Source organism: Nocardia barduliensis, assembly GCF_013315795.1.
Lineage (GTDB): Bacteria > Actinomycetota > Actinomycetes > Mycobacteriales > Mycobacteriaceae > Nocardia > Nocardia barduliensis.
On record NZ_JABLTE010000014.1, the window covers coordinates 57672 to 104389 of the forward strand.

The 46718-nt window shown below is 70.5% G+C and carries 22 protein-coding genes (1 of these 22 only partly in view); 10 read left to right on the forward strand and 12 right to left on the reverse strand.

Annotated elements, in window-relative coordinates; genetic code table 11:
* Window positions 1–28186, forward strand: partial view of a non-ribosomal peptide synthase/polyketide synthase gene (locus HOV91_RS09015; protein WP_174184981.1) — the 3' portion only. Its footprint begins 15566 nt before the window's first position; only the last 28186 of its 43752 coding nucleotides appear in the window; its start codon lies beyond the left edge, outside the window; its stop codon occupies window positions 28184–28186.
* A 169-nt stretch (window positions 28187–28355) separates the two neighbouring features.
* Window positions 28356–28919 (forward strand): Uma2 family endonuclease, encoded by a 564-nt coding sequence (locus HOV91_RS09020; protein WP_369009317.1) that lies wholly within the window; start codon window positions 28356–28358, stop codon window positions 28917–28919.
* A 151-nt stretch (window positions 28920–29070) separates the two neighbouring features.
* On the opposite strand, the gene HOV91_RS09025 is transcribed toward HOV91_RS09020, so the two are convergent.
* Complete coding sequence (locus HOV91_RS09025) at window positions 29071–29448, reverse strand: hypothetical protein (protein ID WP_174184983.1); 378 nt, start codon at window positions 29446–29448, stop codon at window positions 29071–29073.
* A 177-nt stretch (window positions 29449–29625) separates the two neighbouring features.
* On the opposite strand from HOV91_RS09025, the gene HOV91_RS09030 reads away from it, so the two are divergent.
* From HOV91_RS09030 to HOV91_RS09040, 3 genes are read left to right on the forward strand one after another with little or no spacing between them, the layout of a single operon-like run.
* Window positions 29626–29997: a hypothetical protein gene (locus HOV91_RS09030; RefSeq protein ID WP_312884528.1), complete on the forward strand. Its 372-nt coding sequence runs from the start codon at window positions 29626–29628 to the stop codon at window positions 29995–29997.
* Between the two features lie 7 nt (window positions 29998–30004).
* On the forward strand, window positions 30005–30502 hold the full coding sequence (locus HOV91_RS09035; RefSeq protein ID WP_312884529.1) for a DUF6879 family protein: 498 nt from the start codon (window positions 30005–30007) through the stop codon (window positions 30500–30502).
* On the forward strand, window positions 30499–31338 hold the full coding sequence (locus tag HOV91_RS09040; RefSeq protein WP_174184985.1) for a helix-turn-helix domain-containing protein: 840 nt from the start codon (window positions 30499–30501) through the stop codon (window positions 31336–31338). Before HOV91_RS09035 ends, HOV91_RS09040 begins: the two co-directional genes overlap by 4 nt.
* 75 nt (window positions 31339–31413) lie before the next feature.
* Here HOV91_RS09040 and HOV91_RS09045 read toward each other — a convergent pair whose 3' ends face one another.
* Genes HOV91_RS09045 through HOV91_RS09055 form a run of 3 tightly spaced genes read right to left on the reverse strand, consistent with a single transcriptional unit; the run spans window position 31414 to window position 33061 of the window.
* Window positions 31414–32028, reverse strand: coding sequence for a YHS domain-containing protein (locus HOV91_RS09045; RefSeq protein WP_174184986.1), 615 nt, complete (start codon window positions 32026–32028; stop codon window positions 31414–31416).
* Window positions 32025–32507, reverse strand: coding sequence for an anthrone oxygenase family protein (locus HOV91_RS09050; RefSeq protein ID WP_312884530.1), 483 nt, complete (start codon window positions 32505–32507; stop codon window positions 32025–32027). The genes HOV91_RS09045 and HOV91_RS09050 overlap by 4 nt, the downstream gene beginning before the upstream one ends.
* Window positions 32504–33061, reverse strand: a complete 558-nt coding sequence (locus tag HOV91_RS09055) for a peroxiredoxin-like family protein (RefSeq protein ID WP_174184987.1) — start codon at window positions 33059–33061, stop codon at window positions 32504–32506. Before HOV91_RS09055 ends, HOV91_RS09050 begins: the two co-directional genes overlap by 4 nt.
* A gap of 71 nt (window positions 33062–33132) precedes the next feature.
* Between HOV91_RS09055 and HOV91_RS09060 the strand changes: the two genes are divergently transcribed.
* Window positions 33133–33744 (forward strand): TetR/AcrR family transcriptional regulator C-terminal domain-containing protein, encoded by a 612-nt coding sequence (locus tag HOV91_RS09060; RefSeq protein WP_174184988.1) that lies wholly within the window; start codon window positions 33133–33135, stop codon window positions 33742–33744.
* Window positions 33745–33776: 32 nt separating this feature from the next.
* On the opposite strand, the gene HOV91_RS09065 is transcribed toward HOV91_RS09060, so the two are convergent.
* On the reverse strand, window positions 33777–34913 hold the full coding sequence (locus tag HOV91_RS09065) for a GDSL-type esterase/lipase family protein (protein ID WP_174184989.1): 1137 nt from the start codon (window positions 34911–34913) through the stop codon (window positions 33777–33779).
* 103 nt (window positions 34914–35016) lie between these two features.
* Between HOV91_RS09065 and HOV91_RS09070 the strand changes: the two genes are divergently transcribed.
* Window positions 35017–35490 carry a MarR family winged helix-turn-helix transcriptional regulator gene (locus tag HOV91_RS09070; protein ID WP_174184990.1) on the forward strand — a complete coding sequence of 158 codons (474 nt, stop codon included), beginning with the start codon at window positions 35017–35019 and terminating at the stop codon, window positions 35488–35490.
* A 3-nt stretch (window positions 35491–35493) separates the two neighbouring features.
* Here HOV91_RS09070 and HOV91_RS09075 read toward each other — a convergent pair whose 3' ends face one another.
* Entirely contained in the window at window positions 35494–36147 is a 654-nt protein-coding gene (locus HOV91_RS09075) for a TetR/AcrR family transcriptional regulator C-terminal domain-containing protein (protein ID WP_174184991.1), read from the reverse strand.
* A 90-nt stretch (window positions 36148–36237) separates the two neighbouring features.
* Here HOV91_RS09075 and HOV91_RS09080 point away from each other — a divergent pair, with 90 nt between their 5' ends.
* Complete coding sequence (locus HOV91_RS09080) at window positions 36238–37248, forward strand: NAD(P)-dependent alcohol dehydrogenase (RefSeq protein WP_217439970.1); 1011 nt, start codon at window positions 36238–36240, stop codon at window positions 37246–37248.
* Window positions 37249–37491: 243 nt separating this feature from the next.
* Here the strand turns inward: HOV91_RS09080 and HOV91_RS09085 are convergent, their stop codons facing one another.
* Window positions 37492–38442, reverse strand: coding sequence for a helix-turn-helix transcriptional regulator (locus tag HOV91_RS09085; protein ID WP_174184992.1), 951 nt, complete (start codon window positions 38440–38442; stop codon window positions 37492–37494).
* Between the two features lie 62 nt (window positions 38443–38504).
* Here HOV91_RS09085 and HOV91_RS09090 point away from each other — a divergent pair, with 62 nt between their 5' ends.
* Entirely contained in the window at window positions 38505–39659 is a 1155-nt protein-coding gene (locus HOV91_RS09090) for an epoxide hydrolase family protein (protein ID WP_174184993.1), read from the forward strand.
* Between the two features lie 4 nt (window positions 39660–39663).
* On the opposite strand, the gene HOV91_RS09095 is transcribed toward HOV91_RS09090, so the two are convergent.
* From HOV91_RS09095 to HOV91_RS09110, 4 genes are all read right to left on the reverse strand, one after another.
* Window positions 39664–41718, reverse strand: coding sequence for a 5-oxoprolinase/urea amidolyase family protein (locus tag HOV91_RS09095; protein ID WP_174184994.1), 2055 nt, complete (start codon window positions 41716–41718; stop codon window positions 39664–39666).
* Window positions 41715–42329, reverse strand: coding sequence for an urea amidolyase associated protein UAAP2 (locus HOV91_RS09100; protein ID WP_174184995.1), 615 nt, complete (start codon window positions 42327–42329; stop codon window positions 41715–41717). Before HOV91_RS09100 ends, HOV91_RS09095 begins: the two co-directional genes overlap by 4 nt.
* On the reverse strand, window positions 42326–43078 hold the full coding sequence (locus tag HOV91_RS09105) for a DUF1989 domain-containing protein (RefSeq protein WP_174184996.1): 753 nt from the start codon (window positions 43076–43078) through the stop codon (window positions 42326–42328). Before HOV91_RS09105 ends, HOV91_RS09100 begins: the two co-directional genes overlap by 4 nt.
* 80 nt (window positions 43079–43158) lie before the next feature.
* Complete coding sequence (locus HOV91_RS09110; RefSeq protein ID WP_174184997.1) at window positions 43159–44694, reverse strand: amino acid permease; 1536 nt, start codon at window positions 44692–44694, stop codon at window positions 43159–43161.
* A 219-nt stretch (window positions 44695–44913) separates the two neighbouring features.
* On the opposite strand from HOV91_RS09110, the gene HOV91_RS09115 reads away from it, so the two are divergent.
* Entirely contained in the window at window positions 44914–45588 is a 675-nt protein-coding gene (locus tag HOV91_RS09115) for a TetR/AcrR family transcriptional regulator (protein WP_174184998.1), read from the forward strand.
* Between the two features lie 3 nt (window positions 45589–45591).
* Here the strand turns inward: HOV91_RS09115 and HOV91_RS09120 are convergent, their stop codons facing one another.
* Window positions 45592–46218, reverse strand: coding sequence for a hypothetical protein (locus HOV91_RS09120; RefSeq protein WP_174184999.1), 627 nt, complete (start codon window positions 46216–46218; stop codon window positions 45592–45594).
* Window positions 46219–46718 lie beyond the last annotated feature (500 nt).

A 46718-nucleotide genomic window follows, 5' to 3' on the forward strand; every position in this document is an offset into this window, starting at 1 on the left:
CCTGGGCCGCGCCGACGACCAGGTGAAGGTGCGCGGCTTCCGCATCGAGCTCGGCGAGATCGAGTCCGCGATCCTCGCCCAGCCCGGCATCGCCCAGGCCGCGGTCATCGTGCGCGAGGATCAGCCCGGCGATCAGCGGATCGTCGCCTACGTGGTGTCCGAGCCGGGCGCCGAGCCGGTGCTGGACGCGGTGCGCGACGGCGCGGCCGCGCAGCTGCCCGCCTACATGGTGCCTTCGGCCGTGGTGCGGCTGGAGTGGATCCCGCTGACCGTCAACGGAAAGCTGGACCGCCGTGCGCTGCCCGCGCCGACGGCGACCTCGCGCGCCTTCCGCGCGCCGGTCACCCCCGTGCAGGAGACCGTGGCTGCGGTGTTCGCCGACGTGCTCGGCCTGGAGCGGGTCGGCGTGGACGACGACTTCTTCGACCTCGGCGGCAACTCGCTCATCGCGACCAGGGTGGTCGCCCGCATCGGCGCCGCGCTCGGCACCACCGTCGCCGTGCGCACCCTGTTCGAGGCATCGACGGTGGAATCGCTTGCCGCGCGGGTGGAATCGCACGCCGACGGCGCGGCACGCGCTCGCCTGGTCGCCCGCGAGCGGGCGGCAGACGAACTGGTGCCGCTGTCGTTCGCGCAGCAGCGCATGTGGTTCCTGAACAAGTACGACACCGCCTCGGCGGCCTACAACCTGCCGATCGCCATCCGGCTCACCGGCGCCCTGGATGTCGAGGCGCTGCGCTCGGCCGTCGCCGACGTGGTGCGCAGGCACGAATCGCTGCGCACCCGCTACCCCGAGCACGGCGGCACCCCGGTCCAGGTGATCGTGCCCGCCGAGGACATCGTGCTCGACCTGCATCCCGTGGCGGTGGACCCGGCGCGGCTGGTCGAGACGGTGACCGAGTTCGTCACCACCGGATTCGACGTGGCCGAAGAGGTTCCGCTGCGCACCCGGCTGTACGCGGCCGGGCCGGACGAGCACGTGCTGGTCGTCGTGGTGCACCACATCGCCGCCGACGGCTTCTCGATGAGCCCGCTGACCCGCGACGTGATGGCCGCCTACACCGCGCGCAGCACCGGCGCAGCCCCCGGCTGGGCGCCGCTGGCGGTGCAGTACGCCGACTTCGCGGTCTGGCAGCGCGAGATCCTGGGCTCGGAGGACGACCCGGACTCCCTGCTGGCGAAGCAGGTCGCGTACTGGCGGCGCGCGCTCGACGACGTCCCCGACGAACTGACCCTGCCCACCGACCGGCCGCGTCCGGCCGTCGCCTCGCACCGCGGCGCGACGCTGCATCGCGAGCTGTCCGGTGACCTGGTCGCCGCGCTGGAAGACCTCGCGCGGCAGCGCGGCGCGTCGCTGTTCATGGTGATGCACGGCGCGCTGTCGGTGCTGTTGTCGCGGCTGTCCGGCAGCGACGACGTCGCGGTCGGCACCCCGATCGCGGGCCGCGGCGAGGCCGCGCTCGACGATCTGGTCGGCATGTTCGTCAACACGCTGGTGCTGCGTACCGGCATCGAGCCGGGTGAGTCGTTCGCCGACCTGCTCGACCGGGTGCGCCGCACCGACCTGGACGCCTACGGCAACGCCGACGTGCCGTTCGAACGGCTGGTGGAACTGCTCGCGCCGGAGCGCTCGCAGGCCCGCAACCCGCTGTTCCAGGTGATGCTGGCGTTCCAGAACCTGGAGCGCACCACCCTGGAGCTGCCCGGCCTTTCGGTGTCCGCGCTGGACCTGGAAGAGAACGTCGCGCGCTTCGACCTGCAGTTCACCCTCGCCGATCGCGGTGAATCCGGTTCCGGCGCCATGGCTTTGGCACTCACCTACGCCACCGAGCTGTTCGACGAGTCCACCGCGGCGGCCATCGTGGACCGCTGGGAACGCGTGCTCGCTGCCGTCGCGGCCGATCCGTCGGTCACCGTCGGCGCGATCGACGTGCTCGACGCCGCCGAGCGGGCCGATCTGGTCGCCCGCACCGGCGCGCCCGCCACGCCCGCGCGGACGCTGCCGGACCTGATCGCCGAGGCCGCGGCCATCGACCCGGAGGCGCCCGCCGTGGTGTTCCAGGGGCGAAGTGTTTCCTACGGCGAGCTGGACGCGCGATCCAACCGCCTGGCCCGCTTGCTGATCGAACGCGGCATCGGCACCGAGGACCTGGTCGCGGTCGCGGTGCCGCGCTCGGACGAGTCGTACTTCGCCGAGTGGGCGGTGTCCAAGTCCGGCGGCGCGTTCGTGCCGATCGACCCGACCTACCCGGCCGACCGCATCGCGCACATGGTCACCGACTCGGGCTCCCCGATCGGTTTGACCGTGGCGTCGGTGCGCGCCGAGCTGCCCGAGTCGGTCGAGTGGCTGGTGCTCGACGAACTGGATCTCGACGGATTCGACGCCGCCGCGGTCACCGACGCCGACCGGGTGCGCCCGCTGCGGCCGGAGCATCCCGCGTACGTCATCTACACCTCCGGTTCCACCGGTGTGCCCAAGGGCGTCGTGGTCACCCACGCGGGCCTTGCCAACTTCCGGGACGAGCAGAATGCTCGCTACGACGTCGACTCCGACACGCGCGCACTGCATTTCGCCTCGCCCAGCTTCGACGCCTCGATCCTGGAATTCCTGCTGGCGATCGGCCGCGGCGGCGCCCTGGTGGTCTGCCCGCCCGGCGTCTACGGCGGCGACGAGCTGTCCGAGCTGATCCGCGCCGAGCGGGTCACGCACGCCTTCATCACCCCGTCGGTGCTCGCCTCGCTGGATTCCGCGGCGCTGGCCGGCATGCGGGTGATCGTGGCCGGTGGTGAAGCCGTGCCCGCCGATCTGGTCACCAAGTGGGGTGGCGCGCCGGACGGTTCCGGCCGCCGCTTCCACAACGGCTACGGCCCGACCGAGACCACGATCATGACCAACATCAGCGACGCGCTCGCGCCGGGCGACCGGGTCACCATCGGTGGCCCGACCAGGGGCATGCAGTCGCTGATCCTGGATGCCCAGCTCAGGCCCGTTCCGGTGGGTGTGGCAGGTGAGCTGTATCTGTCGGGCGTCCAGCTGGCGCGCGGCTACCACGCGCGGCCGGGGCTGTCGGCGGAGCGATTCGTCGCCAACCCGTACGTGCCCGGCGCGCGGATGTACCGCACCGGTGACGTGGTCCGCTGGACCCGCACCGGCGAGGTGGAATATGTCGGCCGCTCCGACTTCCAGGTGAAGGTGCGCGGTTTCCGCATCGAGCTCGGCGAGATCGACGCCGCGCTGGCCTCGCACGAGACCGTCGACTTCGCCGTCACCGTCGGCCACAAGAGCGCCGCGGGCGCGGTGTCGCTGGTGTCCTACGTCGTGGCCGCGCAAGGACATTCGATCGACGTGGCGGCATTGACCGCGCATGTCGAGGATCGTCTGCCCGCCTACATGGTGCCGTCCTCGATCATGGTGATCGACCACGTGCCGCTCACCCCGGTGGGCAAGCTGGACCGCAAGGCGTTGCCGGAGCCGGTGTTCGCCACCGAGGTCGTGTTCCGCGCGGCCCGCACCCCGATCGAGCAGATCATCGCCGAGGTGTTCGCCGAGGTGCTCGGCGTGGAGCGGGTCGGCGTGGACGACTCGTTCTTCGCACTCGGCGGCGACAGCATCGTCTCCATCCAGCTGGTCTCGCGGGCCAAGGCGCGCGGCGTGGTGTTCACCCCGCGGCACGTCTTCGAGCAGCGCACCGTGGCCGGGCTGGCCTCGGTCGCCGAGACCACCGAGGCGGCGGAGGCGTCGGCCACGACGCTGGCCGAGCCGCCCGGCGGCGGCGTCGGCGTCATGCCGCTGACGCCGGTGGTCCGGTTCATGGCCGAGCGGCGCGGCTCGTTCGGCCGGTTCAACCAGACGCTGGCGCTGGAACTGCCGGCCGGCATCGACCGGGCGGGCATCGCCGCGACGGTGGGCGCGGTCATCGATCGGCACGACATGCTGCGCGCGAGCCTGCGCCGCGACGGCGACGACTGGGTCGTCGAGACCGCCGCGCCGGGCACGGTCGAGGTGGACGCGCTGATCGACCGCACCGGGTTCGCCGCGGACGTCACCGACGCCGAATTGGTCGAGATCGCCTCGGCCGCCCTGGACGAGTCGCTGGACCGGCTCGATCCCGCGGCGGGCGTGGTCATCCGGTTCGTCTGGCTGGAACCAGATTCCGCCGAGCGCGCCGGACGCCTGATCGTCGTCGCCCACCACCTGGTGGTGGACGGCGTCTCCTGGCGCATCCTGGTGCCGGACTTCGTCACGGCCTGGGGCCAGCGCACCGCGGGGCAGACCCCCGAGCTGGTCGCCCCGGCCACGTCGATGCGCGCCTGGGCGCACGCGCTGGAGCGCGAGGCCGCCAGCCCCGAGCGGGTGGCCGAACTCGACTACTGGCGTTCGGTGGTCGGCACCCCCGATCCGCTGCTGACCGAGCGTCCGATGGACCCCGCCCTCGACACCTCCGGCGTGATCGCCAAGCATCGGGTCGAGGTATCGGCCGAGGTCACCAAGGCCCTGCTCACCACGGTTCCGGCGCTGTTCCACGGCGGTGTGAACGACGGCCTGCTCACCGCGCTCGCGCTGGCCACCGCGAAGTGGCGGGCGCGCCGGGTGGCCGCCAGTGGCGAGGATTCGCTGCTGCTGCGCCTGGAGGGTCACGGCCGCGAGGAAGACGTGGTGCCGGGTGCGGATCTGTCCCGCACCGTCGGCTGGTTCACCGCGATCTACCCGGTTCGCTTCGACCTGTCCGGCATCGACGTCGACGCCGCGTTCACCGGCGGCCCCGCGCTGGGCGCGGCGGTCAAGGCGGTCAAGGAGCAGTTGCTCTCGGTGCCGGACAAGGGCATCGGCTACGGCCTGCTGCGCTACCTGAACGCCGAGACCGCCGCCGAGCTGCCGCGCGAACTGCCCGGCCAGGTGAGCTTCAACTACCTCGGCCGCGTGTCCGAGGGCGACGTACCGGAATCGCTGCGCGGCTTCGGCTGGATCCCCGCGCCGGAACTCGGCGCGCTGGGCGGCGACTACGACGCGGACATGCCCGCGATGGCGCCGCTGGACGTGAACGCGATCGTGGTCGGCGACAAGCTGACCGCCAACATCGGCTACCCGTCGACCCTGCTGTCGGCCGCCGACGTGCGCGAGTTCGGCGAACTGTGGACCGCGGCGCTGGAAGCGGTGGCCCGCCACGCCAATTCGACCGGCGCGGGTGGGCACACCCCGTCGGACTTCGCGCTGGTGCGCAGCACGCAGCGGGATATCGACGCCTGGGAGCGGCGCTTCCCGGCGCTGGCGGACGTCTGGCCGCTGTCGGCGCTGCAAGCCGGTCTGCTGTTCCATGCCCGCCTCGCCGCGACTTCGGTGGACGTGTACACCGCCCAGGCGGTGCTGACGCTCACCGGCCGGGTGGACGCCGCCCGGTTGCGTTCGGCGGCACAGGCGCTGGTGGACCGCTACGAGAACCTGCGCACCGCGTTCGTCAGCGACCACGACGGCAACCCGGTGCAGATCGTGCTGGACAGCGTGCGCGTGGCGTGGGCCGAGCACGACCGGACCGATTCCGGTTCGGCCGAGGACCTGATCGAGGCCGACCGCATGCGGCGGTTCGACCTGGCCGCACCGCCCCTGATCCGGTTCACGCTGATCCAGGTCGCGCCCGACCGCTGGCAGTTCGTGGTGTCCAACCACCACATCCTGCTCGACGGCTGGTCCATGCCGCTGCTCATGCGGGATCTGCTGGTGCTCTACGCCGTGCACGCGGATGCCGCGGCGCTGCCCGCGGTGCGCTCCTACCGGCACTTCCTGGACTGGACCAGGCAGCAGGACCACGCGGCGTCGCTGGCGGCGTGGGCGCACGCGCTGCGCGGTGTCGGCGAACCGACCCTGCTGGCGCGGCCGGACGCAGGTCGAGAGATCACCTCGCTGTCCGGCGAGTACTTCTTCGAGCTGGACGAGGCGACCACCGCGCGGCTGACCGCGCTGGCCGGCTCGCTCGGCGTCACCCCGAACACCGTGCTGCAGACGGCGTGGGGCATTCTCGTCGGCCGGATGACCAGCCGCGACGACGTGCTGTTCGGCACCACCGTCTCCGGTCGTCCCGCGCAGCTGTCCGGCGTGGAGGCGATGGTCGGCCTGTTCATCAACACCGTGCCGGTGCGGGTGCGGTTCGACCCGGCGGAGTCCGTGCGCGACCTGCTCGTGCGCACCCAGGGCGAGCAGGCCGACCTGCTGGACCACCACTACGTGGGCCTGGCCGACATCCAGGCGGTCGCGGGCATCGGCGGCCTGTTCGACACGCTCGTGGTGTTCGAGTCCTACCCGGTCGACGCGGCGGGCTTGCAGGCGCAAGCCGCGGACATCGACGGCATGGCGGTGGTCGGCCTGGACGCGGCCGACGCCACCCACTACCCGCTGACGCTGATCGCGCAGCTGGACTCGCGGCTGCGGGTGCGCGCTGGCTACCTGCGCGACCTGTTCGACGAACAGACCGTGCGCCGCATCGCCGACCGCCTGATCCGGGTGCTTACCGCGATCACCGCCGAGCCCGGCGCGGTCGTCGGCGACATCGAGCTGCTCGACACCGCCGAGCGCGAGCTCGTGGTGCGCGGCTGGAACGACACCGGATTCGATGTGGCCGCCGCCTTGCCGGGTGGCTCCGCTTCCGCCGCGACCCTCGTCTCGATGTTCTACGACCAGGTCGAACGCACCCCCGACGCGGCCGCGATCACGTTCGAGGGGACAAGTCTCTCCTACGCGGAGTTCTCCTGGCGGGTGAACCAGCTGGCGCGCTGGCTGATCGCCCGCGGCGTCGGCGCGGAATCGTATGTGGCGTTGGGCATGCGGCGCTCGATCGACCTGGTGGTCGGCATGTACGCCGTGGCCGTGGCCGGTGGCTCCTACGTGCCGCTGGACCCGGATCACCCGGCCGAGCGCACCGAATACATCCTCGGCACGGCCGATCCGGTGTGTGTGCTGACCTCGGGCAGCGATCTGGACATCGACACCGCGCAGGTGCGGATCGATCTGCTCGACCTGAAGGGCCTGTCGGAGGCGCCGGTCACCGACGCCGATCGGCGTGCGCCGCTGCGTCCGTCGAACACCGCCTATGTGATCTTCACTTCGGGTTCGACGGGTCGTCCGAAGGGCGTCGCCGTCTCGCACGCCGCGATCGTCAACCGTCTGGTCTGGATGCAGACCGCCTACCAGCTGACCGCCGACGACGCGGTGTTGCAGAAGACCCCGGCCACGTTCGACGTGTCGGTGTGGGAGTTCTTCTGGCCGTTGCAGATCGGTGCGCGCCTGGTCGTCGCCAAGCCCGACGGCCACCGCGATCCGGCCTACCTGGCCGAGGTCATCAGCGCCGAGCGGGTGACGGTTACCCACTTCGTGCCCTCGATGCTCGCGGTGTTCGTCGCTGACGCGGCTGCCGCGCAGTGCGATTCGCTGCGGTTGGTCTTCGCCTCCGGTGAGGCGCTGCCGCCCAAGCCCGCGCACCGCTTGCGTGAGTTGACCGGTGCGGCTTTGCACAACTTGTACGGTCCGACCGAAGCCGCGGTCGACGTCACCTTCCACGAGGTCGTCGACGCCGACACCGAGACCGTGCCGATCGGTGCTCCGGTGTTCAACACCCAGGTCTTCGTGCTGGACGCGCGTCTGCGTCCGGTGCCGGTGGGTGTCGCGGGTGAGCTGTACCTCGCGGGCACGCAGCTGGCGCGTGGTTACGTGGCGCGTCCGGATCTGACCAGCGATCGGTTCGTGGCGAACCCGTTCGGGGAGCCCGGTGCGCGGATGTACCGCACGGGTGACCTGGTGGCCTGGACCGAGCACGGTGAGCTGGAGTATCTGGGCCGCACCGACTTCCAGGTGAAGTTGCGTGGTCTGCGTATCGAGCTCGGCGAGATCGAATCCGCGCTGACCGGCTTGGAGGAAGTCGCGCAGTCGGTCGTGGTGGTGCGCTCCGACGCGCACGCGGGCGATCAGCTCGTCGCGTACGTCATCCCCGCGCCGGACGCGGCCATGGACACCGACCTGGTCCGGGAGGACCTGGCGCGGCAGCTGCCCGCGTACATGGTGCCGTCGGTCGTGATCGTCCTCGACGAGTTCCCGCTCAACGCCTCCGGCAAGCTGGACCGCAAGGCCCTGCCCGCGCCGGTGTTCGAAGCCGCGGTGTTCCGCGCCCCCACCACGCCGGTCGAGGAGATCGTCGCCGCCACCTTCGCCGACGTGCTCGGCCTGGAGCGGGTCGGCTTGGACGACGACTTCTTCGCCCTCGGCGGCAACTCGCTGTCGGCCACCCAGGTCGCCGCGCGCCTGTCCGCCGCGCTGGACACCGACCTCGGTGTGCGCGAGCTGTTCGAGGCGTCCACCGTGGTCGCCCTCGCGGCGCGCGCGGAGACCAAGGCGGGCGCGGGCGGCCGGGCGCCGCTGGCGCCGCAGCAGCGGCCGGAGCTGGTGCCGCTGTCGCTGGCCCAGCAGCGCATGTGGTTCCTCAACCGCTTCGACCCCGACTCGGCGGTGGACAACATCCCGGCCGCGGTGCGGCTGTCCGGCCTGCTCGACCGGCAGGCGTTGCAGATCGCCGTCGCCGACGTGCTGGCCCGCCACGAGTCGCTGCGCACGTTCTACCCCGAGGTCGACGGCGCAGCGCACCAGCAGACCGTGGCCACCGCGAAGGTCATTCCCGACCTCACCCCGGTCGACGTCACCGAAGCCGAACTGCCCGAACAGCTCGCGCGGCTGATCGGCACGGCCTTCGACGTCACCGCCGAGGTGCCCTTCCGCGCCCGGCTGTTCGAGATCAGCCCCACCGAGCACGTGCTCGCCCTGGTGGTGCACCACATCTCGGCCGACGGCTTCTCCATGGGCCCGCTCACCCGGGACGTGATGACCGCCTACGGCGCGCGCGTCGACGGCGGCGAGCCCGCGTGGCGTCCGCTGGAAGTGCAGTACGCGGACTTCGCGCTGTGGCAGCGTCAGGTGCTCGGCGCCGAGGACGACCCGAATTCGGTGATCTCCGAGCAGATCTCGTTCTGGTCGGACACGCTGCGCGGGCTGCCCGAGCAACTGGACCTGCCCGCCGACCGGCCGCGCCCCGCCGTCGCCTCCGGCCGCGGCGCCACGCACGTCTTCGAGATCGACGCGCAGACCCACGCCCAGCTCACCGAACTCGCCCGCACCAGGGGCGCGACGCTGTTCATGGTCGCGCACACCGCGCTGGCCGTGCTGCTGTCGCGGCTGTCCGGCGAGGACGACATCGCGATCGGCACCCCGATCGCGGGCCGCGGCGAGCGCGCGCTCGACGACCTGATCGGCATGTTCGTCAACACCCTGGTGTTGCGCACCCCGATCGAGAGCGGCGCGACGTTCACCGAGCTGCTGCGTTCGGTGCGCGCCGCCGACATCGCCGCGTTCGGACACGCCGACCTGCCGTTCGAGCGGCTGGTGGAGATCCTGAACCCGGCGCGCTCGCAGGCGCGCCACCCGCTGTTCCAGGTGATGCTGTCGTTCCAGAACACCGGCCAGAACAGCCTGGAGCTGCCCGGCCTGACGGTGAGCGGTGTCGAGCTGCCGATCGACGTCGCCAAGTTCGACCTGCAACTGGTGCTGTCCGAGCGCGACGTCGCCGAGGCGGCCGTCGGCGCGGGCGCTGCCCCCGCGGGCATCGCCGCCGAGCTGATCTACGCCACCGACCTGTTCGACCCGGCCACCATGGCCGAGTTCGGCGTGCGCTTCGGCCGGTTGCTGAAGGCCGTCGCCGCCGAGCCGGACCGGCCGATCGGCGACATCGCGCTGCTGGACGAGCAGGAGACCGCGCGGGCGCTGCGCGGCTGGAACGACACCGCCCGCCACCTCGGCCCGGTGCGCACGCTGGTCGAGGAGTTCGACGCGCAGGCCGCGGCCACGCCGGACGCGGTTGCCGTGGTCGACCCGGCCACCGGAACTTCGCTCGACTACGCCGAATTCGCCGCCCGGGTGCGGCGGCTCGCGCGCCGCCTCATCGAGGCGGGCGTCGGCCCGGAGACGCTGGTCGCCCTGGGTATGCGCCGCTCGGTGGACCTGGTCGTGGCCGCCTACGCGGTGCACGCCGCGGGCGGCGGTTACGTGCCGCTGGACCTGGACCAGCCCGCCGACCGCGTGCACTACGTGCTCGACTCGGCCGACCCGGTCTGCGTGCTGACCACCGCCCGCGACGCGTTCGACGGGGCGGGCCGCGCCACGCTGCGCACCGATGAGCTGGACCTGTCCGGTTACTCCGTCGCGCCGCTCACCGATGCCGAGCGCATCGCGCCGCTGCGCCCGCAGCACCCGGCGTACGTGATCTTCACCTCCGGCTCCACCGGCCGTCCCAAGGGCGTCGCCGTGCCGCACGCCGCGGTCGTCAACCAGATCCGCTGGATCACCGGCGAATACGGCATCGGCGCCGACGACGTGGTGCTGTTCAAGACGCCCGCCACCTTCGACGTGTCGGTGTGGGAGCTGTTCGGCCCGCTGAGCACCGGCGGCCGGATCGTGGTGGCGAGCCCGGACGGGCACCGCGACCCGCAGTACCTCGCCGAGGTGATCGCGGCCGAGCGGGTCACCATGACCTCGTTCGTGCCGTCCATGCTGACCGTCTTCGCGGGCGCGATCGACCCGGCCGACGCGGACGCGCTCGCCTCGCTGCGCACGCTGTTCGTCGCCGGTGAGGCGTTCACGGCCGACGCCGTCGTCGCCATCCGGCGGGTCAGCGACGCAGCGCTGTACAACCTTTACGGCCCCACCGAGTTCACCGTGCACGCCACGCACGCACCCGTCGCCGAGCAAGTGGACGGCGCCGTGCCGATCGGCCTGCCGGTGTGGAACGCGCAGGCTTACGTGCTGGACGCGCGCCTGCACCCGGTGCCGCCGAACGTCGCGGGCGAGCTGTACCTCGCGGGTGACCAGCTGGCACGCGGTTACTTCGGCCGCGCCGACCTGACCGCGGACCGCTTCGTCGCGAACCCGTACGGGGCGCCCGGCGCGCGGATGTACCGCACCGGCGACCTGGTCACCCGGGACGCCACCGGCGCCATCGAATATCTGGGCCGCACCGACTTCCAGGTGAAGTTGCGCGGTCTGCGCATCGAGCTCGGCGAGATCGAGTCCGCGCTCAGCGCCCACGAATCGGTCGCGCAGTCGGTCGCGCTGGTGCGTTCCGACGCGCGCACGGGCGACCAGCTGGTCGGCTACGTGGTGCCCGCCGCCGGTGCGACGGTGGACGTCGAGGCGCTGCGTGCGCACTTGGCCGCGCAGCTGCCGTCCTACATGGTGCCCGCCGCGATCGTGGTGCTCGACGCCATGCCGCTGAACCCGAACGGCAAGCTGGACCGGCGCGCGCTGCCCGAACCGGTCTTCGAGGCGCGGGAATTCCGCGCGCCGTCGACTCCGGTGGAGGAGATCGTCGCCGACGTCTTCGCCGAGGTGCTCGGCTTGGCGCAGACCGGACGCGCGGTCGGCCTGGACGACGACTTCTTCGAGCTGGGCGGCAACTCGCTGATCGCCACCCAGGTGGTCGCCCGCCTCGGCGCGGCGCTGGACACCAGGATCCCGGTCCGCACGCTGTTCGAGGCGCCGACGGTGGCCGCGCTGGCCGTCCGGGTCGAGGCGCACCAGGGCACCGGCCGCCGCCGCGAACTCGTGGCAGGCCCGCGCCCGTCGAAGATCCCGTTGTCGCTGGCCCAGCAGCGCATGTGGTTCCTGAACCGGTTCGACAACCGGACCGCGGTGAACAACATCCCGCTCGCGGTCCGGCTCACCGGCACCCTGGACACCGAGGCGCTGCGCCAGGCCGTCGCCGACGTGGTCGACCGGCACGAGGTGCTGCGCACCGTCTACCCGGAGACCGCCGACGGCCAGGGCGTGCAGGTCGTGCTGCCCGCCGGGCACAGCGCCATCGATCTCACCCCGATCGAGGTGTCCGAGGCCGAGATCCAGGAGCGGATCAGCGACCTGGTGCTGACCGGCTTCGACGTCACCGCCGCGGTTCCGGTGCGGGCCGAGCTGTTCCGCATCGCGGGCTCGATGGACGGCTCGCAGCCCGACACCCACGTGCTGGTGTTCGTGGTGCACCACATCTCCGGTGACGGCTGGTCGGTGCGCCCGCTGGCGCGCGACGTGATGCTGGCCTACTCGGCGCGTTCGCGCGGCGAGGCGCCCGCCTGGGCTCCGCTGCCGGTGCAGTACGCCGACTACGCGCTGTGGCAGCGCGAGACGCTGGGCTCCGAAGACGATCCCGGCTCGCTGATCGCCCAGCAGGTCGCGTTCTGGTCCGACACCCTGGCCGGGCTGCCCGATCAGCTCGACCTGCCGTCGGACCGCTCGCGCCCGGCCGTCGCGTCCAACCGCGGTGGCGTGTACGAGTTCTCGCTCGACGCGCAACTGCTGCGCGAACTGAACGCGCTGGCCCGCGCGAACGGCGCCAGCCTGTTCATGGTGGTGCACGCTGCGTTCGCCGCGCTGCTGGCGCGGCTGTCCGGCAGCGACGACATCGCCATCGGCACCGCGGTCGCCGGACGCGGCGAGGCGGTGCTCGACGACGCCATCGGCATGTTCGTCAACACGCTGGTGCTGCGCAGCGCGGTCGATCCAGCCGCGTCGTTCACCGACTTGCTGGCCGGCACCAAGGACACCGACCTGTCGGCGTTCGCGCACGCGGACCTGCCGTTCGAGCGGCTGGTGGAGATCCTGAACCCGGCGCGCTCGCAGGCGCGCCACCCGCTGTTCCAGGTGATGCTGTCGTTCCAGAACACCGGCGAAGCCGCGTTCGAGCTGCCCGGGCTCGAGGTGGCCGGTGTGCCGCTGGACGTGGTGACCGCCAAGTTCGACCTGCATCTCAACCTCGCCGACCGGTTCGACGCTTCGGGCGCGGCCGACGGCATGACCGCCGAATTCGCCTACGCGACCGACATGTTCGACGCCGACACCATCGCGGGCGTGGCGGCGCGCCTTGTCCGGTTGCTGACCGCGGTCGCCGCGGATCCGTCGGTGACCATCGGCGATGTCGAGTTGCTCGACAGCGTCGAGCGCACCGAGGTCATCGAGCGGTGGAACGACACCGTGCACCCGGTCGACCCGGCCGCCACCCTGGTGTCGATGTTCGCCGCGCAGCTCGCGCGGACCCCGGACGCGACCGCGGTGACGTTCGAGGGGACGAGTCTGTCCTACGCCGAGTTCGCTGCCACGGTGAACCGCTTGGCCCGGCACCTGATCGCGCTGGGCGTCGGCCCGGACTCGATGGTGGCGCTGGGCATGCGCCGCTCGATCGACCTGGTCGTCGGCATGTACGCGGTGAGCGTCGCCGGTGGCGCGTACGTGCCGCTGGACCCGGACCACCCGGCCGACCGCACCCGCTACGTGCTCGACACCGCTCGCCCCGTGTGCGTGCTGACCACCTCGCGCGACGAGTTCGACGCGGGCGAGACCCGGGCGATCGAGATCGATCTGGTGCCGCTGGCCGACTACTCCGGCGAGCCGGTCACCGACGCGGAACGCCGTGCGCCGCTGCGTCCGTCGAACACCGCGTACGTGATCTTCACCTCCGGTTCGACCGGCCGTCCGAAGGGCGTGGCGGTCTCGCACGCCGCGATCGTCAACCGCCTGGTGTGGATGCAGGACGAGTACGGCTTGGACGACACCGACGTGGTGTTGCAGAAGACCCCGGCCACCTTCGACGTGTCGGTGTGGGAGTTCTTCTGGCCCTTGCAGGTCGGCGCACGGCTCGTGGTGGCCAAGCCCGACGGTCATCGCGACCCGGGCTATCTCGTGCAGGTCATCACCGGCGAGCAGGTCACCACGGCGCACTTCGTGCCGTCGATGCTGTCGGTGTTCGTTGCCGAGGAACGCGCCGACGAGTGCACCAGCCTGCGCAATGTTTTCGCCTCCGGCGAGGCGCTGCCCGCCGCCACCGCGCAGCGGATGCAGGAGCTGACCGGCGCGCGGTTGCACAACCTGTACGGCCCGACCGAAGCCGCGGTCGACGTCACCTATCACGAGGTGACCGAGGACGACACGGTGTCGGTGCCGATCGGCGCTCCGGTGTTCAACATGCAGGTGTACGTGCTGGATTCGCGCCTGCACCCGGTCCCGGTGGGTGTCGCGGGTGAGCTGTACCTCGCGGGCGTGCAACTGGCCCGCGGCTACGTCGCGCGTCCCGAGCTGACCTCCGACCGGTTCGTGGCCAACCCGTACGGGGAGCCAGGCGCGCGCATGTACCGCACCGGCGACCTCGTCACCTGGACCGCCAAGGGCGAGCTGGAGTACCTGGGCCGCACCGACTTCCAGGTGAAACTGCGCGGTCTGCGCATCGAGCTGGGCGAGATCGAGTCGGCGCTCACCGCGCTGGACTCGATCGCGCAGGCGGTGGTCGTGGTGCGCTCGGACGATCGGCTGGGCGACCAGCTGGTCGCGTACGTCATCGCGGCCGCGGGCCGCTCGGTGGACATCGACGTCGTGCGCGCCGAACTCGGCGGCGAGCTGCCCGCCTACATGGTGCCCTCGGCGTTCGTCGTGCTGGACGCGTTCCCGCTGAACGCCTCCGGCAAGCTGGACCGCAAGGCGCTGCCCGCTCCGGTGTTCGAGGCCAAGGTGTTCCGCGCGCCGTCCACCCCGATCGAGGAGATCGTGGCGGGCACCTTCGGCGACGTGCTCGGCGTCGCGCGGGTCGGCCTGGACGACGACTTCTTCGAACTCGGCGGCAACTCGCTGCTGGCCACCCAGGTGACCGCGCGGCTCGGTGCCGCGCTGGACACCGGACTCGCGGTGCGCGACCTGTTCGAGGCGTCCACCGTGCTCGCGCTGGCCGCCCGGGTGGAGCACAACGCCGGGTCCGGCCGGGACCGGCCGCGCCTGGAGGCGGGGGAGCGCCCGGCGCGCATCCCGCTCTCGCCCGCGCAGCAGCGGTACTGGTTCCTCAACCAGTTCGACACGGCCACCTCTGCGGTGGACAACATCCCGCTGGCCGTCCGGCTGTCCGGCACGCTCGACGTGGCCGCGCTGGAACAGGCCATCGGCGACGTGTTCGCCCGCCACGAGGTGCTGCGCACCACCTACCCGCGCTCCGCGGACGGGCCGCACCAGGTGATCCGTCCCGCCGACCGGTCCGCGGCGGCGCTCACCCCGATCGACGTCGCCGAGGAGGATCTGCTCGGCGCCGTCATCGGCTTCGCGCTGACCACATTCGACGTCACCGTCGAGGTGCCGCTGGCGGTGGCGCTGTTCCGGATCGTCCCGGGTGGGAGTAGGGCGGAATCCGGCACAGCCGAGCATGTGCTCGCGTTCACCGTGCACCACGTCGCCGCCGACGGCTCGTCGATGGGCCCGCTGGCCCGTGACGTGATGGCCGCCTATGTGGCCCGCGTGCAGGGCGAGGCGCCGCAGTGGCAGCCGCTGCCGGTGCAGTACGCCGACTACGCGCTGTGGCAGCGCGCGGTGCTCGGGTCCGAGGACGATCCGGAATCGCTGGCCGCACGGCAGGTGGCGTACTGGACGGCGGCGCTGGCCGACCTGCCCGACCAGCTGGAGCTGCCCGCCGACCGCCCGCGCCCGCCCGCGCAGTCGTTCCAGGGCAAGGCGATCCGCTTCGAGATCGACCCGCAACGCCACACCCGCCTGCACGAACTGGCGCGCGCGCACAACGCGTCGCTGTTCATGGTGGTGCACGCGGCGCTGGCGGTGCTGCTGTCGCGGCTGTCGGGCACCGACGACATCGCGGTCGGCACCCCGATCGCCGGTCGCGGTGAACGCGAACTCGACGACCTGATCGGCATGTTCGTCAACACCCTGGTGTTCCGAACCGAAGTGAACGCTGGTGACTCGTTCGCCGACCTGCTCGGCGACGTGAAGGAACGCGACCTGGAGGCGTTCGCCAACGCCGACGTGCCGTTCGAGCGCCTGGTCGAGGTGCTCAACCCGGTGCGCTCGACCGCACGCAACCCGCTGTTCCAGGTGGGCCTGTCGTTCCAGAACCTGGCCGAGACCACCTTCGAGCTGCCCGGCCTGACGGTGAGCGCGGTCAACTTCGACTCGCAGCTGGCCAAGACCGATCTGCACGTCACGCTCTACGACCGGTACGCCGAGGACGGCACGCCGGCCGAGATCATCACCGAATTCGGTTACGCCACCGACCTGTTCGACGAGGACACGGTGCAGGGCTTCGCCGACCGGTTCCTGCGCGTGCTCGACGCCGTGCTGGCCGACGCCTCGGTGCTGGTGGGTGAGATCGATCTGCTCGCGCCGCAGGAGAGCGAGCGCATCCTCACCGCCTGGAACGACACCGACCACGCCGTGGATACGACGGCGACGCTGGTGTCGCTGCTGGATGCCACCGTGGCCGCGACGCCGGAGGCGGTGGCGCTGGTCGCCGACGAGCCGACCGGGCGCAGGGAGCTGACCTACGCCGAGCTGGACGCGCGGGTCAACCGCCTGGCCCGCTACCTGATCGGCCGCGGTGTCGGCCCGGAGGACCGGGTCGCGCTGGCGATCCGCCGGTCCACCGATCTGGTGGTCGCGATGTACGCGGTCGCGAAGGCGGGCGCGGCGTACGTGCCGATCGATCCGGACCAGCCGGCCGAGCGGACCGACTACATCCTGGGCACCGCCGCGCCGGTGTGCGTGCTCACCACCGCGCGCGACGGCTTCCGCACCGCCGCGGCCGAGACCGTGCAGATCGACGGCCTCGACCTCGCCGGGTACCCGGCCGCTCCGGTGACCGCCGACGAGCGCACGGGTGCGCTGACCCCCGCGAACACCGCGTACGTGATCTTCACGTCCGGTTCGACCGGCCAGCCGAAGGGCGTCGCCGTTCCGCACGGCGCGATCGTCAACCAGTTGCAGTGGGAGACGGCCGTCTTCGAGCTCGGCGCGGACGACGCGGTGCTGCTGAAGACGGCGGCGACGTTCGACCTCTCGGTGTGGGAGTTCTGGTCGGCCGCGGCTTCCGGCGGCCGCCTGGTGATCTCGGCCGCCGACGGGCACCGCGACCCGGCGTACCTGAACGAGCTGATGCGCGCCACCGGCGTCACCACGCTGCACGTGGTGCCGTCCATGCTGGACGCGTTGCTCACCGAATCCGGTGGCCGCCTGTCGGGCTCGCTGCGGCGCGTGCTGGCCATCGGCGAGGCGCTGCCCGCCGCGACCGCCCAGCGGTTGCGCCGCAACAACGCCGCCGAACTGCACAACCTCTACGGTCCGACCGAGGCGGCGGTGTCGATCACCAGCCATCTGGTCACCGATGCCGACGAGGCGTCGGTGTCGATCGGCGCGCCGGAGTGGAACAGCCGGGTCTACGTGCTCGACTCCCGCCTTCGGCCGGTTCCGGTCGGCGTCTCGGGTGAGTTGTACCTGGCTGGCGCGCAGCTGGCGCGCGGTTACTTCGGTCGCGCCGACCTGACCGCCGACCGGTTCGTCGCCGACCCGTTCGGCGCGGCGGGCGACCGGATGTACCGCACCGGCGACCTGGTGGCCTGGAGCGCCACCGGTGAGCTGGACTACCGTGGCCGCACCGACTTCCAGGTGAAGATCCGCGGTTTCCGCATCGAGCTCGGCGAGATCGAGGCCGCGCTGCTGCGGCAGGACGTGGTGAGCGCGGCCGCCGTCGTGGCGCACAACGATCCGAGCATCGGCGACCGGCTGGTCGCCTACGTGGTGACCAGGACGGGCACGCTGGACAACCGCGCGTTGCAGTCCGCGCTCGCGGCCGAGCTGCCGTCGTACATGGTGCCGTCGATGCTGATCGAGCTGGACGCGTTGCCGCTCAACGCCAACGGCAAGCTGGACCGTAAGGCATTGCCGCGGCCCACCTTCGAGAAGGCGGTGTTCCGCGCGCCGGTCACGCCGATCGAGCAGATCGTGGCGAACACCTTCGCCGAGGTACTGCGGATCTCCGATCGGGAAGGGGCCGAGAGCAAGCGGCTTGGCCTGGACGACGACTTCTTCGCCTGGGGCGGTAACTCACTGCTGGCCACGCAGGTCGCCGCCCGCCTGGGCGAGGCGCTGGACACGCGGGTGCCGGTGCGCCTGCTGTTCGAGGCGTCCACCGTGGCCGCGCTCGCGGTGCGTGTGGAGCAGCACGCCGACATGGGGGGTCGCCGCGCGCTGACCGCGGGACAGCGGCCGGAGCACATCCCGCTGTCGCTGGCGCAGCAGCGTATGTGGTTCCTCAACCGGTTCGACACCCAGTCGGCGGCCTACAACGTGCCGATCGCGGTGCGGCTGTCGGGCGCGCTGGACGTGGCCGCGCTGCGCGCCGCCATCGCGGACCTGGTGAGCCGCCACGAGATCCTGCGCACCGTCTACCCGCAGACCGAGGCGGGGCCGGTGCAGGTCATCCTGCCGCCCGCGCAGGCGGTGCCGCGCCTCGAGGTGCGGGTGGTCGCGCCGTCGCAGATCGAGTCCGCCGTGGTGGCGCTGACCTCGACGATCTTCGACGTCACCACCGAGGTGCCGGTGAAGGTCGCGCTGTTCCAGATCGCCGGAGAGGGCGCGCAGAACGGCCCGGACGGGTCCGTGGACTACGTGCTGGCCATGGTGGTGCACCACATCTCCGGTGACGGCTCATCGGTCGGCCCGCTGACCAGGGACCTGATGATCGCCTATGCCGCGCGTGCGGCGGGCGAGGCGCCGAACTGGGCGCCGCTGGAGGTCCAGTACGCGGACTACAGCATCTGGCAGCGCGAACTGCTCGGCGACGAGGACGATCCGGAATCGCTGGCCGCCAAGCAGGTCGCCTACTGGAAGCAGGCCCTGGCCGAGCTGCCCGATCAACTGGACCTGCCCTCGGACCGGCCGCGTCCCGCGGTGCAGTCGTTCGCGGGCGGCAAGGTCGAGCTGCGGGTGGACGCGCGGACCCATCAAGCGCTGATCGAGCTGGCCCGCGCGGAGGGCGCGACGCTGTTCATGGTCGTGCACACCGCGCTGGCGGTGCTGCTGGCCCGGCTGTCCGGCACCGACGACATCGCGATCGGCACGCCGATGGCGGGTCGTGGCGAAGCCGCGCTGGACGACCTGATCGGCATGTTCGTCAACACCCTGGTGTTCCGCACCCGGGTCGAGGCGGGCGAGGCGTTCACCGAGCTGCTGGCCCGTCAGCGCGAGACCGACATCCAGGCGTTCGCCAACGCCGACGTGCCGTTCGAGCGCCTGGTCGAGGTGCTCAACCCGGTGCGCTCGACCGCGCGGCACCCGCTGTTCCAGGTGGGTCTGTCGTTCCAGAACCTGGCGCAGTCCGCGCTGGAACTGCCCGGCCTGAGCGTGTCGGGCCTGGACATCGACACCGAGCTGTCCCAGTTCGACCTGCACCTGATCGCGACCGACCGCTACGACGACGCGGGTGCGCCCGAGGGCATCACCGGTTTCTTCACCTACGCGACCGACATGTTCGATCGCGCGACGGTGCAGGGCTTCGTCGACCGGTTCGCGCGCCTGCTCGGCGAGATCGTCGCCGCGCCGCGCACGCCGGTCGGCGACCTCGAACTGCTCGACGCCGCCGAGCGGACGCAGCTGCTCACCGCGCGCAACGCGACCGACCAGGCGGTGGACACCTCGGCCACGCTGGTGTCGCTGCTGGACGCCACGGTGGCGGCCGGGCCGAAGGAAGTCGCGCTCGTCACCGAGGACGGTGAGTCGATCACCTACGGTGCGCTCGATGCGCGGGTGAATCGTCTCGCGCGGCATTTGATCTCGTTGGGTGTGGGTCCGGAGTCGCGGGTGGCGCTGGCGTTGCGGCGGTCGGTGGATCTGGTCGTGGCGATGTATGCGGTGGCGAAGTCCGGTGGTGGGTATGTGCCGGTGGATCCGGATCAGGCTGTCGAGCGCACCAGCTACATCCTCGAGACGGCGGCACCGGTGTGTGTGCTGACGAATGCCGAGGCGCAGTTCGACACCGACGTCGCCGACGTGGTGCGGATTGATGAACTCGATTTGTCGGGTGTGGACGCCAGGCCGGTCACGGATGCCGATCGGGTTGCGCCGTTGCGTCCGGAGAACACGGCGTATGTGATCTTCACTTCGGGTTCGACGGGTCGGCCGAAGGGTGTGGCGGTGCCGCATGGGGCGATCGCGAATCAGTTGCAGTGGAAGAACGTCGAGTTCGGTCTCGACGCGGCGGATGCGATTCTGTTGAAGACGGCCGCGACGTTCGATTTGTCGGTGTGGGAGTTCTGGTCGGCGGTGGTGTGTGGTGGCCGTCTGGTGATCGCCGCGCCGGACGGTCACCGGGATCCGGCGTATCTGAACGAGTTGATGGCACGCGAGTGGGTCACCACGTTGCATGTGGTGCCCTCGATGCTGGATGCGTTGCTGACCGCCGGTATGCCGAACTCGCTGTGGCGGGTGCTGGCGATCGGTGAGGCGTTGCCGGGTTCGGTGGCGCAGCGGTTCCTGCGGGAGAACCCGCGTACCGAACTGTTCAACCTCTACGGTCCGACCGAGGCGGCGGTGTCGATCACCAGCCACCGCGTCACCCTCGCTGATGAGATGTCGGTGTCGATCGGTGCGCCGGAATGGAACAGCCAGGTCTACGTCCTCGACGGACGGTTGCGGCCGGTCCCGGACGGGGTTTCCGGTGAGCTGTACCTCGCTGGTGCGCAGTTGGCGCGTGGCTATTTCGGTCGTGCGGATTTGACGGCGGATCGGTTCGTGGCCAACCCGTTCCAACCGGGTGCTCGGATGTATCGCACGGGTGACCTGGTCGCGTGGAACAGCCACGGTGAGCTCGAGTACCGAGGTCGTACGGATTTCCAGGTGAAGATCCGCGGGTTCCGTATCGAACTCGGTGAGATCGAAGCCGCGCTGCTGGCGTTGCCGGAGATCGCGCAGACGGCGGTGATCGCGAAGTCGGATCCGAAGACCGGTGACCGGTTGGTGGCCTACCTGGTCGCTGCGGATGCCGGAACCGGTGTCGATGTGGCGCGGGTGAAGGCCGAACTCACCGCGAATCTGCCCTCGTATATGGTGCCTGCGGCGTTCGTGGTGCTGGATGCGTTGCCGTTGAATGTGAACGGCAAGCTGGATCGCAAGGCGTTGCCGGAGCCGGAGTTCGAGGTTCAGGCGTTCCGTGCACCCTCGACCCCGATCGAGGAGATCGTGGCCTCGGTGTACGCCGAGGTGCTCGGTGTCGAACGCGTCGGCGCGGACGACGACTTCTTCGCGCTCGGCGGTAATTCGCTGTTGGCGACCCAGGTCGCCGCGCGTATCGGCGCGGCTTTGGATGCTCGTGTTCCGGTGCGTGTGCTGTTCGAGGCGTCCACCGTCGCCGGGCTGGCCGTCAAGGTCGAGCAGCACGCGGGCGCCGGTGGCCGTCGCGAGCTGGTCGCGGGTCCGCGTCCGGAGCGGATTCCGCTGTCGCTGGCTCAGCAGCGCATGTGGTTCCTCAACCAGTTCGACACCGCCTCCGCGGTGAACAACATCCCGGTGGCCGTGCGGCTCACCGGCGAACTGGATGTCGAGGCGCTGCAATCGGCGGTCGGCGACGTCATCAGCAGGCACGAGACGCTGCGCACCGTCTACCCCGAACAGGACGGCACGGCGCATCAGGTGATCCTGCCGGTCGACCGGGCCGTGCCGGACCTGACGCCCGAAGCGGTCGCGCCCGAGGACATCCGGCACCGGATCATCGAGGTGGTCTCGGCCGGGTTCGACGTGACCACCGAGGTTCCGTTGCGGGCCAAGCTGTTCCGCGTCACCGAAGCCGAATACGTGCTCGTGTTCGTCGCGCATCACATCAGCGCGGACGGCTGGTCGATGGGCCCGCTGACCCGCGACGTGATGCTGGCCTACGCGGCCCGCTCGGCCGGCGTGGAGCCGGGCTGGGCGCCGCTGCCGGTGCAGTACGCCGACTTCAGCCTCTGGCAGCGCGAGGTGCTCGGCTCCGAGACCGACCCGGAGAGCCTGATCTCGCAGCAGGCCGAATACTGGCGCACCGCGCTGGCCGGGCTGCCCGACGAGCTGAACCTGCCCGCCGACCGGCCGCGTCCGACGACGCAGTCGTTCGCCGGTGGACGCGTGGTGTTCCCGATCTCCGGCGAGCTGCACCAGATGCTCACCGAGATCGCCAGGGAGCAGAACGCGACGCTGTTCATGGTCGTGCACGCCGCGCTCGCGCTGTTCCTCGCGCGGATGTCCGGCACCGACGACATCGCCGTCGGCACGCCCATCGCGGGCCGCGGCGAGGCCGAACTCGACGACGTGATCGGCATGTTCGTCAACACCCTGGTACTGCGCTCGCACGTGGACGGCGACTTGACCTTCGGCCAGTTCCTTGCCCGCACCAAGGACGCCGACCTGCAGGCGTTCGCGCACGCGGACCTGCCGTTCGAGCGGCTGGTGGAACTGCTCAACCCGGAGCGCTCCACCGCGCGGCACCCGCTGTTCCAGGTGGCGCTGTCGTTCGAGAACCTGCCCGAGAGCAGCTTCGAACTGCCCGGGTTGCACGTGGGCGCGGTCGATTTCGACGTCGACACCGCCAAGTTCGACCTGTCGCTGACCATCCGCGAGGCCGGGGAGAACCCCGACGACGCGGGCATGTACGCGGAGTTCTCCTTCGCGCGCGACCTGTTCGACGACGAGACGGTGCGGGTGTTCGCCGAGCGCTTCACCAGGCTGCTCACCGCGATCACCACCGAGCGGGAGACCCCGATCGGCGACCTGCCGCTGCTGGACACCGCCGAGTTCCATCTGCTCACGCACGTGCAGGGCGAGGACGTCATGGCCACCGGCCTGCTGCCGGACCTGCTCCAGTACGGCGCGCGGCTGGACCCGGAGCAGATCGCGGTGCGCTACCAGGGCCGCTCGATCACCTACCGCGAACTGGACGAGTACTCCTCGCGCCTGGCGCGGGTGCTCATCTCGCGCGGTGTGGGACCGGAGCGCATCGTGGCGCTGTCGTTCCCGCGGTCCTACGAGATGGTCGCCGCGTTCTGGGCGGTGGCGAAGGCCGGCGGCGCGCACGTGCCGGTGGACCCGACCTATCCCGAAGACCGCATGCGGCACATGGTCAACGACTCCGGCGCGGTCATCGGCATCACCGCGAGCGAGTACGTCGACCGGCTGCCGCGCGATGTCGAGTGGCTGCGGATCGACGATCCGGCCCTCGGCGAGCTGGTCGAAAGCCAGTCCGCCGAGCAGGTCACCGACGCCGACCGGATCTCGTCGCTGGCCATGCGCCACCCGGCGTACGTCATCTACACCTCCGGCTCGACCGGTATGCCCAAGGGCGTCACCGTGACCCACGCGGGCATGGGCGGCCTGGTCGGCGTCGCGACCGATCTGTACCAGCTGGAATCGCACCACCGGTTCCTGCACATCTGCTCGCCCAGCTTCGACCCGTCGGTGCTGGAATGGCTGTGCGCCGCCTACACCGGCGCGACGCTGGTGGTCGTGCCGTCGACCATCATCGGCGGCCCGGACCTGGCCGAGCTGCTGCGCACCGAGCGGGTGAGCCACACGATCATCACCCCCGCGGTGCTGGGCACGGTCGATCCGGAAGGCATGGAGGCGCTCGAAGTGGCCTCCGTCGGCGGTGACGTCACCACGCCGGAGCTGCTGGCCAAGTGGTGGCCGGGCCGCAAGTACTTCAACGCCTACGGTCCGACCGAGACGACGATCATCTCCTCCTACGCCCAGCTCACCCCGGGCAGGCACATCACCATCGGCCGCCCGGTGCGCGGGATGTCCGCGCTGGTGCTGGACAACCGGCTCAACCCGGTGCCGCCGGGTGTCGCGGGCGAGCTGTACCTGGCCGGTGGCGCGCTGGCGCGCGGCTACCACAACCGCCCCGACCTCACCGCGGAACGGTTCGTCGCCAACCCGTGGAGCACCGAGGGCGCGCGGATGTACCGCACCGGTGACGTGGTGCGCTGGTTCGCCGAACCCGGCGAGCGGGCGGGCAACGCCGCGCTGCCGTCGGTGCGCTGGGAGCTGGACTACGTGGGCCGCTCGGACTTCCAGGTGAAGATCCGCGGGTTCCGCATCGAGCTCGGCGAGATCGACACCGTGCTGGCCAGCCACGAGGACGTCGAGTACGCGATCACCATCGGCCGCAAGACCGAGGCGGGCGCGACGATCCTGGTGTCCTACGTGCTGGCCGCGCCGGGTCGCGAGATCGACACGGCGAGGCTGACCGAGTACGCCTCGCGCAGCCTGCCGCCGCACATGGTGCCGACGGCGATCGTGGTGATCGACGAGATCCCGCTGACCCCGGTCGGCAAGTTGGATCGCAAGGCGCTGCCCGAGCCCGAGCTGGCCCCGCGCGAATTCCGCGCACCGGCCAGCGAGGTCGAGGCCGTCATCGCCGAGGTGTTCGCCGAAGTGCTCGGCGTGGACCAGATCGGTTTGGACGACTCGTTCTTCGCGCTCGGCGGCGACAGCATCCTGTCGATCCAGCTGGTCTCCCGGGCCAAGGCGCGCGGCGTGCTGTTCACTCCGCGTGACGTGTTCGAGCGGCGCAGCGTGGCCTCGCTGGCCGAGATCGCCGCGCTCGGCTCGGGGACCGAACAGGCGAAGCTGGAGGAGCTGCCCGGCGGCGGTGTCGGCGAGATCCCGCTGACCCCGATCATGCGGCAGATCCTCGGAAGCGGCTCGTCCTACCAGCGGTTCTCCCAGACCATGGCGCTGCGGCTGCCCGATGGCATCGACCGGGAGACCCTGGTCGCCACCATCGCGGCGGTGTTCGACCACCACGACGTGCTGCGATCGCGGCTGCGCCGCACCGGCGCGGACTGGACGTTCGAGGCGCTGCCGCACGGCGCGGTGGACGTCGACGCCCTGGTGCACCGTGTGGACCTGGCCGCCGACACCGACGAGGCGGAGCTGGACCGGGTCGCCACCGAGGCGCTCGACGGTGCGCTGGGCAGGCTGAACCCGGCCGAGGCGTCGATGGCGCAGTTCGTCTGGTTCGCGTTCTCGGCGGGAGCGACGGACCCGGAGGCGGCGAGCGTAACCACGGAGGGACCAGAGGACGCCGCTATCGGACACCGCCCACGGCGGGACGTGCTGCTCATCGTCGCGCACCACTTCGTGGTCGACGGCGTGTCCTGGCGCATCCTGATCCCGGACCTGGCTACCGCCTGGTCGCAGCTGGTCGCCGGTCAGCCGGTGGCGCTGCCCGCCAACGGCACCTCGATGCGACGCTGGGCGCACAGCCTGGTCGAGGCGGCGAGCGCGCCGCAGCGGATCGCGGAACTGCCGTTCTGGCAGCAGGTCTCGGCCACGCCGGACCCGCTGCTCGGTGAGCGCCCGTTCGACCCGGCGGTGGACACGTTCGCCACCGTGGAACGCGTCGAGGTCACGGTGCCCGCCGAGGTCACCGACGCGGTGCTCACCGCGATCCCGGGCCTGTACCGGGGCGGTGTGAACGACGGCCTGCTCTCGGCGCTGGCCATGGCGGTGGCTCGCTGGCGCGGCGACGGTTCGGATGCCGCCCTGATCAAGCTGGAAGGCCACGGTCGTGAAGAGGACGTCGTGCCGGGCGCGGACTTGTCGCGCACGGTGGGTTGGTTCACCGCGGCCTACCCGGTCCGGCTGGACCTGGCCGGCGCCGACCTCACCGACGCGTTCGCCGGTGGCGCCGCGCTCGGCGAGATCGTCAAGTCGATCAAGGAGCAGTTGCTCGCGGTGCCGGACAAGGGCCTCGGCTACGGCCTGCTGCGGCACCTGAATCCGGAGACCGGTCCCGGTCTGGGTTCGTCCGGGCAGATCAGCTTCAACTACCTGGGCCGGATGTCGGCCGGGGAAATCCCCGAGCAACTCGCCGAGATCGGCTGGGTGCCGGTGGCCGACCTGGGGCAGCTGGATGTCGACCTGGACCTCGACATGCCCGCCAACGCGACGATCGACATCAACGCGATCGTCACCGACTCCGACGAGGGGCCGAGCCTGGGCGCGTCGTTCGCCTTCCCGACCGGTCTGCTGAGCCGGGAGCGGGTCGAGGAGTTCGCCGAGCTGTGGGTCGAGGCGCTCACCGCGCTGGCCACGCACGCGCGGCGGCCGGACGCGGGCGGCTTCACGCCCTCGGACATGTCGCTGGTGCGGGTGCGGCAGCACGACCTCGAGCAGTGGGAACGGACCTATCCGGCGCTGTCGGAGGTGTGGCCGCTCTCGCCGCTGCAGTCCGGTCTGCTGTTCCACGCGATGATGACCCAGTCCACCGTGGACGTGTACACCATGCAGGCCGTGGTGGATCTGGGCGGCGCGCTGGACGCGGCACGGCTGCGGGCGGCGGCGCAGGGCATCGTGGACCGGTACCCGAACCTGCGCACCGCGTTCGTCACCGACGCCGACGGGCAGGCCGTGCAGGTGGTGCTGGATCGGGTCGAGGCGCCGTGGCGCGAGGTGGATCTCACCGATCTGCCCGCCGAGCAGCGGACCGCGGAACTGCGCGCGCAGGTCGCGGCCGAGCAGGCGACGCACTTCGACATGGCCACCCCGCCGCTGATCCGGTTCACCCTGCTGCGCAGCGACGAGGCGCAATGGCACCTGGCCATCACCACCCACCACATCCTGCTGGACGGCTGGTCGATGCCGCTGCTCATGCGGGACCTGCTGGTGCTGTACGCGGTGCGCGGCGACCAGACCGCGCTGCCTCGGGTGGCCTCCTACCGCAACTTCCTCGGCTGGCTGGCCGGGCGCGACCGGGACGCCTCGCTGCGCGCCTGGGCGGCGGCGCTGGAGGGCGTCGACGAGCCCACCCAGCTCGCACCGCAACCGCGGGCCGCGGAGAACTACGAGATCGGCAAGGTGGTCACCGAGCTCGACGCCGACCGCACGCGCCGGATCAGCAAGCACGCCGCGGAACTCGGCGTCACGGTGAACACGCTGGTGCAGGCGGCTTGGGGCATCCTGCTCGGGCGGCTCACCGGCCGCGGCGACGTGGTGTTCGGCGCGACGGTGTCCGGCCGCCCGGCCGAGCTGCCCGGCGTCGAGTCGATGGTGGGTCTGTTCATCAACACGCTGCCGGTGCGGCTGCGCATCGATGACCGCCAGACCATCGGCGAGCTGCTGGCGCGGTTGCAGGGCGATCAGGCCGGTCTGCTCGAGCACCACTACGTGGGCCTCACCGACATCCAGCGGGTGGCGGGCACCGGGTCGCTGTTCGACACGCTGCTGGTGTTCGAGTCGTATCCGATGGACAAGGAAGCGATCTCGGCGGCCAGCTCGATCGACGGCATGTCGGTGACCGGCGTCGGCGTCAACGACGCCACGCACTACCCGCTGACGCTGCTGGTGATGGCGGAGTCCACGATCGAGCTGACCCTGAAGTACCTGGGCAGCCGGTTCACCGCCGAAGAGGTCGAGACCCTGGCCGAGCGGCTGGTCCGGGTGCTGGACGCGCTGCTCGGCGACGCGGACGGCTTGGTCGGTGACATCGACATCCTGGACGAGGGCGAACGGGCCCGGCTGCTGGTCGAATCCGGGGTCGCGGCAGCGGCTTCGACGCCGGAGCCGGTGGGCCGGGTCGGCGCGCGCACGGTGGCCAAGGTGCTCGCGGAAGTCGTCGAAGAGGACCCGGAGGCTCCCGCGCTGCTGGCCGGGGACGACGAGGTCGCCTTCCACGCGCTGGATCGACAGTCCTCGCAGCTGGCCCGGGTGCTCATCGATCGCGGTGCGGGACCGGGCGACGTCGTCGCGGTGACGCTGCCGCGCTCGGTGGACGCGGTGGTCGCCGCGTGGGCGGTGCAGAAGGCCGGTGCGGCCTGCCTGTTCGCGGGCGACCTCACGGCGGACGAGCTGACCGCGGCGGGCGCCGGGTACGGGATCTGCGCCGAACCGGTGGCCGACAGTGACATCCGCTGGGTGGCGCTGGAAGACGCCCAGGTGAAGCAGGACATCGCCGGAGCGCCGTCGCACCCGGTCTCCTACGCCGACCGGGTCCGCCCGCTCGGCGAGGACCACCCCGCGTTCGTCGTCGCCACGGCGGACGGGGTGGTCGCGATCACCCAGTCCGAGGCGCTGGACGAGGCCGAACGGGTACGCGAGGAGCACGAGATCGACTTCGAGTCGACCACGCACACCACCGCCGTATCCGGCCGCGCGGCCGTCCTGGAGTTCCTGACCTCCGCCACCGCGGGCGCGCTGTCCGTCGTCCCGACCGGCGACCTGGACACCGACCTCACCGAGGGCGAAGTCACCCACTGGTTCGCCAGGCCGGGCGAAGCGACCGACGCGGCGGGTGACGAGATCACGATCGTACGCGCGGAGTAGGGAGACAACGGTTCTTGCCGGTGTAGGGCTCGGAGCGATCCGTGCCCTACACCGGCCTCGTCGCTTCGCTCAGTGACTCGGCGACCTGATCCCGTTGACTACACTCAGGCGATCGGCGGCGACCATCGCCACTGTCATCCGAGGTGGGAGGGGGTTCATCGCAATGCCAATGCCTCATGGTGAGGTTTGGACGGCTGCCGACCTCGCTCGAATGCCCGAAGATGGATTGCGATACGAGGTGTTGAATGGTCAGCTCATCGTTGATGCCGCTCCCAAGCCTCGCCATCAGTGGCTGATCCAATGCCTGGTACGTGCGTTGGCGGACAGGGCGCCGTCAGGCTGCCTGGTGGTCGAAGGTGTCGGCGTGTTGATCGATGACGACCGGCCGATTCCAGATCTGGTCGTAGTGAACGGCTCGGTAGATCGGCACGAGCGCGGAATCCCCGCCGCTCAGGTTCAGTTGATGGTCGAGGTCGTATCCAAATCCACCACGCTGCAGGATCGCATGGTCAAGCCTGTCGTCTACGCCGCGGCAGGTATTCCGAATTACTGGCGATTCGAGCCGAACGCCTTCAAGGGACAGCTGCCAGGTGAGACCCTCCCCGTTCTTTTCGCACACGAACTGGGTGCCGAAGGTACCTACGAGCTGACCCATCGGGTGGCCGCCGGCAACGCGGTCACCCTGCGCAGCCCCTTCGAGTTCGCGATCGACCCTGCGACGTTGCTGCCCTGATTCCCGCGCTCGAAGCGAGCGCGCTCTTCGGCCGCAGCCTGAACAGGCCGACGTTTCTTGCTCGCGCCGACGCCGAGCGCTGGATGCTGGGCAGCGGCGCGCCGATGCCGGTGGCATCCGCCGGGCAGCGCGCGAGGACGCCTGACGGGCATCAACGCTCGAGCGCCTTGATCCAGGCGTCGTATTCGGCCGAGCTGAATGTCCGTCCGTTGCTACAGCCCGGTGCCCATCGGGCATAGGTGTTCTCCGGGTTCACGGTGACCACGTCGACGACGCGGACCAGTTCCGCGGGCATTTCGGCACCGAGATGCCGCACACCGGGGACTATCACCGCGTCCGCGTCGGCTCGGCGGACGACGTTCAGCAGACGGCTCAGTGGGCTGTCGGTCTCCGGACCGAATACGACGGTCTTCGCGAGTTCGTACCCGAGTCGCTGTGCGACACTGCGAATTCGGATTTCGTCCCAGGTCTGGGAGACGCCGGAAACATCGCGGCGCAGGTATCCGATCGCGGTCGGTCGCGGCCTCATCCGTCCACCTCGCTGGTATTTGCGGGCCGGTGGCCCGGTGCCGGGTGTCCGTACCGGTCGGAGCACCTGTATCCGACGCTAAGTAGCCGGGAGCCCGATCGTCTACGGGCTTGCGGGAACTTGCGCATATTGCTTCGAAAGCGCCTTCAGCAGCCAAGCGGCAATGCATCATTGGCTGTGGGATGCAAGTCGGCACAAGCAACTGAATGGGGGCGGATGATGCGTTTACGCTTTCTCGGCAAGGGCGGCTCGGATAAGACGGGTTGCCCGGCGCTGTATGCCACCGACCGGGGCAGCTATCTCGTGCAGGGCTGGCGGACCGACCAGTCCGGAATTCTGGAGATACCCCACTTGCTGACCGGCTTCGCCGAACCGGGCACTTTCATCGGGGCGACGATGACCGATACCGGTAGGGGCACCTTCCGATTGGTCGGACGACCGATCACCGATCGCGAAACACTGGATCAACTGGCTCTGGAAGACGACGAGACAGCCATCGAAGTGCCGAAGGGTGAGAGGACTTACTACGGTGGAATTCCGCTCGAATGATCGTTGGGTGGAGCTGTTCGAAGTCACCCGGAAGTCGGCGTTTCATTTGGAGGTTCGCGACTCTTACGCGGAGCCGGAGGAATCCGAGCCGTTCCGCCGATTCCTCGACGGCGAGCCGGAGCCGCCGGGTGGATACGACAAGAGCGATTGGCTCGACCTCGTAGCGACGTTGGCGCAGCGTGGTGTCGCGATGAGCCGGGTGCGGGTGGTCAGCGTTCCGCTCTCGGACTATCAGCGCTGGCTGTTCTCGGTTACCGGTAGCAGCGTCGCTGCCGGTGAGGACATCCGATACCTGCCCAGACATCTCGCCGGAGAGGTACCGCCGGACGATTGGTGGCTGTTCGACGGTGAGCGGGTGGCGTTCAATGTCGTCGACTCCTCGGGCAAACCGGCCGGAGCGGCGGTAACCACCGATCCGGTGATCGCGGCCTACTGCCGAGGGGTGCGAGAACGACTCTGGAACCTGGCGACTCCGTACGCCGAATACGCCGCACCGCACCCGTGACGAGTTCGATACAGGACGCCCGAGCGGCACTCGGCCAACGGCTGCGCGAAATGAGACGCGATGCCGGGGTGAGCGGCCGAGAGCTCGCCGTCCGGGAGGGCTGGCACGAGTCCAAGGTCTCTCGAATCGAGCACGGGCGAATCAAGCCGTCGAATGACGACATCCGTGCGTATTGCCGCCATTGTGCCGGACAGGAGCAGCTCGCCGACCTCTTGGCCACGCTGCACAACATCGACACGGCTTATCTGGAATACCGGCGTTTACTAGGTGCGGGCGTCAAACGCGGACAGCAGTTGTATGCCGAACTGGAGGCCGAAGCGACGTTCGTGCGCAACTACGACCCGCAGATCGTCCCCGGGTTGCTGCAAACCGCCGACTACGCCGAAGCGAAACTGCGGAGCGTCATCGAGTTCTATCGTCTTCCGAACGACATCGACGCCGGTGTCACCAAACGGATGGAGCGCCAGAAAGTTTTGTCCAAGCGAGATCACCGGTTCCACTTCATCATCAGCGAACGGTCGCTCTACACATCGGTCGGCGGAGACGCCGTGATGATCGGGCAACTCGAAAGGCTGCACTCGATCACGGGTATGCCCCGTGTGACGCTGGGGATAGTCCCGCTGACGGCTCCCGCTCATGTAGTCCTGGAGAACTTCACGATGTTCGACAATCGTATGGTGAAGGTGGAAGGGCACACCGCGGAGATAACCATTACCCAACCGCGCGAGATCGCCCTCTACGGTCATGCTTTCGACATCCTGGCGCGCCAGTCGATGACCGGCGAAAAGGCCAGGGGCTTGATCAGGTCCGCCCTGGACCGCCGCCGCCCGGCCTGACGGCGGCGCTCCCAGCGAGTGGCACCCGGTCGCGGCGGAATGCGGAAGTTCACCGGGTGCCACTCGCGGAACAGTTCAGAGTGGGAGTGCGTGGTCTTCGGCGAAGACCTTGCGGCACACGGGGGCACAGAAGGCGTACCGAGTGCCGTCGTGCGTGAGGGTGAAGCGGGCGGTGGCGAGGTCGACCGTCATACCGCAGACGGGGTCGATGGCGTGGCCCTCGGGGGGTTCGGCGTGGGTGCCGGAGGCCCGGTAGTCCTCGGTCATCAATTTGGTGATCTCGGTGGCGGTGAGTGGGTGGCCGAGGGTGCCGAGGTTGTTCTCGCGTAGGCCGATGATCTGGACCACGCAGTGCGGGTCGCGGGTCAGGCGGTCCGGGTCGGGCTCGGAGCCGGCGACGGCCTTGGTGATCAGGGGAATCACGTGGCCGCCGAATTGGGCGTTGTTGGCCCAGGATCCGGGCACGGTGAGCCGCGCGAGGTAGCGTGGCGCGTCGTTCAGCGCGGGGCCTCCGGTCGCCCACGCGTCGGCGTCGCGCACCAGGACGTGGGTCAGTTCCCGGGCCTTCTCCAGCACCGAGTCCGGCGCTTCGGGCTCGGTGGTCAGATCGCGCAGAATGCGTTCGGCGAGGGCGCGTTTGCGATCGGCGGTCAGGGTGTAGTCGGAGACGAACAGTTCGACGGTCATCATGGGCGTGCTTCTTTCGCGGCGAGCAGGGTGGTCAGCACGGTGAGAAGGAAGGCCACCAGTGCGCAGGCCGTGCGCGCGAGGTGGAATGCCTCCCAGCGGCCGAGGATGTCGGCGTAGTCGGCCGGAGGGCCGCTGACCGCCCAGACCTTGATCTGCTGGTTGATCGGGACGTTGCCGAGGCGGGTTATGAGGAACGCCGCAACGGCCAGGACGCCCGCGCCACCGGCGAGTAGGCGCGCCCGCCCGGCGGATCGGGCGGCGAGCACCAGCGTGCTCACAATGGTCAGACCCATCAGCGATTGCATGACCAGGCCGTTCACGCTCATCAAGGCGGTGTGGAAGGTGAAGCGCACATCCAAGGGCACTTCGCGGAACGCGTAGAGGACATTGACGGCTCCGTACCCGAACGCACCGGCGAGCAACCCGCCGGAGACCAACGCGAATGCCCGCGCCAGCAGCGGTCTTTCGGCAATCCTCACGCGTGACGCTCCGCCGGGACGAGCGCGAGCAGTTCATCGACCGACCACTGGTCGTAGACGTGCGTGCCGTGCTTCGCGGCGAGCACGCGTCCGTCGGGGGAGACCAGGAAGTCGGCGGGCAGTCCGAGGCTGCCGCCCTCGGGCTTGGCGGGCGGGGCGGCCTGCCGGTGGCGCAGGGTCGCGTAGGCGGCGTGGGCGACGCCGCGCAGGATGGCGGGCCAGCCGCGCGGATCGAGCAGCGCGCGCGGCGCGGTCTCGACGCCGAATTCCCGGTACAGCTTCCGTTCCGGGTCGGCGATGACATCCAGCGGCAGATCGGCGGTGTACTTGCGCAATTCCGCGGCGCTGGAGTGGAAGACGACCACTTCGCGGATGCCCGCGGCGGCGATCTCGGCGTGGCGGGCGACGATCGAGCGCAGGTGCAGGTTGCACACCGGGCATCCGGCGAAGCGGCGGAATTGGAGGTGGATCAAGCGATCCGGATCCGGCACTCGGACCTGTGCACCGGACACGGTGACCAGAGTCCGGTCCGGGACGGCGGTCGGCAGCGGCATGGGGGCTCCTTTCGTAGGTGTACTTTGTACGCCTACGACCAGTATGCGCGTAGCTTGTACGCTGTCAATCCGTGCCCCGTCCCCGTTCGCTGACCACCGCCGATGTAGTCGCGGCGGCCCTCGCCGTGCTCGACCGCGACGGTCTGTCCGCACTGACCATGCGTGCGGTGGCCAAGGAGCTGGGCATGGCGACCATGGCCCTGTACCGCTACGTGCGCGACCGCGATGCGCTCGAGGTGCTGGTGGCAGACCAGGTGTTCGCTTCGATCGACACCTCGCTCCCCGCCGGAGGCGACTGGAAAGCGCGCGTGGCGGTGCTGCTCGAGCACATCCGCGACGGGTTCTCGGCCCACCCGGCGGCCGTGCCGCTGGTGCTGCGGCACCGGCAGTCGTCGGTGGAATCGCTCCGCGTGATGGAAACGATGCTCGCCGTGCTCACCGAGGGCGGCTTCACCGGACGCGCCCGCGTCATCGCCCAGCGCACGCTGGTCGCCTTCCTGGTCGGCTACCTCCAGAACAAGCACTACGCGCCGTTGCCGGGGCGGGGGACGAGCGTGCTGGCCGAACTTCCCGCCGCGGACTACCCGCATCTGGCACAGACCGCGAGCCGGGCCAAGGACATGTCGGCCGACGACGAATTCCGGGGCGGTGTCGAGATCCTGCTGCGTGGTCTCGAGCCCTAGGGGTCGGCCGAGCTGCGGGACAACGCCGCCCGTCAGCGGAAAAGTGCCGCCACGTCGACGCTTTCGGCCATGGCGTGGGCGCCGGCGTCGTTGAGGTGCATGCCGTCGCCGCTGTCGAACTCGGGACGGATGAAGCCGGGCCGCTCCGGGTCCTCGACCGCACGCGCCACGTCGAAGACCGAATCGAAGACATCGGTGCCGCGCAGCCATTCGTTCACGCGCCGACGGGCCGGCTGGGCCACCGCCACGTGCAGATCGTCGTAGATGACGCCGGCGTAGGGACCGATCGTGGCGGCGTGGACGGTGAGCCCTGCCGCGTGCGCCCGCCGCGCGAGGGTGGTGAAGCCCGCGATCAGGTCGTCCGCGGTCGCGGGCGGCTGACCGGTCATGCCGCCCAGGCTGAGGTCGTTGATGCCGAAGTTGATCAGCACGCTGGTCACGCCGGGCACGCCGAGCACGTCACGATCGAAGCGGGCCAGGCCCGAATCGCCCACCCCGTCGAGCAGCAGCCGGCTTCCCGCGACGCCCTGGTTGACCACCCAGCCCCGGTTCAGGCGCGCGTTGAGCACGTCCACCGACCGGCGGTTCGCGCCGAGTGTGGTGCCGACGCCTTCGAACCAGGAGTCGCCGAACGCGACGGCCACGGGTGTGTCCGCGGGTGCGAGCACGTCGACGCCGATGACGAAGAACCGGCCGGGCACCTCCTCGACCGGGGTGATCGCGGCCTGGTCCGCGACGTTCCCGTCCGCGATGTAGGCGGTCTCGCCGGGCTGGTGCGAGAAGGTCGCCGGCCCGGTGGGTTCGGGCAGATACAGGCTCAACGCCAGATCCGCGCCCGCCGAGACGGCCAGATCCACCGGGTCGCTGAGAACTTCGCCGCCCACCGGGACGCGGACTTGCTCGGTTCCGCCGAATCGCAGCACGCGGTCGGTCTCGGCGACGATCTCACCGCCGTTCTTGCGCAGGGCGATCCGCGCCGCGCCGATGGTCAGCGGCGTCTTCCCGTACCGGTTGGTCAGCCCGATCCGCACCTGCGCGCCGCCGCCCGCCAGGTGCAGTACCTGGCGCACCGTCTGGTCGGTGAACGCGCGCGAGTCGGCGAACTTGATCTGCTCGTCCGGGCGGATCACCGCGGTGCGGAATCCGGCGATCCAGGCGGTGGGCGCCATGGGAACCTCCACTAGTTGACGCGAGGAATAATGCGTATGCATATTTCTACGACGACTTATTCCGCGTGTCAACTATTTGGGGCATTCGCGGTAAGTTCGCCCCATGGACGTGACCGAGCTGTTCGACGACCCGCGTCTGACCACGATGGGCCTGCTGTTCGAGGCTTACGGCGGCGTGGTCGCGAAGCTGGAGCCGGTATGGAAGGCGCACGGCTTGTCCGGCTTGGATCTGAACGCGCTGATGCGGCTGAGCCGTTCGTCCGGGCGCCGGTTGCGCATGTCGGAGCTGGCGGTGCAGACCGCGCTGTCCACCAGTGGCGTGACGCGGTTGGTCGATCGGCTGGCCCGCGCCGGTCTGGTGGAACGCGAACTGGACCCGGCGGATCGGCGCAGCGCCCATGCCGTGCTCACCGAGGCCGGCGCGGCGCGGCTGGCGCAGGTGCTGCCGGACTATCTCGCCGCCGTCGACCGCTGGTTCGTCGGGTTGCTGACCGCGCGGCAGCTCGCCGCGTTGTCCGAGGCGCTGCGGATCGTCCGCGACACGGCCAACCCCGAAGCCACATTCCGGATGGATTGAGGGTCAGTGGGCGTTCTCGGCGAGCAGTCGTTCCAGGCCGTCCAGGATCAGCTCCAGGCCGAAGGTGAAGTCGGCGATGCCCGAGTGCTTTCCGTCGATGACGAGCAGCGAGAGCGCGTGCATGTGGGGAAACTCGTCGGCCGGTATGAGCGGCAGGAAATGCTCTGCCGCGGCGGCGTATTCGGACGGCGCGAACGGAAAGTTCAGTTCCTGCGAGGTGAAGCCGTAGAGGTGGCTGTCCAGCGCGTTCCACGCGCGGTCCGCTTGAGGCAGGGAGAAGCCCGCCGCGCGCAGGCAGCCCAGGGTGGCGTCGATGTAGCGCAGCATGGCGGGGCCCACGTTGACCCTGCTGCCGATGAGTCCGGTGGCCCACGGATGGCGTAGCAGGACCTCGTGGGCGGAGAGTGACCGCGCGCGCAGGGCGGCCCGCCAATCGCCGCCGACGGCGGGCGGCGCCATCTCGGCGATCACCAGATCGGCGATGCCGTCGAGCAGGTCGTCCTTGTTGCGCACGTGGTTGTACAGCGACATGGCCTCGATGCCGAGCGTCTGCGCCAGTCGCCGCATGGACAGCGCGGGCAAGCCGTGCTCGTCGGCGAGCCGGACGGCGGCGTTGAGCACCGCGTCCCTGGTGAGCGGCGCGCGGGCTTCCGGCATGGTTTCCTCTCTTGACGCACTTACGGCGTAAGCGTACCGTCGGCGGCGCCGCACTTACGCTGTAAGTGCCCTGTGTAGACGAGGAATGTCATGTCCGACGCCCAGCAGTCCACCCTCGAGCACGCCACGATGACCGCGATCGTCGCGCCGCGATACGGCTCCAGCGAGGTGCTCCGAACCCAGACGGTGCCGCGTCCCGTCGCGGGCGACGGCCAGGTGCTGGTGCGCGTCCGTGCGGCGGCGGTATGTCGTGGCGACTTGCACCTGCTCACCGGCAAGCCCTACGCGGTGCGGCTCGGTTTCGGGCTGCGGCGGCCGAAGGACCCGATCATCGGGCACGACCTGGCCGGCGAAGTGGTCGCGGTCGGCGCTGGGGCAACGGGATTCGACCGCGGCGACCTGGTTTTCGGCGCCGTCGACGCGGGGGCCTTCGCCGAATACGTGAGCGTCCCGGCCGAGCGGCTCGCACGCGTCCCCGATGGCCTGACCGTGGCGGAGGCCGCGGCACTGCCGGATTCCGGGCTGACCGCGCTGCAGGGCCTGCGCGATGTCGGCGGCTTGCGCGCCGGGCAGAAAGTGCTCGTCAACGGTGCTTCGGGCGGTGTGGGCACGGCCGCGGTGCAGATCGCCAAGGCGCTCGGCGCCGAGGTGACGGCCGTGTGCAGCACGCGGCACGTCGAGATGCTGCGCTCGCTGGGCGCGGACCTCGTGGTCGACTACACCACGACGGATTTCACCAGCGGCACGGATCGATACGACGTCCTGCTGGACCTGGTGGGCAACCGGTCGCTGACCGACTACCGCCGGGTGCTCGCGCCCAAGGGCGTCTTCGTCTCTTCGGCGGGCTCGCCCGGCGGGGACTGGTTCGGCCCGGTGCTGTGGGTGGGCAAGGTGGTGCTGACCGGCCTGGTGGTCGGCCAGACGATGCGTCCCCTGCTGATGCGCCCGCGCCGGGCCGACCTCGAACTCCTGGCCGTACTGGCCGCGGAAGGAAAGCTGCGTCCGGTGATCGAGCGGCGCTGTCCGCTCGCCGCGGCAGCCGCGGCGGTGGGCCATGTCGCCGAGGGGCACGCCCAGGGCAAGACGGTGATCGTCGTCTGAGCCGGTCGGCCGGTCATGCCCGGACCGCGCCGGCACGCTGCGCGAGGTGGTCGGCCACTGTCTCCGATCTCGTCGTTGCCGGTGGTGTCCACCGCTTCATCGAGACGACGGAGTACGGTCGCGGACCCTGACCCCCGTGGCGCGGGTCTCTCCCGGTCGCGGTAGCGGCGAACCTTGCCGAGGTTGCGGTGCCGGGCGCCGTGTGCGGAGACCGAAGCCGTCGCCGTTCCGGCCTGAACCGGGTCATTCGACCGCGGCGGAGAGGCGCGTGGCGAGTGCGCGGATGTGCGTGACCAGTTCCCGTGGTTCGTGCACCCGGAACGGGAAGCCGAAGGTGGCGACGTAGATCGCCAGCTCGTCCAAGGAGTTCGATCCGGTTCGCAGCAGGCAACTTTCGGCGTCGAGCGCCTCGATCACCCCGACGGTCGGCGCGACGCGCTCGGCGGCCGCCTCCGCCGGAACACCCAAGGTGATGCGGGCCGCGTAGCGGTAGGGGGCGGTCGTGACCCCGCGCGAGAGGTACCCGGACAGATCGGCGTCGGGCGCCTCGCGGGGGGTGAAGCGGGGGCCGGTCGGGATGCGTGGACGCAGCCGGTCGACGCGATAGGTGCGCCAGTCCGCGCGATCGACGTCCCAGCCGATCAGGTACCACCGCCTGCCGGTGTGGGCCAGGCGGTGCGGCTCGGTGGTGCGCAGCGACGTGGCCCCGTCGTGCGCGCGATAGTCGAAGCGCAGGCGATGGTGGTCGCGGATGGCGGCCGCGACGGCGGTGAGAACGTCCGGCTCCACGGTCGGGCCGCCCGCGGGCACGGTGACCGTGGCCGCCTGGAGCATGCCGACGCGGTGGCGCAGGCGCGCGGGCAGCACCTGCTCGAGTTTGGCGAGGGCGCGCAGCGAACTGTCCTCGATGCCCGCGATGGTGCCGCCCGCCGCGGTGCGCAGGCCGAGCGCCACCGCCACCGCCTCGTCGTCGTCCAGCAGCAGCGGCGGCAGTTTCGCTCCCGCGCCGAGCCGGTAACCGGCCACGCCGGGTGTCGCGTCCACCGGGTAGCCCAGGGTGCGCAGCTTCTCGACATCCCGGCGCACGGTGCGCACGTCCACCTCGAGTCGTTCGGCGAGTTCGGCGCCGGTCCAGTCCCGCGGGGTCTGCAGCAGCGACAACAGGCGCAACAAGCGTGCCGAGGTTTCCAACATGGGAAAAGTCTGTCCTACAGCTAGGGCGAGAGTTGTCCTAGGTGGGTCATACCGTCGATGGCATGAGCAACGAGATCACCCCGTTCCGCATCGACATCCCGCAGCAGCGACTCGACGACCTGCGTTCCCGTCTGGACGCCACCCGCTGGCCCGCCCCGCTGCCCGGCGACGGCTGGGACACCGGCGTGCCGACCGCTTGGCTGCGCGAGCTGGTCGACCACTGGCGCACCGGATACGACTGGCGCGCGGCCGAAGCGCAGCTCAACGCCTACCCGCAGTACACGACGGTGATCGACGGACAGACCATCCACTTCCTGCACGCGCGCTCACCCGAGGCGGACGCGCTGCCGCTGCTGCTGACCCACGGCTGGCCGGGCTCGGTGGCCGAATTCCTCGATGTGATCGGGCCCTTGACCGACCCGGGGGCGCACGGCGGCGACCCGGCCGACGCCTTCCACCTGGTCATCCCGTCGCTGCCGGGATTCGGGTTCTCCGGACCGGTCACCGAGGCGGGCTGGAATATCGATCGGATCGCCGCGGCATGGGCCGAACTCATGGACCGGCTCGGGTACCGGCGCTACGGCGTGCAGGGCGGCGACATCGGCGCGGCGGTGAGCCCGCAGGTCGGCCGGACGGCGCCGGGCCGGGTCGTCGGCGTGCACGTCAACGGCGGGCCCGGTCCCTTCCCGTCGCTGCCGCTCGGGGAAGAGGAGCTGGCGAGCCTGACCGAGCTGGAGCGTGATCGCATCCGGCGGATCGAGGCGTTCCTGCGGGAGGAGTTCGGCTACATCGCCATCCAGTCCACCCGCCCGCAGGCCCTGGCCTACGGACTGGTCGACTCGCCGGTGGGGCAACTGGCCTGGATCATGGACAAATTCCGGGAATGGACCCATCCGCGCGGCGTCGAGCCGGACAAGATCCTGGACCGGGATCGGCTGCTGACCAACGTGATGCTGTACTGGCTCACCGGCACGGCGGGCTCGGCGGCGTACGTCGGCTATGCCCAGGACGCTCCGTGGGGCGAGCCGAAGCAGAACTCCGGCGTTCCCACCGCCGCCCTGGTGTTCGCCCACGACATCGGCATCCGCCGCTACGCCGAGACCGAGAACACCATCACCCGCTGGAACGACGTCGACCGCGGCGGCCATTTCGCCGCCATGGAGGAACCCGCGCTGCTCACCGCCGACATCCGCGAGTTCTTCCGCGACCTGCGCTGAGCGGTCATGCGGTGAGTTCACCCGCCGAGCGCCAGGACTCGCGTTCGGCGGCGAAAGCTTCCGCTTGCTTCGCACGGAAGGCCCCGATGTCTTCGGCATTCTCGGCGAGGAACGTCCGATACTCCGCCAGGCGGAATTCCCCGTCCTCGGCCTGCACCCGGACGTTGCCCGCCGCGAAGTCGGCGCGCAGGTCGAGCAGTTCCTCCGCCTCGACCGGATACCAGCGAATACGGTCGAAATAGCGCAGTAGCCAGGGTGTTTCGGCTCCCGAGGCGGTGCGGTCGGCGCCTGGGGCCACGGCAGGCGCCGCGCCCGCCCGATGATTCCACACCTGGGTGGTGCGTCCGACGAATTGGTAGCCACCCGGCCCCTCCATGCCGTAGACGCACAGATAGGCGCCGCCGATGCCGACCGCGTTCTCCGGGGTCCAGGTGCGGGCGGGATTGTATTTCGTGGTGACCAGCCGGTGCCGGGGATCCGTGGGGGTGGCGACCGGCGCGCCGAGGTAGACGTCCCCGAGGCCGAGCACCAGATACTCGGCGTCGAACACGGTGTCGTAGACATCGGATACGGCAGCCAAGCCGTTCACGCGCCGAATGAACTCGATGTTCCACGGACACCAGGGCGCGTCGGCCCGCACGCCGCGCATGTACCGGGTGATCGCCTCGCGCGTGGACGGGTCGTCCCAGGACAGCGGCAGACGCACGACCCGGCTCGGCACGACGAGCCGATCGGAGGCGGGCAACTGCGCCTCGGCCTCGGCGAGCAGGTCCAGCAGCGCGCAGGCCCGCAGCACGTGCGGGTCGACCCGGATCTGCAGCGAGCGGATGCCGGGGGTCAGCTCCGTCACGCCGCGAATTCCGGCGGCGAGCAGATGGTGGTGCAGGGCGTGCACCCGGGCGCGCAGACCGAGATCCAGGGTCATCGCGCCGTACTCGACGAGCACGCCGTCGTCGCCCGCTCGGCGATAGGTCACCGTGGTCGAGCCGTCCACCTCGGCGCGGCGCAGCACGCCGTCGTCGCCGTCGCCGCCCGTCGACAGCACCGTGGGCCAGGCGGCGCGGCGCGCGGCTCCGAGTTCGCGGATCGAGGCGGCGCGGTCGCCGCGGACCGGCACGAACCGCACCCGGTCGCCGGGCGACAACTGGCCCAGCTTCCAGCGGTCGGCCGCGACGACCGTGACCGGGCAGACGAAACCGCCGAGGCTCGGTCCGTCCGGTCCCAGCAGTATCGGGGTGTCGCCCGTGAAGTCCAGCGCGCCGACCGAATACGGGGTGTCGTGGATATTGGACGGATGCAGGCCCGCCTCGCCGCCGTCGGCGCGGGCCCATTCCGGCTTCGGCCCGATCAGCCGCACACCGGTGCGATCGGAGTTGAAGTGCACCTCGTAGTCGGTGCCCAGCACGGCGTCGAAATCGGCGCGGGTGAAGAATTCCGGTGCGCCGTGCGGACCCTCGGTGACCGCGATTTCCCAGTTCCGGGTGAGTACCGGTTGCTCGTCCATCGGCACGGCTGTCACGACCCGGCCGTGGTGCGCGCCCAGCCGAAGCGACGCACCGGCGCGCACCGCGCCTCCGGTGCCGCCGAACCGGCCCAGCGTGAAAGTAGCTGCGCTGCCGAGGTATTCGGGCACGTCGATACCGCCCCCGATCAGCACGTAGCAGCGCATGCCCGGTCCGCGCACCGCGCCGACGTCCAGCACGCCGCCCGCGGGCGCCCGCACCGTGCGCCACTGGGGCGCGCGAACGCCGTCCAGCGTCACCTCCGTCGGCGCGCCGGTGACGCAGACCCAGGTCGGCGCGGTGAACCGGAGCGCAGGGCCGCCGAGGGTGCATTCCAGCCCGGCGGCGCCCTCGTCGTTGCCGAGCGCGCGATTCCCCAGACGGAAGGATAGATCGTCCATCGGCCCCGACGGCGGAACGCCGACGTGCCAATACCCGACCCGGCCGGGCCAGTCCTGCACGGTGGTGAGCATGCCGGGGCGCAGGACCTCCACCTGGCCGGGCGGCGCGGGCACGGACTGCGCGGTACCGGCCACCGGTAATTCGGCGACGGTCATCGTGACACCACCATGCGCACGGGGGTGGGGTCGAAGCCGTTGCAGGGGTTGTTGATCTGCGGGCAGTTGGAGACCAGCACCAGCGTGTCGATCTCGGCGCGCAGCGTGACCCGTTTGCCGGGCGCGGACAATCCGTCCACGATGCCCAGCGTGCCGTCGGCCTCGACCGGAACGTTCATGAACCAGTTGATGTTCGACACCAGGTCGCGTTTGCCCAGGCCCCAGCGCAAGGCTTCGGTGAGGAAGTTCTCCACGCAGGCATGCTGGTGGCGGGTGTGCAGGCCGTAGCGCAGCGTGTTGGACTCCTGGGAGCAGGCGCCCGCGATGGTGTCGTGGTTGCCGACCTCGTCGGCCACGACGGTCATCAGTGTGGCGCCCGTCTCGGTGCGCAGTTCGCTGCCGGTGGTGAGGAAGATATTGCGCTGGGCGGCGACCGTCGCCTGCGCGCTGTAGCGATCGGAGTGGTCGGCCGCCGAGTACAGCAGGCAGTCCACCGCTTGATTGCCGTGCAGGTCGATGATCTCCAGATACTCGCCCGCACGGACCACGGCCGACCACGGCGCGCGGGCGGGGACGGTCTCGTCGAGCACGATGGTGTGGGCGGAAGTCATGCGGTTGCCTCCAGAGTCAGGGCGGCCGTCCAGGCTTGTTCGGTGTTGTGCACCGCCCGCTGGTATTCCGGGTCCCGGTCGGCGGGTACGGCGAGGTCTTCCGGGGCGGACCACGCGACGAGATCGAGGTCGGTCGCGGGCCGGTCGTCCAAGGGGTGGGTGGAGTTGGCGACCAGTACCGTCACCGGCAGGTGCAGGAGCAAGTCGACCGAGGAGCCCGCAGCGGCGCTGCCGGTCGCGGTGAGCGCGCCGTCCCGCTCCACCCGCACGCCGCGGAACAACGAGACCGTCGGGCCGACGTCCCTGGGGTGCAGCCCGTGTTTGGCGGCTGCCAGGCGCAGCAGGTCGCGGGCTTGGGCGGTGGGTCCGCAGAGCGCGTCGTGATGGCCGGAGGTGTCGGCGAGCACGGTCGCCAGGATGCGGCCCTGGTCCGACAGCAGCGGGTGCCCGCTGCCCAGGTACGCCTGCCACGGCACCTTGATCGTGTCGGCGACGTTCAAGCGCTCCCACGGCGCTTCGGTGCGCACCAGCAGCAGGTGCGCGCAGGCCGCGCCGTCCGGGTCGCCGAGGCGAACCCGGGTGCCGCGGCCCAGCGCGATGTTCGCGTAGCCGCCCGCCGGAATCCGCTGCGCGAAGGTGATCCGCGAGGCGGAGATCTCGGCGGGCCGGGCGGGCTCCGCGATGACCGCGGCCGCGGCCTGTGCTCGCGCGTGCGCTCGCGCGCCGGAGGTGTCCGCAGTGGTTGTCACGATGCTTCCTTTCGTGCTGATTCGCTGTTCGCCGGTTGCCGGCGCGGCGGCGCGGGCAGTGCGCCGCCGCGCCGGGCCGATCAAGCCGGTTGCGGTGCGGGCTCGCCGCTCCTGACGCCGCGGGACCAACCGGCCACCAGGCGATGCACCACCACGCCGACGGCCAGCACCAGCAGCACGAAAAGCGGCGCGGCCCAGCGCATCCACCATCCGCCGCCCTCCGGCGTGTAGACCTCCGCCCGTGGCCAGGCCAGGTTCACCACCATCGCGACCCCCCAGACCACGGCGAGCGCGTTGACCGGGATGCCGAACCGGCCCAGGCTGAACAACCGCGCGTCGGTGCCCGGGTCCGGCAGGCCGGTCCACCTTCGCACCAGCAGCGGCACCGTCACCAGCAGGTAGGCCAGATACAGCGTGACGATGCAGACGCTCGCCAGGGTCGCGAACATCGCGGCGTTGCCGAGGTTGAGCACCAGCAGGCCGATGCCCAGCACGCCGATCACGATGGCGGGCAGCACCGGCGTGCCGTATCGCGGATGCACGGCGGCGAGCCTGCCCGCGAACGGCAGCTTCCCGTCCCGCGCCATGGAGAACATCAGCCGCGAACCCGCGGTCTGAATCGCCAGGGTGCACACCGTGATCGCGACCGCGACGCAGCCGAGCAGCACCTTGCCCGCCGGGCTGTCCAGTTTCGCGGTGAGCACGTAGGCCAGTCCGTCCGAGGCCAGCGCGCCGTCGGACAGGCTCGGCGCGGCCATCAGCGCGCCGAGCAGCATGAGCCCACCGCCCAGCGCCGAGACCGACAGCGCGGTGAGGATGGTGCGCGGCGCGACCCGGCGCGGGTTCTTGGTCTCCTCGGAAAGCTCGCCCGCGGAATCGAACCCGACCATCACGTAGGCCGCCATCAGTCCGGACACCAGGAACGCGGCCCAGTAGGGCCCCGGTGCGGCCTGATCGGTGTGCAGCACCACGCCGGGCCCGCGTTCGGTACCGGTGAAGAACAGCGCGACGATCGCGAGGACGCCGACGATCTCGACGGTGACGCCGATCGAATTGATCCGCGCCATCAGATCGATGCCGATCACGTTGATCAGCGTGGTGACCACGAGCAGGACGCTGCCCAGCAGCACGGCGTTGGTCGCGCCGGAGGGCGAGGTCAGCGCGGTGTCCGTACCGACGAGCTGGAATCCGCTCCAGATCGAGGGCAGCACCACCTGCAGGGCGATCGCCGCCGCGGCGGCCGTGACGATCTGCGCGATGATCATCATCCAGCCAGCGAACCAACCGACGAGTTCACCGCCGAGCCGTCGCGACCACTGGTAGATGCAACCCGAGATCGGATAGCGCGCGGCCAGTTCGGCGAAATTCAGCGCCACGAGGAATTGTCCGGCGAACACGATCGGCCAGGACCAGAAGAAGGCGGCTCCGCCGAACGAGTAGCCGAAGCCGAAGAACTGGAAGATCGTGGTGAGGATGGAGACGAACGAGAAGCCGGCCGCGAAAGAGGCGTAGCGGCCGAGCTTGCGGTGCAGGACGGGCTGGTAGCCGAACCGGGCGAGGTCGGCGCCGTCTCCGCTGAGGTCGGCGGACGGGATGGGGGCGAGCGTGGCGGCCATGGGCGGTCCTTCGGCGTGCGGCCAATAACTATCAGATGACAGTTTTGCGTCCGTGATCGCACTTTCGGTGACCTGGATGTATCGCTTCCGGTACCCCCGGTAACTTCTGTGTTGCCGCTATTTCTATCAAGTGACAGAAAACGCACGGCTGCCGTCCCTGCACGGCGCGCACGGCCACCGCGCCGCAGCAGTCGCGGGCCGACCTGCCAGAATGAGGCAGTGGCTAACCTCGGGCCAGGACGGCCGCGCGTCGAACAGCGGCGCCGACGCGGCACGACACCGCGCGCCGAGATCCTCGACGCCGCAGGCGAACTGTTCACCACCAACGGGTACGCCAATACCTCCACCCGCGCGATCGCCGACGCCGTCGGAATCCGGCAGGCTTCGCTGTACCACCATTTCGCGGCCAAGGACGACATCCTGGACGCGCTGCTCGCCGAAACCGTAGCCGCGCCCATCGAATTGGCCGAGCGGCTGCGCACCGCGTCCGGCCCGGCGCCGGTCCGCTTGTACGCGCTGGCCGTGTTCGACGTGCGGCAACTGTGCGCATCCCGCTGGAATCTGGGTGCGCTGTATCTACTGCCGGAATTGCGCACCGAGCGGTTCGCCGCGTTCCGCCTGCGCCGCGACGAATTGCGCGGACATTACGAGGCTCTGGCCGCGCGCGTGCTCGCCGAGGGCGGCGCGCCGAGCGTGCCCGGCACCGAGTCGCTGCCGTTCCGCCTGGTGGAGACCGTGATCAGCATCCGCTCCGACGAGGGCATCGCGCCCAGGTACGCGGAGCGGACCATCCCCGGGGCGGTGCTGCGCGTCCTCGGCTGGACCGGCGACCTCGACGCGATCCGGGCCGCGGCGATCGTGCTGCTGGACCGGCTCGCCGCGCCCACGGACTGAGCCTCAGGACTTGCCGGTGCCCCGCACCCAGTCCAGCCCCCAGTGATACGCCTTGTCCACCTCGGTCACGCCCCAGCGTGGACGGTTCGGCGGCGGCGGGACGAAGCGTGCCTCCCGGCGCACCACCAGTCCCGTGCCGGTGTTCTCGATGAGCGCCAGCACCACGTCCCGGGAGCCGTCCGTGCAACCGTCCACGCTCAACTCGATCGGGGGTGCGCCCGCCGGGTACAGCGTGGCGGTCGCCCGGATGCCGCGGAAGTCGGCCGCGCCGTCATAGAGGGTGGCGAAGATCAGGATGCGGCGGAAATCGCCGGTGTGGCCGAGGTCGATCTCCAGGTTCTCCCCGGCGGCGCCGGTCCCGGAACGCTCGTCGGTGCCCAGCCGGATGAACGGGGGCCGCTCCAGCGATCCGAAGTCGCCGACCGGACGGATATCGCCCTTGCGCCCGTCGGCCAGCTCCCAGAAGCAGCACAGGTCCAGATCCAGCGCGACACCCTCGCTCGCGCCCCCGGTCCAATGCAGGTTGACCCGCATGATGCCGGTGGTCGCGCCCAGCGCGGTGAGCGACACCGACGGGAGATCCTGCGTCAGCGAGAATTTCCCGGAAGGCTGCCCCGCCGCCGAACGCATGTCCTGACCTGGCGGGTAGTGCCCAGGTGGGTGCTGTCCCGATGCCGGGTACGGGCCGGAGGGCACGTAATGACCTGGTTGTGGCGAGCTTTGACCATATGGGGGAGACCAGCCGGGTGGCGGCGCGTACTGCCCCGGCGCGGTGTACTGGCCTGGCGGCGCCGGGTGGCCCGGCGGGGTGTACTGGCCCGGCGGCGGGTGGCTCGGTGGCGTATAGCCGCTCGGCGGCGTGGGGTACTGCGGAGATTCGGGCTGGGCGAATGCAGCCGGGTAGCCGCCCGGCGGTACCGCAGGGTTTCGCCAGGCTGTCGCGCCGGGCTGCTCCGGTGCGGCCGGTGGCACGCCGGAGGGACCGGTTTCGGGTGGAACCGCAGCGGGAGGCGGCGGCGCGACCTGGTGCGGCCCGGTAGTGCCGGGCCCGGCAGTAGGCGCGATGAACCGACCCGGCTCCGGCGGTACCGGTGCGGAAGGTGGCGGGGGCGGGGTGAACTCGTGCGGGG

What these genes read in the sequence shown, in the direction of transcription:
- HOV91_RS09070 (WP_174184990.1), top strand. Translation starts at nt 35,017, where the DNA reads ATGGACGTGACCGAGCTGTTCGACGACCCGCGTCTGACCACGATGGGC.
- HOV91_RS09025 (WP_174184983.1), bottom strand. Translation starts at nt 29,448, where the DNA reads ATGAGGCCGCGACCGACCGCGATCGGATACCTGCGCCGCGATGTTTCC.
- HOV91_RS09100 (WP_174184995.1), bottom strand. Translation starts at nt 42,329, where the DNA reads ATGACTTCCGCCCACACCATCGTGCTCGACGAGACCGTCCCCGCCCGC.
- HOV91_RS09085 (WP_174184992.1), bottom strand. Translation starts at nt 38,442, where the DNA reads ATGTTGGAAACCTCGGCACGCTTGTTGCGCCTGTTGTCGCTGCTGCAG.
- HOV91_RS09055 (WP_174184987.1), bottom strand. Translation starts at nt 33,061, where the DNA reads ATGCCGCTGCCGACCGCCGTCCCGGACCGGACTCTGGTCACCGTGTCC.
- HOV91_RS09045 (WP_174184986.1), bottom strand. Translation starts at nt 32,028, where the DNA reads ATGATGACCGTCGAACTGTTCGTCTCCGACTACACCCTGACCGCCGAT.
- HOV91_RS09075 (WP_174184991.1), bottom strand. Translation starts at nt 36,147, where the DNA reads ATGCCGGAAGCCCGCGCGCCGCTCACCAGGGACGCGGTGCTCAACGCC.
- HOV91_RS09080 (WP_217439970.1), top strand. Translation starts at nt 36,238, where the DNA reads ATGTCCGACGCCCAGCAGTCCACCCTCGAGCACGCCACGATGACCGCG.
- HOV91_RS09110 (WP_174184997.1), bottom strand. Translation starts at nt 44,694, where the DNA reads ATGGCCGCCACGCTCGCCCCCATCCCGTCCGCCGACCTCAGCGGAGAC.
- HOV91_RS09095 (WP_174184994.1), bottom strand. Translation starts at nt 41,718, where the DNA reads ATGACCGTCGCCGAATTACCGGTGGCCGGTACCGCGCAGTCCGTGCCC.
- HOV91_RS09065 (WP_174184989.1), bottom strand. Translation starts at nt 34,913, where the DNA reads ATGGCGCCCACCGCCTGGATCGCCGGATTCCGCACCGCGGTGATCCGC.
- HOV91_RS09020 (WP_369009317.1), top strand. Translation starts at nt 28,356, where the DNA reads ATGCCTCATGGTGAGGTTTGGACGGCTGCCGACCTCGCTCGAATGCCC.
- HOV91_RS09120 (WP_174184999.1), bottom strand. Translation starts at nt 46,218, where the DNA reads ATGCGTTCGGCGGCGGGGCAGCCTTCCGGGAAATTCTCGCTGACGCAG.
- HOV91_RS09090 (WP_174184993.1), top strand. Translation starts at nt 38,505, where the DNA reads ATGAGCAACGAGATCACCCCGTTCCGCATCGACATCCCGCAGCAGCGA.